46 protein-coding genes, 3 tRNA genes and 1 pseudogene are annotated in these 47,451 nt (G+C 30.6%); 23 read left to right on the forward strand and 27 right to left on the reverse strand.

The window, feature by feature from the left end:
* A pseudogene (locus RSC72_RS11650) lies at positions 1–341 on the forward strand (succinate--CoA ligase subunit alpha); the annotation flags it as partial.
* Between the two features lie 50 nt (positions 342–391).
* On the opposite strand, the gene RSC72_RS11655 reads toward RSC72_RS11650, so the two are convergent.
* The 7 genes from RSC72_RS11655 to RSC72_RS11685 form a co-directional block, all read right to left on the reverse strand.
* Positions 392–1,393: a hypothetical protein gene (locus RSC72_RS11655; RefSeq protein WP_332544279.1), complete on the reverse strand. Its 1,002-nt coding sequence runs from the start codon at positions 1,391–1,393 to the stop codon at positions 392–394.
* A gap of 5 nt (positions 1,394–1,398) precedes the next feature.
* On the reverse strand, positions 1,399–2,058 hold the full coding sequence (locus RSC72_RS11660; RefSeq protein WP_332544280.1) for a DUF4240 domain-containing protein: 660 nt from the start codon (positions 2,056–2,058) through the stop codon (positions 1,399–1,401).
* A gap of 256 nt (positions 2,059–2,314) precedes the next feature.
* A complete protein-coding gene (locus RSC72_RS11665; protein WP_332544281.1) occupies positions 2,315–2,812 on the reverse strand; it encodes a hypothetical protein in 498 nt (165 codons plus the stop codon).
* Between the two features lie 11 nt (positions 2,813–2,823).
* Complete coding sequence (locus tag RSC72_RS11670) at positions 2,824–3,960, reverse strand: glutathionylspermidine synthase family protein (protein ID WP_332578517.1); 1,137 nt, start codon at positions 3,958–3,960, stop codon at positions 2,824–2,826.
* Positions 3,961–3,969: 9 nt separating this feature from the next.
* A complete protein-coding gene (locus RSC72_RS11675; RefSeq protein ID WP_332566298.1) occupies positions 3,970–4,359 on the reverse strand; it encodes a hypothetical protein in 390 nt (129 codons plus the stop codon).
* A gap of 7 nt (positions 4,360–4,366) precedes the next feature.
* Complete coding sequence (locus tag RSC72_RS11680; RefSeq protein WP_332544284.1) at positions 4,367–4,645, reverse strand: hypothetical protein; 279 nt, start codon at positions 4,643–4,645, stop codon at positions 4,367–4,369.
* A 97-nt stretch (positions 4,646–4,742) separates the two neighbouring features.
* Positions 4,743–6,254 carry a succinate CoA transferase gene (locus tag RSC72_RS11685; RefSeq protein WP_332544285.1) on the reverse strand — a complete coding sequence of 504 codons (1,512 nt, stop codon included), beginning with the start codon at positions 6,252–6,254 and terminating at the stop codon, positions 4,743–4,745.
* 192 nt (positions 6,255–6,446) lie between these two features.
* Here RSC72_RS11685 and RSC72_RS11690 point away from each other — a divergent pair, with 192 nt between their 5' ends.
* Complete coding sequence (locus RSC72_RS11690; protein ID WP_332544286.1) at positions 6,447–7,268, forward strand: AraC family transcriptional regulator; 822 nt, start codon at positions 6,447–6,449, stop codon at positions 7,266–7,268.
* A gap of 3 nt (positions 7,269–7,271) precedes the next feature.
* Positions 7,272–7,934: an alpha/beta fold hydrolase gene (locus tag RSC72_RS11695; RefSeq protein ID WP_332544287.1), complete on the forward strand. Its 663-nt coding sequence runs from the start codon at positions 7,272–7,274 to the stop codon at positions 7,932–7,934.
* A gap of 55 nt (positions 7,935–7,989) precedes the next feature.
* On the opposite strand, the gene RSC72_RS11700 is transcribed toward RSC72_RS11695, so the two are convergent.
* The 10 genes from RSC72_RS11700 to RSC72_RS11745 form a co-directional block, all read right to left on the reverse strand.
* Positions 7,990–8,418: an OsmC family protein gene (locus RSC72_RS11700; protein ID WP_332544288.1), complete on the reverse strand. Its 429-nt coding sequence runs from the start codon at positions 8,416–8,418 to the stop codon at positions 7,990–7,992.
* A gap of 11 nt (positions 8,419–8,429) precedes the next feature.
* A complete protein-coding gene (locus RSC72_RS11705; protein WP_332544289.1) occupies positions 8,430–8,741 on the reverse strand; it encodes a GNAT family N-acetyltransferase in 312 nt (103 codons plus the stop codon).
* Between the two features lie 18 nt (positions 8,742–8,759).
* A complete protein-coding gene (locus RSC72_RS11710) occupies positions 8,760–9,632 on the reverse strand; it encodes a pirin family protein (protein WP_332544290.1) in 873 nt (290 codons plus the stop codon).
* Between the two features lie 68 nt (positions 9,633–9,700).
* The gene (locus RSC72_RS11715) at positions 9,701–10,339 is read right to left on the reverse strand and encodes a hydrolase (protein WP_332544291.1); all 639 of its coding nucleotides are present in this window, start codon (positions 10,337–10,339) and stop codon (positions 9,701–9,703) included.
* Between the two features lie 18 nt (positions 10,340–10,357).
* Positions 10,358–11,434: an alkene reductase gene (locus RSC72_RS11720; RefSeq protein WP_332544292.1), complete on the reverse strand. Its 1,077-nt coding sequence runs from the start codon at positions 11,432–11,434 to the stop codon at positions 10,358–10,360.
* A gap of 169 nt (positions 11,435–11,603) precedes the next feature.
* A complete protein-coding gene (ycaC, locus tag RSC72_RS11725) occupies positions 11,604–12,230 on the reverse strand; it encodes an isochorismate family cysteine hydrolase YcaC (protein WP_332544293.1) in 627 nt (208 codons plus the stop codon).
* A gap of 189 nt (positions 12,231–12,419) precedes the next feature.
* Complete coding sequence (gene truB / locus RSC72_RS11730; RefSeq protein WP_332544294.1) at positions 12,420–13,118, reverse strand: tRNA pseudouridine(55) synthase TruB; 699 nt, start codon at positions 13,116–13,118, stop codon at positions 12,420–12,422.
* 1 nt (position 13,119) lies between these two features.
* Positions 13,120–14,001 carry an undecaprenyl-diphosphate phosphatase gene (locus RSC72_RS11735; RefSeq protein ID WP_332544295.1) on the reverse strand — a complete coding sequence of 294 codons (882 nt, stop codon included), beginning with the start codon at positions 13,999–14,001 and terminating at the stop codon, positions 13,120–13,122.
* Positions 14,001–14,303 carry a DUF3098 domain-containing protein gene (locus RSC72_RS11740; protein WP_332544296.1) on the reverse strand — a complete coding sequence of 101 codons (303 nt, stop codon included), beginning with the start codon at positions 14,301–14,303 and terminating at the stop codon, positions 14,001–14,003. Before RSC72_RS11740 ends, RSC72_RS11735 begins: the two co-directional genes overlap by 1 nt.
* Positions 14,303–15,196: a cell division protein FtsX gene (locus RSC72_RS11745; RefSeq protein ID WP_332544297.1), complete on the reverse strand. Its 894-nt coding sequence runs from the start codon at positions 15,194–15,196 to the stop codon at positions 14,303–14,305. The genes RSC72_RS11740 and RSC72_RS11745 overlap by 1 nt, the downstream gene beginning before the upstream one ends.
* A 107-nt stretch (positions 15,197–15,303) precedes the next feature.
* On the opposite strand from RSC72_RS11745, the gene rsmA reads away from it, so the two are divergent.
* The 3 genes from rsmA to RSC72_RS11760 all read left to right on the forward strand — a co-directional run bounded on the left by rsmA (position 15,304) and on the right by RSC72_RS11760 (position 17,938).
* The gene (gene rsmA / locus RSC72_RS11750) at positions 15,304–16,071 is read left to right on the forward strand and encodes a 16S rRNA (adenine(1518)-N(6)/adenine(1519)-N(6))-dimethyltransferase RsmA (RefSeq protein ID WP_332544298.1); all 768 of its coding nucleotides are present in this window, start codon (positions 15,304–15,306) and stop codon (positions 16,069–16,071) included.
* Between the two features lie 3 nt (positions 16,072–16,074).
* Positions 16,075–17,430 (forward strand): magnesium transporter, encoded by a 1,356-nt coding sequence (gene mgtE / locus RSC72_RS11755; protein ID WP_332544299.1) that lies wholly within the window; start codon positions 16,075–16,077, stop codon positions 17,428–17,430.
* Positions 17,431–17,515: 85 nt separating this feature from the next.
* On the forward strand, positions 17,516–17,938 hold the full coding sequence (locus tag RSC72_RS11760) for a hypothetical protein (protein WP_332565901.1): 423 nt from the start codon (positions 17,516–17,518) through the stop codon (positions 17,936–17,938).
* Here RSC72_RS11760 and RSC72_RS11765 read toward each other — a convergent pair.
* A complete protein-coding gene (locus RSC72_RS11765; RefSeq protein WP_332544300.1) occupies positions 17,916–19,067 on the reverse strand; it encodes a sensor histidine kinase in 1,152 nt (383 codons plus the stop codon). The genes RSC72_RS11760 and RSC72_RS11765 overlap by 23 nt on opposite strands.
* A 158-nt stretch (positions 19,068–19,225) precedes the next feature.
* Between RSC72_RS11765 and RSC72_RS11770 the strand changes: the two genes are divergently transcribed.
* From RSC72_RS11770 to RSC72_RS11780, 3 genes are all read left to right on the forward strand, one after another.
* Positions 19,226–22,015, forward strand: a complete 2,790-nt coding sequence (locus RSC72_RS11770) for a 2-oxoglutarate dehydrogenase E1 component (RefSeq protein ID WP_332544301.1) — start codon at positions 19,226–19,228, stop codon at positions 22,013–22,015.
* Positions 22,016–22,043: 28 nt separating this feature from the next.
* Entirely contained in the window at positions 22,044–23,249 is a 1,206-nt protein-coding gene (gene odhB, locus RSC72_RS11775) for a 2-oxoglutarate dehydrogenase complex dihydrolipoyllysine-residue succinyltransferase (RefSeq protein ID WP_332544302.1), read from the forward strand.
* Between the two features lie 274 nt (positions 23,250–23,523).
* Positions 23,524–24,792 (forward strand): T9SS type A sorting domain-containing protein, encoded by a 1,269-nt coding sequence (locus RSC72_RS11780; RefSeq protein ID WP_332544303.1) that lies wholly within the window; start codon positions 23,524–23,526, stop codon positions 24,790–24,792.
* Positions 24,793–24,833: 41 nt separating this feature from the next.
* Here RSC72_RS11780 and RSC72_RS11785 read toward each other — a convergent pair whose 3' ends face one another.
* The 4 genes from RSC72_RS11785 to mtaB all read right to left on the reverse strand — a co-directional run bounded on the left by RSC72_RS11785 (position 24,834) and on the right by mtaB (position 28,706).
* Positions 24,834–25,964 (reverse strand): carboxypeptidase-like regulatory domain-containing protein, encoded by a 1,131-nt coding sequence (locus tag RSC72_RS11785; RefSeq protein ID WP_332544304.1) that lies wholly within the window; start codon positions 25,962–25,964, stop codon positions 24,834–24,836.
* A gap of 55 nt (positions 25,965–26,019) precedes the next feature.
* A complete protein-coding gene (locus tag RSC72_RS11790) occupies positions 26,020–26,622 on the reverse strand; it encodes a porin family protein (RefSeq protein WP_332565900.1) in 603 nt (200 codons plus the stop codon).
* A gap of 106 nt (positions 26,623–26,728) precedes the next feature.
* On the reverse strand, positions 26,729–27,259 hold the full coding sequence (locus tag RSC72_RS11795; protein ID WP_332545191.1) for a DUF4136 domain-containing protein: 531 nt from the start codon (positions 27,257–27,259) through the stop codon (positions 26,729–26,731).
* 109 nt (positions 27,260–27,368) lie between these two features.
* Positions 27,369–28,706 carry a tRNA (N(6)-L-threonylcarbamoyladenosine(37)-C(2))-methylthiotransferase MtaB gene (gene mtaB / locus RSC72_RS11800; RefSeq protein WP_332545193.1) on the reverse strand — a complete coding sequence of 446 codons (1,338 nt, stop codon included), beginning with the start codon at positions 28,704–28,706 and terminating at the stop codon, positions 27,369–27,371.
* 59 nt (positions 28,707–28,765) lie between these two features.
* On the opposite strand from mtaB, the gene RSC72_RS11805 reads away from it, so the two are divergent.
* Both RSC72_RS11805 and RSC72_RS11810 read left to right on the forward strand, forming a co-directional pair.
* Positions 28,766–30,349: an ABC transporter substrate-binding protein gene (locus RSC72_RS11805; protein WP_332545195.1), complete on the forward strand. Its 1,584-nt coding sequence runs from the start codon at positions 28,766–28,768 to the stop codon at positions 30,347–30,349.
* Between the two features lie 233 nt (positions 30,350–30,582).
* A complete protein-coding gene (locus RSC72_RS11810; protein WP_332565898.1) occupies positions 30,583–32,163 on the forward strand; it encodes an FMN-binding glutamate synthase family protein in 1,581 nt (526 codons plus the stop codon).
* 55 nt (positions 32,164–32,218) lie between these two features.
* On the opposite strand, the gene RSC72_RS11815 is transcribed toward RSC72_RS11810, so the two are convergent.
* Complete coding sequence (locus tag RSC72_RS11815; protein ID WP_332578518.1) at positions 32,219–33,688, reverse strand: helix-turn-helix domain-containing protein; 1,470 nt, start codon at positions 33,686–33,688, stop codon at positions 32,219–32,221.
* Between the two features lie 230 nt (positions 33,689–33,918).
* Between RSC72_RS11815 and RSC72_RS11820 the strand changes: the two genes are divergently transcribed.
* A complete protein-coding gene (locus RSC72_RS11820) occupies positions 33,919–36,231 on the forward strand; it encodes an outer membrane beta-barrel family protein (protein WP_332565897.1) in 2,313 nt (770 codons plus the stop codon).
* A gap of 62 nt (positions 36,232–36,293) precedes the next feature.
* Entirely contained in the window at positions 36,294–36,965 is a 672-nt protein-coding gene (mtgA, locus tag RSC72_RS11825; protein WP_332545202.1) for a monofunctional biosynthetic peptidoglycan transglycosylase, read from the forward strand.
* A gap of 119 nt (positions 36,966–37,084) precedes the next feature.
* Here the strand turns inward: mtgA and RSC72_RS11830 are convergent, their stop codons facing one another.
* Positions 37,085–37,843, reverse strand: coding sequence for a glycerophosphodiester phosphodiesterase family protein (locus RSC72_RS11830; RefSeq protein WP_332545204.1), 759 nt, complete (start codon positions 37,841–37,843; stop codon positions 37,085–37,087).
* 178 nt (positions 37,844–38,021) lie between these two features.
* Between RSC72_RS11830 and guaA the strand changes: the two genes are divergently transcribed.
* The 9 genes from guaA to RSC72_RS11875 all read left to right on the forward strand — a co-directional run bounded on the left by guaA (position 38,022) and on the right by RSC72_RS11875 (position 44,984).
* Positions 38,022–39,554: a glutamine-hydrolyzing GMP synthase gene (guaA, locus tag RSC72_RS11835; RefSeq protein WP_332545206.1), complete on the forward strand. Its 1,533-nt coding sequence runs from the start codon at positions 38,022–38,024 to the stop codon at positions 39,552–39,554.
* A 72-nt stretch (positions 39,555–39,626) separates the two neighbouring features.
* Positions 39,627–40,196 (forward strand): xanthine phosphoribosyltransferase, encoded by a 570-nt coding sequence (xpt, locus tag RSC72_RS11840; RefSeq protein WP_332545208.1) that lies wholly within the window; start codon positions 39,627–39,629, stop codon positions 40,194–40,196.
* Positions 40,197–40,264: 68 nt separating this feature from the next.
* Positions 40,265–41,437: a hypothetical protein gene (locus RSC72_RS11845; protein ID WP_332545210.1), complete on the forward strand. Its 1,173-nt coding sequence runs from the start codon at positions 40,265–40,267 to the stop codon at positions 41,435–41,437.
* Between the two features lie 144 nt (positions 41,438–41,581).
* A tRNA-Gln gene (locus RSC72_RS11850) sits at positions 41,582–41,652 on the forward strand.
* 83 nt (positions 41,653–41,735) lie between these two features.
* Positions 41,736–41,806: transfer RNA gene (locus tag RSC72_RS11855), tRNA-Gln, on the forward strand.
* Between the two features lie 36 nt (positions 41,807–41,842).
* Positions 41,843–41,913 (forward strand) — tRNA-Gln (locus tag RSC72_RS11860).
* 81 nt (positions 41,914–41,994) lie between these two features.
* Positions 41,995–42,537 carry an RNA polymerase sigma factor gene (locus RSC72_RS11865; protein WP_332545211.1) on the forward strand — a complete coding sequence of 181 codons (543 nt, stop codon included), beginning with the start codon at positions 41,995–41,997 and terminating at the stop codon, positions 42,535–42,537.
* A gap of 48 nt (positions 42,538–42,585) precedes the next feature.
* Positions 42,586–43,152, forward strand: coding sequence for a C40 family peptidase (locus RSC72_RS11870; RefSeq protein WP_332545213.1), 567 nt, complete (start codon positions 42,586–42,588; stop codon positions 43,150–43,152).
* An 8-nt stretch (positions 43,153–43,160) separates the two neighbouring features.
* Positions 43,161–44,984, forward strand: a complete 1,824-nt coding sequence (locus RSC72_RS11875; RefSeq protein WP_332545215.1) for a hypothetical protein — start codon at positions 43,161–43,163, stop codon at positions 44,982–44,984.
* A gap of 59 nt (positions 44,985–45,043) precedes the next feature.
* Here the strand turns inward: RSC72_RS11875 and RSC72_RS11880 are convergent, their stop codons facing one another.
* Entirely contained in the window at positions 45,044–46,228 is a 1,185-nt protein-coding gene (locus RSC72_RS11880; protein WP_332545217.1) for an ABC transporter permease, read from the reverse strand.
* The gene (gene rbfA / locus RSC72_RS11885) at positions 46,228–46,587 is read right to left on the reverse strand and encodes a 30S ribosome-binding factor RbfA (RefSeq protein ID WP_332545219.1); all 360 of its coding nucleotides are present in this window, start codon (positions 46,585–46,587) and stop codon (positions 46,228–46,230) included. The genes RSC72_RS11880 and rbfA overlap by 1 nt, the downstream gene beginning before the upstream one ends.
* A 95-nt stretch (positions 46,588–46,682) precedes the next feature.
* Between rbfA and RSC72_RS11890 the strand changes: the two genes are divergently transcribed.
* On the forward strand, positions 46,683–47,081 hold the full coding sequence (locus RSC72_RS11890) for a group III truncated hemoglobin (RefSeq protein WP_332565896.1): 399 nt from the start codon (positions 46,683–46,685) through the stop codon (positions 47,079–47,081).
* Between the two features lie 66 nt (positions 47,082–47,147).
* Here RSC72_RS11890 and RSC72_RS11895 read toward each other — a convergent pair.
* On the reverse strand, positions 47,148–47,451 hold a 304-nt coding region (locus RSC72_RS11895), incomplete at its 5' end, for an aldehyde dehydrogenase family protein (RefSeq protein WP_332578519.1).

The raw sequence follows: 47,451 nt of genomic DNA on the forward strand, positions 1-47,451 counted from the left end.
GTATTGGTGGAGATCCAATTATTGGAACTACAACTAAAGAAGCTGTTGAATTATTTATGAACGATCCAGAAACTGAATGTATCGTAATGATCGGTGAAATCGGTGGACAATTAGAAGCTGAAGCTGCTCGTTGGATTAAAGAAAACGGAACTAAACCAGTTGTTGGTTTTATTGCAGGTCAAACTGCACCAAAAGGTAGAACAATGGGACACGCTGGAGCTATCGTAGGTGGAGCTGATGATACAGCACAAGCTAAAATGGCAATTATGGAAGAATGTGGAATCCACGTTGTTGCATCGCCAGCTGATATTGGAGCTACAGTTGCAAAAGTTTTAGGATAAGATAAACTCTAATCAAAATAGTAAAGGAACTCAAATTTGAGTTCCTTTTTTTATTTTAAAATTTTTGATAAGTAATATAAAGAATGTATTATAATTATAGCAGTTGCTATAATAAAGAAATAAGAAAGATTAAGATAGCTTTCATTATTGTTTTCTTGAGGATTTATATTAATCAAATTTTGATTGTCATATTTTAAACCTCGTATAGATATTATTTTTTTATTATTGAAGTGAGATGAGAAATATGGTTGCGCCAATTTCTTGATACTGTAATCATTATCTTCTTTAAAAATTTCGAATTCAATCACATTATTTTGATGATTAGTTTTTACAAATTCATATCCATTAATTTTAATAAATTTTTCATATTGTAAGTTGAATTTTATCTGAGGATATTCCTTTAATTTAAAAATTAAATATTCTTTTCTATTCTTCTTTTTCCCACTAAAGTCTATTTCTGGCTGATAAGCTAAATGACCTTTAATCGTATCATAGTTTTGAATTTTATTAGAATGATAATTTTCTATATATAGCGATATAGTAAATACGAGTAAAAAAAAAGAAATCAGCAACATTATAACATTTACAGATTTTTCTAAATAACTTATTTTAAAGTCTTCATTCTTTTTTATTTCAGGATAATTTGTTTCTAGATAAGATAAAATTTCATCAAATACATATTTATTATGTACATCTTTTATAGAGCAAACAATCTTGTCCTGGTTGTATAATTCGATTAATTGTCCGTTAGATTTTCTTTTATATGAATCTTTATATTCACCATTTTTTAGACTAAAACTTGTGAAATCTATCGTTTTTTTATAAAATAAAAAAGTATAGATAAGCTGATTATTTCTAAATTCATACGATTCTTGACTTCTTGTAATTAAAAAATAAAGTTGAATAATAACAAGTCCAGAAATTAAAAAATAATTAATAGGACTATAACCTAATAATAAAGTAAATAAATAGAGAACAATAGAAATTAATGTTGCAATTTTCCGTGTATTACTATCTTCTTCTGAGGGAATAAATTGGGTGTTAAATTTCATTATTTCTAAAACTCATCATCGTCATCAAAATCATCATCATCAAAATCATCGTCTTCGGGAGAATAATCTTCGACAAAAATCTGAAATAGATTAGGACAAATAGCTTGTAGACTTGCTAAATTTTCGTCATCCCAATCAAATTCGGGTTTTGGAAAATTTTGTGTTAGATACTGAAAAAAGTTTTTGTCAATAAAATCGATAATTCGATGTTCAAATTTTTCATAAAAAACATTATCTGCAATCATGTTAAAATTTTCGAACTCATATAAATCATCATCATTAAAACCTTCATCAAAATATTCGGCTAAATTATCTGGATGTAAAATCGTCTTTTCAAATAATTCTTGCCCTTGTGAAATAACCCAACTTTTGAAGTAGAAGAAATGATGAACATCCGTATCATCATTCATAATACAAGCCGCAGCCCAAACTTCGGGCGAATGTAAAGCGAACAAATAATACTCTAATCGCAGTTGAAAACCAATAATATCTTCTGCAACTAAATTTTCTAATTCTTTAGAAAGATATTTTTCTTGATCATTTAAATTATCTGCATCAAACAAAGAATTTTCAACAATTTGCCAAAATAAATCCTCGTCCAACATTTTTGAGATTCGTTCTGTTGGAAGTGTTGAGGAATTTAATAAATCATCTAAAAAGTCCATATTTCTACTTTTTTGGTTTATTTTGAGTTGGTTTTGATTATCGTTTTAACAATTATTTCTTTTTAATGAATTATAAATTAATTATTTAAATAAAAATAACGGTTTAACTAAATCTTTCTATAATTTATGGAAAAAATCATCGAAAACAAATCTTTTTTTGAATAATGTGTAATTTATTGGTTAATTATTTGATTTTGTTTCAACTAAAAAAGTCTAATTCGAAGTGGAATTAGACTTTTTGGTTTTTTGAATGAAATTATTTTTCTGAAAAAGTTAATTCATAAAATTGAATTATTTTTTTTTCTAAATGATTAATCATAAATCCTTCAGTCAATTCAATCATAATAAAATTGCCATTTTTAGGATTATAAATAATTATTTCATCTCCATCAAAATTTAATAAATTTTCCCAGTTATTTATAATATTGTCACTTGATAGTTTTATTAAACCAAAATTGTAATTATAGCTGTAAATAAATGCAAAGTTTTGTTCAATTTTTTCTGTAAAATTTTTGATTGAATTTTGTACTTCGAACTTATGTTCTAAATTTATTTGTTTAAATAAATCTCGTTCATATTTATTTTCTGGATATTGTTCAGAATTTTCAATAAAACTATCTGAAAAATTAAAATCAAGAATTTCAAAATCCGATTTATCCATTATTTTTAATAAGTATTCAGTAAAAATAATAGATTTCTGCTTTCGGTCAATTTCTCGAAGTTTTTTCGCTAATTTTTCAGAATTATTATTCATAATTTTAATTTTTACTCAATAATATGCGGAACAAAACGGCTTTTGTCGGTTGTAATAAATTGGTCACTTTCGCGGAAAGTAATTCCACAAGCTTCTTGTCCAATAATCCAACTTCCGATAATAGAATAACCCGATTTTTCGTGATGTAAATCTGCTAAAGCTTGATAAACAAAACCTTCTTCGCCATATTCGCCCGAAGTTTTTTCGCTAATTTCTCCGTTTTTTACAACTTCAACATTTGCGCCTTCACGTGATAATAATGGTTTTTTTACATAATTTTTCATCTCTTTTGGAGAATCTAAATAAGTTTCCAATAATAAAGGATGATTTGGGTACAATTCCCACAAAATAGCTAAAATTGCTTTGTTAGCTAAAATCATTTTCCAAGCTGGTTCTATCCAATTTGCATTTATTTCATCATTTTTGATGTTGTAAGCAAACAATTCGTTCATCATCCATTCCCACGGATAAAGCTTGAAAATATCTGTAATTGGTTCTTCTTCTAAATCCACAAAATTGACATTGTTCCAACCAATTTCGTCGACATAAATTAATTTGGTGTTAATTCCGGCTTGTATCGCACAATCTCTTATATATTCGATATTCGTCAAATCTTCCAAAGATTCTCTCACACAAGAAAAATGTAAGGTTTGGCCTTTAAGATAAGGTTTTAACATTTTCCATGTTTCAATTAATTTATCATGAACAGAATTGAATTGATCTTTTGTTTCGCCAAAATAATTTTCCATCCAAAGCCATTGTACAACGCCACATTCAAATAAAGAAGTTGGTGTATCAGCATTAAACTCTAATAATTTTATTTGTCCGTTTCCGAAAGAAAAATCAAATCGACCATAAATACTTGGCGCATCATTTTCCCACGTATCAATAAGATATGGTTGAATAAATTTTGGAATTTTAAATTCGTCCAAACGATTATTCTGAATAACATGTTCTACCGCTTTTAGGCACATTTCCCATAATTCATTCGTCGCTTCAAAAACTTGGTCGGCTTCTTTTTCTGTAATCGAATAATAATAATCTTCTACCCAATAGGTTTGTTTATTTTCGTCGGTATGATATCCGAAACCAATATTTTCTAACCTTTCTTGCCAATTAGTATCTTTTTGTAATTGTTTTAATTGCATAATTTAGAATTAAGAAGATGCTGATTGTGATTCGTTTGATTTACCAAAACCTCCACGAATTGTTTGACTTTTGTATGCATTTGCTTTTGCCGTATTTGTACCAATATTAGATTGTTGGTGCAAACCTTGACTTGCATAGCCCATTCCGCCACCAGTTAAGCTACGAAAAGCCATAAACCAAAGCAATGAACTTCCCATTCCACCATGATGTGAACCACCTGTTTGTGAAGAATAATTGGAGGTTACGTCTGTGTATGGCGCAGTAGAATCTGCACGCATATAGACTTTTTGTGCGTTATTGGTAACTGGTGCTTCTTCACGATTTGTACATGAACTCAAAACCGATGAAATCAGTACCAAGGTTACAACTTTACTTGCTCTTTTTTGTCTTTTGTTCATCATGAATTTATTGAATAGTTACGTAAATAGGCATTTTTATAGAGTCGTTTGGTGTATATTGTTTGTGCGTAATTAGTGTATCCACTTTTTCTGCAATCATCAAATCATTTGCCCAAATTTTTTGTTTGGTAATGTGTAGTACAGAATCGCCAACTGTTTTGGTTGTTAAAACTACTTCGCGCGCAGCTTTTTTATCAATTTGTTCTAAATTTTGATTTTCTTCTTTGTTGCTTTGACATGCAAAGAAAGTTGTAGATATAAGTGTTAAGAATAGTATTTTTTTCATGTTTTATAGACTTATAGCAAAGTTACGCTATTTCACAACAAAAGCATAATCCGAAAAATCGAATTATGCTTTTTAAAAAAAATATAGTTTTATTATTCTAATGATTCAAAACTAATAAATCTTCTTTTTTCATAGAACCTGTTTGTTTTAATCTTGTGTGCCAAGAAAACGCTTCTTCTAAGATATGTGGTGTTTGACCACCTCTTTCTGCGCAAGCTCTTTCGAAATAAGATAATAATTCGGCTTTATAATCTGGATGAACACAGTTGTTGATGATTTCGATAGCTCTTTCGCGTGGTGCTAAACCTCTCAAATCTGCTAAACCTTCGTCAGTCACAATAATATCAACATCATGTTCTGTATGATCTGTATGAGAAACCATAGGAACGATAGAAGAAATATTTCCACCTTTTGCAGTAGATGCTGTAACAAAAATTGAGATATAGGCGTTACGTGCAAAATCTCCAGAACCTCCGATACCATTCATCATATGTGTACCGGAAACGTGTGTAGAGTTTACATTACCATAAATATCACACTCTAAAGATGTATTGATTCCGATAATTCCTAAACGACGAATAACTTCTGCTGAGTTTGAAATAGATTGTGGACGTAAAACAATTTTATCTTTATAGTTATCAATATTTCCAATTACACGATCATAACATTCTTGAGAAACTGTCATAGATGAAGCAGATGCAAATTTCATTTTACCAGAATCAATCAAATCAAATGTAGAATCTTGTAAAACTTCAGAATACATGACTAGATCTTCGAAATCAGAATGCTCTAATCCTCCTAAAACTGCATTTGCAACTTTACCAATACCACATTGTAATGGCATTAATGATTTGGTAAGACGACCTTCTTCAACTTCTTTTTCGAAAAAAATAACAATGTTTTTTGCAATTGCTGCAGTTGCATCATCTGCTGGTTGTATATCTCCTGGAGCATCTTGAATATCATGGAAAACAATCGCAACAATTTTTGATGGATCAACTTTTAATGTTTCAGTACCAACTTTTGTATCACAAGTTGTGATGTTGATTGGTGTACGTTTACCATATTCTTCGACACTATAAATATCGTGAATACCTTTGATGTTAGTTGGGATAGATGTATTAATCTCGATAATTAATTTATCTGCATTTGCAGCTATTTCTGCATTATTCCCGATAGAAGTTGTAGGAACTAAAGAACCGTCTTCTAATATTTCCGTAACTTCTAAAACACCTAAATTTATTTTGAATTGTCCATCTAATATATGTTCAGCAGTTTCGCCTAAGTGTTGATCTATAAATAATACATTACCTGCATTAATACTTTTACGCATTACTGTGTCAACTTGGAATGGTAAACGTTTTTTCAACGCTCCGCTTTCTACCAATGCAGCATCTGTACCGTGACCTAATGATGCACCTGTAACTAAAGTGATTTTTAAATTCTCAGATTTGGCACGCTCCGCAACAGCTTTTAATACAACTTTTGTATCACCTCCTCTTGTAAAACCACTTGACCCGACAGTCATTCCATCTTCAAAAAATTTGGCTGACTCATCTGCTGTCATTACTTTTGATTGTAAGGCAGTTAATTTTATTCTTTCCAACATAATGCAACTTATTTTCTAATACTTTTCAATAATTATTCCTTCTTAACAGAAGGAAATACAAATTTTGCAAAAAATTATAAATTGTTAATATTAAAAAAAGCCAAATATTTATTTAATATAGACAGATTTATTTGTGTACATTATACATTATATCAAATTAATTATTATATTAGTTCGCAGATTAAAGAAACTATGAATATACACTTGGATAATAAATTCGATACACGATATTATTTGACAGAGATTGACAAAATACCAACATCTATCTTTTGTTATCACAAAGAAATCTCGGAAGCATACGTGGTTGAGCATAAGCACAACAAAGCACAGTTTTTGTATTGCGAAGGAGGAATTGTCTATGTAAAAATAGGAAAAGACACATATTATTTACCTGCCAGACATTATATGTGGATACCTCCACATACAGAACATAGTATACATCCAAATACACCAGAGGTAATTATGCGGAATTTGTATTTTCCTATTAATGAAGGAGATCACGCTTTTTACAAAAAGGTAGGTATTTATCCGACAGATGGACTACTGTTAGAGTTATTATTATTCTCTAACCAGTGGAAAGGAGATATTTCTCCAGAAAATAGAAGTGAATACATTATTGCACAAGCTTTTAAAGAAATTTTACCTAAAGTTAGCAAAACAAGTCTACGATTAGCTTTACCTTTGCCTCACGACGAACGCCTGAAAAAAATTGTCCAATTCTTAGACGATAACATGGATAGTTCGATTACGATGAAGAAAATTACAGCCGAATTTGGTTTTTCTGAACGATCTTTATCACGATTATTTCAAAAAGATTTGGCAATGACATTCGTACAATATTTTACAATTTTGAGAATGTTACGCGCTTTACAATTATTGATTGACGGAAGTTATTCTATAAGCGAAATATCAAATATGGTAGGATACAATAGTTTACCGACGTTTAGTAATACTTTTCAGAAAGTAATTGGTGTTCGACCAACAGATTATTCGAAAAAGAAAGATATTTTATAAACTATGAAAATTTATCAAGTTAGTGGATTAGGCGCAAATGCGAATGCTTTCAGAAATCTACGCTTGGCAGATGGTTTTGAGCAAGTATATATTCCTTGGTTACAACCAGAAAAAAACGAAACACTTGCGCATTACACAGAACGTATGCTCGAAAATATTAATCCCACAGAAGATTTTCTTCTGATGGGATTATCTTTTGGTGGAATAATTGTGCAGGAAATGAATCGTTTTATCAATCCGAAGCATACAATTTTAATTTCTACAGTAAAAAATCGTGAAGAAATTCCGAAACTTTTTCGATTCTCATCTCAAATAAATGCGCATAAAATGATTCCGATGAGTTTTTTAACCTCAGATAGAACGTTTTCGTATATGATGATGCGAAAATTGTATTACACAGATCGTGAGAAAGATAGTATTGATGATATTTTTGATTTTAAAGATGCTGAATACTTACGTTGGTCTATTCATAAAATTATGAATTGGGATCATTCTTTACAATATAAAGAAGATAATTTGACGCATATTCACGGAACAAAAGATATTGTTTTTCCAATTACGAATATTAAAAACGCCATACAAATAGAAGGAGGAACACATATTATGGTGATGCAAAAACCAAAACAAGTAAGTGAAAAAATCAATGAAATTTTGATTAATTTATAAAAAAACGACTTCTTATTAATTTAAAGAAGTCGTTTTTTTTATGAGTTATATACGATTACAAATCAATATTCGTATTCACAATAATTTGATTCGTAAGAAGTCTATTTACGGGACAAGACTCTGCTATTACTTGTAATCTTTTGATATCTTTTTCATCTAAATCTTTATTTCCAAATGAGATATGTTTTGTAAAAGTCGCCACTTTATCTATCGTATTATTAGATAAATTAACAGATACATTTATTTCACCTAAGTCAATTTCTTTTCTTTCGGCATAAACGCGTAATGTTGCAGCAGTACACATAGATAGGGCAGAACCAAGAAATTCGTAAGGATTAAATCCAGTATTTTTACCTCCTAAATGTTCTGGTTCGTCACCAATTATTTGTTTTCCATTAGAAGTTATTGTCGTAATATATTTTTCTGATCCTAATGATGCATTAACGTCTACTTCATTTTTAGATTCTTTAACTTTAAAAGCCATAATTATATAATTTAGAATTTATCTTTGAAATCTTCTCTTACAATTCTTTTCCATTCTGGATGACGCTTTATATATGCATAAACTAACGGACAAAGTGGTGCTAAAATGTAATTGTGTTGCTCCAAATAAATAAGTGTTTTTTCTATAAGAGCTGTTGCAACTCCACGACCACCAATTTCTTCAGGGCTTTCTGTGTGTATCAAACTAATGTCTTTATCTCTTTCTTGGAAGAGAATAAATGCTGTGTATCCATCTACAGTTATTTGAAATCTACTTTGTGCATCATTCTTTATTAACGGAATATTTTCAAATTCAGGTTTCATGAGTAAGTTTATTTTTGGTTATTTTAATGTTCCAAATTTTCCCCTGTTAAAATCATCAAAAGCTTCCATTAATTCTTCTTTTGTGTTCATAACAAATGGACCATAATGTGCAATAGGTTCACCAATAGGCTCTCCACCAACGATAAAAACAACTGCATCTTCTGTAACTTCTACTGTAAAAGATTCTCCATTATTTTCAAATAATGCAAAATGATCTGTATTTACAATTTCTTCATCATTAATCTTTACTTGACCTTCTAAAACCAATAAGAAAGAATTGTAATTTGCGGGAAAACTATAGTCTGTTTTAGAACCTTTTTTAGCTTTCAGATTATACATATTAATTGGTGTAAATGTAGAAGCTGCACCTTTTATACCATTGTATTCACCAGCAATAATTTCTATTTCGCCTAAACCATCTTCTAATTGAAAACGATTAATAGATTCATTTGTAATGGCTTGATATTTTGCTGGTAATTTTTTGTCTTTCGCAGGTAAATTTACCCATAATTGTATCATTTGGAATTCTCCACCAGTTTTACTCCATTCAGTTTCATGAAATTCTTTGTGTAAAACTCCAGATGCAGCAGACATCCATTGTACGTCGCCTTCTCCAATAATTCCACCGCCACCGCTGCTGTCACCATGCTCTACGCGTCCTTTATAGGCAATTGTTACAGTTTCAAAACCTTTATGCGGATGAACGCCAACACCTTTTGGTATTTTAGATGGAGGAAATACATATTTAGAATTATAATCTAACATAATAAAAGGATCCATTCTGTCCATAGATAAACCTTGTCCAGGAATAAAATTATGAACCCTAAAACCATCTCCAACAAAATGTGGAGGAGCTGGTGAAACTATTTTTTCTACTTTTTTTGTTGCCATATTATAAAGATAAAGTATAGAAATCACGAAAATTTCTATACTTTTTTATTAGTTTTTTTGAATAATGATTAGTCTCTATCGTATCCAAATTGGATACCAGCAGTACCACCTGTTTGAATAAATAAATCCATAAACTGAGGAACTGTTTCTCCTCTTGCCCAATCTCTTTGTAATTCACAAAACCACTGAACTGTACTGATAGAATGTGCACCAGCTTGTTCCATACGACGAATTGCTGCATCGTGTGCTTCTTTAGAAGTTCCACCAACTGCATCTGCAACGATGTAAACTTCAAAACCTTCTTTTATTGCATCTAAAACAGGAAAAGTAAGACAAGCTTCTGTCCATAATGCAGTGAAAACAAGTTTTTTTCGACCTGTAGCTTTTACAGCTTCTACAAATTCTTTATCCTCCCAAGCATTGATAGACGTTCTGTCATAAGAAGCAACTCCTTCTAAATACTTTCTTAATTGAGGAACAGTTTCTTTGTTATTACCTGTTTTTACGTTTACCGTTGATAAAACAATAGGCACATTAAAAACTTGTGCGGCTCTAGTAGTTCCAGAAATGTTGTTTACTAACAATTGTCTATCCATTGAAGCAATAGAATTTACTTGCACTGGTTGATAATCAATAATGATTAATGTTGAGTTTTCTGGTGTTAAAAGATGATCATTTTTTTGATCTCTAATTGGGTAGCTTGACATAATATAATAAGATTAAGATTATTCGTAAGTAATATATCCTTCCGCACCGCCAGTATAGAAATAATCTGGGTTAGGTTGTGTTAAAGGAATGTCTTTTTCTAGTTTTTCTACAAATGTAGGGTTTGCTATAAATGGTACACCAAATGCAAAAATATCAGCATAACCTTTGTCTAGAATTTCACTAGCAACTTCTTTAGTTAAACCAGTGTTGATTATAATTGTTCCGTTATAATCTTCTCTCATGCATTTAGCAATATTTATTACTTTTTCATGAGGTGTTTTTATGCTCGGGTCTACAATACCATTATAATGTAAATACGCTACATTATATTGTTTATTAATTTTTTGAGTAATGTAACGGTACAAATCATCTGTTTCGTCATCATATTTTACTCCAAAACCATCTACAATAGGAGAGAAGCGTACACCTACTTTTTCGATTGGAATATGTTTTTGAATTTCGTCTAAAATATCAAATAAAAATCGAGATCTATTTTCTATATTTCCTCCGTATTCGTCAATTCTTGTATTGGTATTTTTTTGGAAAAATTGATTAACCAAATAACCATTTGCAGCATGTATTTCTACACCATCCATACCAGCATCTATTGCATTTTTTGCACCAATACCAAAATCTTTTATCGTGCTGTATATTTCCTCTAAAGACATTTCTTTAGGAGCTACAGTATCTACAAAACCACCATCTGCATACACTTTGATATTTGGATTAACTCCTGATGGTGATAATGGTAATTTTCCTCCTAAAATAGAAGGGTGAGATGAGGCACCAACATGCCATATTTGCATAAAAATTTTACCGTCCTTCGTATGAACTTCATTAGCTACTGGCTTCCAAGAGTCTGTTTGCTCTTGTGTTTGTATTCTGGGTACATTAATGTAACCTACAGCCATTTCGTTAATAAAAACTCCTTCTGTAATAAGTAAACCAGCGCTTGCTCTTTGCCCGTAGTAAGTAGCCATAATATCTTCAGCTTTACCTTCTGGGTTTACAGCTCTACTTCTTGTCATGGGAGCCATGGCAATTCTGTTTGCTAGTTCTATATTTTTTAAATTGTATTTGTCAAATATTTTCATTTCTAATATTTTCTAGATTTAGTGTAAGTCGTGATTATAAAATTAGTTATAAATAAATTTAATTTTTTAGAAAATAATGTTAAAATTATTTACAAACTAAATTGTCTGAATTGTTTGTAATAAAAAAAAAACTCAGACAATTTTTATAATTATCTGAGTTAAAAGTTTATTAGTTTTTACCTTTTAATGTAAAATAACTATTCATTAAGTTGTTGTAATCTGGTATATATTTAGAAAATAAGCCTCCTAAACCTTCTACATCATTTCTCCAATCACGTTGTAACTCACACGCTGTGTTAAACCAGCTCATCATGTTAGCACCAGCTTGTGACATTCTATTCCAAGCTGCTTCTCTTGTAATTTGATTGAAAGTACCAGAAGCGTCAGAAACTACAAAAACTTCGAAACCTTCTTCTAAAGCTGATAACGTAGGAAACTCTACACAAACTTCAGTTACAATACCTGCAATAATAATTTGTTTTTTACCAGTTGCTTTTACCGCGTTTACAAAATCTTCATTATCCCAAGCATTAACTTGACCAGGACGTGCAATATAAGGAGCATCTGGATGCATATCTTTAATTTCTGTCCAAAGTGGTCCGTTAGGTCCATCTTCGAAAGATGTTGTTAAGATTGTAGGTAAATTAAAATATTTAGCTAAAGCTGCTAAAGCTAAAGTGTTGTTTTTGAATTTGTCAGGATCGATATCTCTTACTAAAGAAGATAATCCTGCTTGGTGATCTACTAATAAAACAACTGCGTTGTCTTTGTCTAATCTTTGGTACTTGTAACCCATAATTTTTATTTATAATAGTTTTTAATAATTAAAAATAAAGAATCTATAAAGTTATAATAGGAAGAAGGTATGCTAGATAAGTAAGGTTTCTAAGGTAGTATAACGATATAAAAAATTAATTTTAACAAAAATATAAAATAGATTTTGTTTATTTCTTAAAATAAAGTTAATTCGATTTAATCACTTTATTTAAGAAATTATTTCTTCAAAATAACTTTTTTCTAAAGCTAAATTTTCTGAATTGATTACATCAAAATCGCCAATTTTTGTTCTTCTCAAAGCTGTTAAATATCCGCCAGAATTTACCGCTTTTCCAAAATCGTATGCCAAAGAACGAATGTAAGTTCCTTTGCTACAATTTACTTCAAAGTCGATAAAAGGTAAATCTATTTTAGTTATTTTAAAATCGTGAATGGTAATTTTACGCGCTTTTCTTTCTATTTCTTTTCCATCTCGAGCCAATTCGTATAGACGTTTTCCATCAACTTTTATAGCAGAATGCATCGGTGGAAATTGTTCTATTTCTCCGATAAATTGTTTTATTGCTTCTTGGATAATTTCTTCCGTCAAATGTTCTGTTGGAAAAGTTTCATTTTCTTCCGATTCCAAATCATAAGTTGGTGTTGTAACACCCAATTTTATTGTTCCTGTATAGGTTTTTTCTTGCGCCTGAAATTCATCAATTCGCTTTGTTAATTTTCCTGTACAAACCAATAAAAGTCCAGTCGCTTTTGGATCTAAAGTTCCTGCGTGACCAACTTTTATTTTTTTCAAATCATACGATTTTCTGATATTCCAACGTATTTTATTGACAACATCAAAAGATGTCCAATCCAACGGTTTATCAATCAAAAAAATGTGTCCTTCTTGTATTTTTTCTACGTTCATTTTATTTGTGCTGAATCATTGTAGTTTCTATAGAAGCTGCGTTGTCTTTTTCTACTTGAGTAGGATTGTTCCAGAAATAGAACAATAATATAATTCCGATAATAATTCTGTACCAACCCCAAAACTTGAATCCGTATTTTGTTAACACAGAAATAAATGTTTTTACAGCAATCAAAGCCACTATAAATGCAACAACATTACCAATTACGAATAACATAATATGTTCTTGATCTTGTAAAATCATTTCATAACCTTTCATTGGTGCTGAGGTATTTTCGCCCCAAGTTTTCACAAAAACAGAATAAACTGTAACGGCTAACATTGTAGGAACCGCCAAAAAGAACGAAAATTCTGCGGCAGCTTTACGAGATAAACCTTGTGTCATACCACCAATAATAGACGCAGCAGAGCGCGAAGTTCCTGGCATCATTGCCAAACATTGCCAAAAACCAATGATGATAGCTTGTTTTAGTGTGATTTGTTTTTCGTCGTCAATTTTTGGATTTTTGAACCATTTATCTACAAATAATAAAATAATTCCTCCGAAAACTAACATTCCAGAAATTGCAACTTGATTTCCCAAAACAGCTTCTATTTTATCGTCAAATAATTTTCCTAAAACCAAAGCAGGAATTACGGCACAAATTAATTTGATATAAAATTTGAAATCGAAATTCTGGAAGTTGAAGAATTTTTTCCAATATAAAACCACGATTGATAAAATTGCTCCAAATTGTATTGATACTTGAAACATTTTTAAAAATTCACTTTCCGGCATTCCCATCAAAGCTGCAGTAAATCCCATGTGTGCTGTAGAAGAAATTGGCAAATATTCTGTCAATCCTTCTACTATTGCAATAATAATTGCTTGTAAAGTATTCATTATTTTTCTTTATTCGGATTGATTAAAATGGCATAAATCTCTACGATAAATCCTAAAACGACTAAAAATGGAGCTAAACGAATTCTTCGGAACGAATAAATTTCGTCATTCCAATAATTTGCATCCCAAGTTCCGTCCGGTCGTGTGTTTGCATCATGTCCTGTCATCAATAAAAATCCAAGACCAATTAGTGCAACACCGATTGCCATAAAGATGTAATTTCTTTTTCCGAATAAAAAAGTAAAACCAGCGTCTTTAGTAGACGCTGATTTTTTTGTTGTATCGATAGAATTTGTTTTCATTAATAAAGTTGATCAGTTTTTAATCTTAAATAACGCCAAGCAGCAAACAATGTACTGAATACGGCAATAATAACACCAATTCCTATTAAAACAAGAATTAATATTGTGTAGCTCGGATTCCATAATACTAAGCCAACTTTTGTTGCCAATAAATACCATAAAATCCCTAATCCTATAATAGCCGTTAAAGCTGCAAAGAATCCTAAAATAGCACTTTCTATTAAGAATGGTTTTACAATAAAACGTCTTCTTGCACCAACTAATTGCATTGTTTTTATGCTAAAACGTTTTGCATAAATTTTAAGTCTAATCGAGTTATTGATTAATACAACAACTATTACCAAGAAAATAATAGCGAAAATCATAATCCAAAAAGTAATTTTATTGATGCTGTGATAAATTGTAACCATTGCTTCTTTGTCACTTTTTACTTCATCAACAATCGGATTTTTTGCCAAAACCTTGTTTATAGAATCAATTTGTTCTACAGATTGAATCAAATTAGGATTCAACGTTATTTGTACAGAAGCAGGAAAAATACTTTCTTCAAAGAAATCGCTACCATCTGTTCCCAAATCTTTTTTCGCAATTTTAGCTGCATCCTCTTTGCTAACGTATTGTGTAGCTTCTACAAAAGGGTATTTTACTTTTAACGAATCGATATAAGATTTTTGCAAATCAAGCTCTTTATCTTTTAATTTTGGATCTTCAACATCTTTAAAATAAGCTTCAATTTTTAATTCTCTTTTTAGATGTTCTGCGTAACTTTGTGCATTAATGACAATTAAGCCGAAAATACCTAATAGAAATAAAACAAGCGAAATACTTATAACAACAGTAATGTTAGAAGAGCGCAGTCTTTTTTTCTCAAATTTATCGTTCGTTTTTGACATTTGGGTTAATTTTGGGGCTAAGATAAAAAAAACTTATTTCGTAAGACATATATTAAGGTATATATTCTGCGAATAGTTGGTTAAAGAAAACTTAAAATTTATAAGATTTGAAAGTAAAAGCTAAAAAACATTTAGGTCAGCATTTTTTGAATGATGAAAATATTGCACGCGACATTGCCGAAGGATTAACTTGGCAAGGGTATGATCGTGTATTGGAGATTGGACCAGGAATGGGTGTGTTGACAAAATATATTTTACAAGCGAAGAAAAATATTGAAGTTGTAGAGATTGATACAGAGTCGGTAGAATATTTGAAAGAGAATTATCAACCATTTTATCCTGGATTTAAAATACACTCAGAAGATTTCTTAAAAATGGATTTTAAATCAAAATTTGATGAACAAGTTGCTATTTTAGGAAATTTCCCGTATAATATATCATCGCAAATAGTATTCAAAGCATTAGAAGATCGTGAAATGGTACCAGAATTATGTGGTATGTTTCAGAAAGAAGTTGCTGAACGTATTGCGTCTAAAAAAGGAACAAAAGATTACGGAATTCTTTCTGTATTAACACAAGCATATTATCATTGCGATTATTTATTTACAGTTCCAGAACATGTATTTACACCGCCACCACGTGTAAAATCTGGTGTAATTTTGATGCGTCGTTACAGAACAGAGATAGAAGGTGTTAACAAATCAAAATTTTTTCAGGTTGTAAAAGCTGGTTTTGGGCAAAGAAGAAAAACGCTTCGTAATTCTTTAAAAGCAATGGGAATACCAGAAGATTTACAAGACCACGAATTTATGAGTTTGCGCGCAGAACAATTATCTGTCGAAGATTTTATTGAATTAACAAAAAGAATGCAATAGACTATGGAGGTGAAAATTACAAAAGATTTTATTGAGTTATTAAATGAAAGAATTAATAAACAAAATGCAAAAGAGGTTAAGGAAATGTTGCATGATTTGCATCCTGCCGATATTGCCGAATTGTTTGATGAACTCTCGACCAAAGAACAATCTTTTGTAATTGATTTACTCGATAATGAAATTTCTGCCGATATTCTTCTTGAATTAGAAGAAGATGACCGCCGTAAATTCTTAAAAACGCTTACAGCAAAAGAGATTGCCGATGATGTAATTAATGAAATGGATACCGATGATGCGGTAGACGTAATTAATGAACTTTCGGACGAAAGAAAAGATGCCGTAATTGCAGAGTTAGAAGATCAAGAACATGCCAAAGAAATTGTAGATCTTTTACGCTACGATAAAAATACTGCTGGTGGATTGATGGGAAAAGAGCTTATCAAAGTCAACAAAGATTGGTCGGTAATTACAGCGGTTAAACAAATGCGTAAACAGGCAGAAGATTTAGAAGAAGTTTTCTCTATTTATGTTGTTGATGAGGCTGATAAATTGATAGGAACATTAAGTTTGAAACGATTATTGACGACTTCTGCTAATACAAAAGTTGTAGATGTTTACAATGATAGAATTCAATATGTAAAAACCTATGCAAGTGATTTGGAAGTTGCAAAAGTGATAGAGAAATATGACTTGTACGAAGTTCCTGTTGTAGATGAATTAATGCGTTTGGTTGGAGTAATTACGGTAGATGATGTGATTGATGTAATACGTGAAGATGCAGAAGAAGATTACCAATTAGCAGCCGGTATTACGCAAAATGTAGATTCTGACGATAGTATTTGGAAATTAACAAAAGCCCGTTTACCATGGCTTTTATTGGCGTTGGTGGGTAGTTTTGTGGCAGTTAATATTTCGCAAAGTTTTAGTAATGCGATGAATTTATATCCTCAATTATTCTTTTTTACGCCACTTGTAGCCGCTATGGCAGGAAATGTTGGTGTACAATCTTCCGCGATTATAGTACAAGGATTGGCAAATAATAATATTACGGGTTCTATTTGGAAAAGATTAGGTAAAGAAATGTTATTAGCCTTATCTAACAGTACACTTTTAGCAGGAATACTGTTAATTGCCACACATTTTTTGATGAGTACAAGTTACGAAATATCATCTACCATTGTTTTGGCATTGGTTATTGTAATGATATTAGCAAGTTTAATTGGGACATTTATTCCAATTATGTTGAATAAATACGGTGTAGATCCTGCGATTGCAACTGGTCCATTTATTACGACAAGCAATGATATTTTTGGTTTATTAATTTATTTTTCGATTGCAAAAATGATTTTAGGATTTTAAGAAAAGTATACCTTATATAGTATTCAACCTCAAACTTTATTGTTTGAGGTTTTTTTTATAATTTAGAATAAGAAATTTAAAAAGTATGTTCAAAAAAGAATTTTATATATTAAAAGTGTGGTTTTCAACGATTTTATTTACTCCACTTTTTCTTTTTTTATTATGGGTTATAATATTAAGAAAAGATAAAAAAGAAATTTTTGATGCATTTGATATTTATTGGCTTTTTGTAGTTTTAGGATTATTTTTTTCAATTCCAACAATAGTTATTTTTGGATATTTATATCGCTATTTGAGTAAAAGAAATTTAAAAATGTTAGAGATAAAGATATATCTATGTATATTTTCTATTTTTGGAGTTTTTACAACTTTTTATTTATTGGAAAAATCTTTTGTATCTAGTAATATTAATCAACTTTTATTCCCGATAAGTTATTCTGTTATAATGTCTTTTTCAATATTTTTAATTAGTAAAGGGAAAATTTCTACTTCTTCAACAAAATCTTAAACTGAGTTCCCGTTTCTTTGGATGATTTTGCAACAAATATTTTTCCTTTGTGATATTCTTCTATAATACGCTTTGCAAGTGATAATCCCAATCCCCAACCTCGTTTTTTTGTTGTAAAACCAGGTTCAAAAATTTTGCGTTGTAATTTTGTTGGAATTCCAGAGCCAGTATCTGAAATTAGAATTTCGACAAACTTTCCTTTTGTATAAATCGAAATATCCAAAACACCTTTATTCTGCATAGCATCTGCGGCATTTTTCATCAGATTTTCTATCACCCAACTGTATAATGATTCATTAAGATTAATCAAATATTCATCAACATCTGTGGTAAAATTAACTTCAGTTTTCTTCGAAATTCGTTGCGAAATATAGTTGACGGTTTGTTTGGTTGTCGCAATCAAATCATTTTTTTTCAATTCCGAAGTAGAACCTATCTTAGAAAAACGATCAGCAATATGTTTCAAACGATCAACATCTTTTTCAATTTCTATGACAGACATTTGGTCAATATCCTCTAATTTCAATAATTCAACCCAACCCATTAAAGACGAGAGTGGTGTGCCAATTTGATGCGCTGTTTCTTTTGCCATACCAGCCCATAAATAACTTTTTTCGGTGTCACGAATAGTTTTAAAATACCAATATGCAAATCCAAAAAATAACAGAATTAACAAGATAATAATTAAAGGATAATATTGTAGTTGATTTAGTAATTTTGAATTTTTAAAATAAACATAATTTTTACCTTCAGGTAAATCAACCTCAATAGTTTGGTCGTCTCGCTTCATCGCTAAAACATATTTTTTTAGCTGCGCTTCATTATTTGTTATCGTTTCATCAATATTTTTGGTATCCGAAATATTGCCTTTATCATCAATCAAAGCAACAGGAATTGTTTTGTTGTCTTCAATTAATTTAAAAAGAAAATCTTGTGTTCTTGAGTCTAAAAATTCTGAAGAACTGATTAATTCTAAAGATTTTGCGTAATTTTCTACTCGTTTATGTTCTTCACGTTTTAATTCTTGTACAATCTTATTACTCGACCATACAGTTACGACAAAAATGGTAAAAATAATAGTGAAACCAATCCAGCGTTTATTTATTTTTTTTGTTAGAAAATTTATCATCTAAATGTAAATTTTTTCTTAGATTTATATCAAATGTAATAATTATTTGATTATAATATTTTTTTATGGCTCGATATGATAAATATGATAAAAGTAATTTTTTTTAAAGGGCTAAATAGTTTAATTTTGTAGCTAAAATCTCGTAAAGAGTAAAATTTATGGATCGTTTTTCGTTTTTAAATGCCGCTCATTTAGAGTTCATAGGCGACTTATATGATCAATATGTCCAATATCCGGACAGTATTGAACCAAGTTGGAAAGCTTTTTTCCAAGGATATGACTTTGCAAATGCAACATATGATGGAGAACCATTATTTGCACCAGCGCAACAAGCAGTTCCAAACAGAGCTAGTCAAACAGTACAAGCAGTAGTTAACCCAACTGTAGTATCTCAAATTCCCGAAAATGTACAGAAAGAATTTAAAGTAATCAATTTGATTGATGCTTACCGTACACGTGGACATTTGTTTACAAAGACTAACCCAGTTAGAGCTCGTAGAACTTTTGAACCAACATTAGACATCAAGAACTTCGGTTTGACAGATGCTGATTTGAGTTTGACTTTCAACGCTGGAGAAATTTTAGGTATTGGAGGTCCAATCACATTGCGTGAAATCATTGGCCACTTAGAGAATATGTACTGCGAATCTATCGGAATCGAGTATATGTATGTAAGAGAGCCTCAGAGAATTAATTGGATTCAGAATTGGTTAAACCAAAATTTGAATCAACCAAAATTATCGAAAGAGGAGAAAGAAAGAGTTTTAGAAAAGTTAAACGAAGCAACAGCTTTCGAAAACTTTATGCACACAAAGTATGTAGGACAAAAACGTTTTTCTGTTGAAGGAAACGAATCTTTAATTCCTGCATTAGACACGTTAATCAACAAGTCTGCTGAGCATGGAGTAGAAGAAGTTATCGTAGGAATGGCACACCGTGGTCGTCTTAATGTGTTAGCTAACATTTTTGGAAAATCATACTCTCAAATTTTTTCTGAGTTTGAAGGAAAAGCTTTTGACGACGATTTGATGGCTGGTGATGTGAAATACCACATGGGATCATCAAACCAAATCAAAGCAACAAACGGAAAAGATATCTTAATCAATTTAGCACCAAATCCATCTCACTTAGAAACTGTAGATGCAGTAGTAGGAGGTATTGCACGTGCGAAGGCTGAAGAAGATTATAAGGAAGATTATTCTAAAATTATTCCGATTTTAATTCATGGTGATGCTGCTGTAGCTGGACAAGGTATTGTATACGAAGTTGTGCAAATGGCAGGATTAGATGGATATACAATTGGTGGTACTGTACACGTTGTTGTAAATAACCAAATTGGTTTTACAACAAATTATTTAGACGCACGTACATCTACTTATTGTACAGATGTTGCTAAAGTAACTTTATCTCCTGTAATGCACGTTAATTCTGACGATGTAGAAGCAGTAGTACACGCTTTCCGTTTTGCCGCAGATTACCGCGCACAATTCGGTTCAGATGTTTTTATTGATTTATTAGGATACCGTAAATATGGTCATAACGAAGGTGATGAACCAAAATTTACACAACCAAAATTATATAATTTAATTGCTAAGCACCCAAATCCTCGTGAAATTTACAAGGAAAAATTATTAAAAGAAGGTGTTATTGGAGAAGAAATTGTAAAACAAAAAGAGGCTGAGTTTAAAGCTTTATTAGAAGTTAATTTTGAAGCTTCTAAAGAAATTGAACGCAACCATATTTTTCCTTTTATGCCAGAAGAGTGGGAAGGATTTACAATTGCAACAGAAGAAACTGTTAATGCAACAGCAAATACAGCTTATCCAGCAGAAAAATTAAAAGAAATTGCAAAAGCAGTATCTACTGTACCAGAAGGTAAAAAATTAATCAAGAAAGTTTCACGTTTGATTGAAGGACGTGGAAAAATGATTGAAGATGATAAAATCGACTGGGGATTAGGAGAAGCTTTAGCATACGGATCTATTTTAACAGATGGACGTAACGTGCGTTTATCTGGAGAAGATGTAGAACGTGGTACTTTTTCTCACCGTCATGCAGTTGTTAAAACTGAAGATACAGAAGAAGAAATTATTTTATTAAACCATATTGATGATAACCAAGGTAAATTAAGAATTTACAATTCATTATTATCTGAATATGCAGTTTTAGGTTTTGATTACGGGTATGCAATGGCAAATCCAAAAGCATTAACAATTTGGGAAGCTCAATTTGGAGATTTCGTAAATGGTGCTCAAATTGTAATCGACCAATATATTTCTGCAGCAGAAGATAAATGGAAATTACAAAACGGTTTAGTAATGTTATTGCCTCACGGATACGAAGGGCAAGGAGCAGAACACTCATCAGCTAGATTAGAGCGTTTCTTACAAATGTGTGCTGGTAACAATATGTTTGTTGCTAACATTACAACTCCTGCAAACTTTTTCCACGCATTAAGAAGACAAGTTGTAACAGATTATCGTAAGCCATTAATTGTAATGTCTCCAAAATCTTTATTACGTCATCCAGCAGCAGTTTCAAAATTAGAAGATTTCTCTAACGGATCATTCCAAGAGATTATTGACGATGTAACTGTAGATGCGAAAAAAGTGAAAAAAGTAGTATTCTGTTCAGGAAAAATTTATTACGAATTAGACAAAAAACGTCAAGAATTAGGTGATAAAGAAACTGCTATTGTTCGTTTAGAACAATTGTATCCTTTAAACGAAGAAAAAGTTGATACAATTATCTCTCAATATGGAAATGCAGAATTAGTTTGGGCACAAGAAGAGCCAGAAAATATGGGAGCTTGGACATATATCTTACGTAAATTAAGAAAATATCCATTCGACGTAGTTTCTCCAGCAGAAAGTGCTGCAACAGCACCAGGTTCTAGTAAACGTTGGGCTGCTATTTTTGAAGAGGTGATTAATAAAGTATTTAAATAAAAAAATAAAGCTAATAGATATGTTAGAAATGAAAGTCCCATCACCAGGGGAATCAATCACAGAAGTAGAGATTGCTACGTGGTTAGTTAAAGATGGTGATTACGTAGAAAAAGATCAAGCTATTGCTGAAGTTGACTCAGATAAAGCTACATTAGAATTACCAGCTGAAGAAAGTGGTATTATTACTTTAAAAGCTGAAGAAGGTGATGTTGTTGAAGTAGGACAAGTTGTTTGTCTTATTGATACATCAGCTGCAAAACCAGAAGGTGGAGCTGCTGCTGAGGCACCAAAAGCTGAAGTAAAAGAAGAGCCTAAAAAAGAAGAAGCACCAAAAGCTGCACCAGCCGCTACTTATGCTACAGGTACTCCATCTCCTGCTGCTAAAAAAGTTTTAGATGAAAAAGGTATTGATGCTTCTCAAGTAAATGGATCAGGACGTGACGGACGTATTACGCAAGAAGATGCAGTACGTTTTACACCATCTATGGGAACAGTTCCTGTTACAGGAAACCGTGCTCAATCAGAGAAAAAATTATCATCATTACGTCGTAAAATTGCACAACGTTTAGTTTCTGTTAAAAATGAAACTGCAATGTTAACAACATTCAACGAAGTTGATATGTCAGGAATTTTTGCTTTACGTAATCAATACAAAGACGAATTTAAAGCTAAACATGGTGTTGGTCTAGGATTTATGTCTTTCTTTACAAAAGCAGTTACACGTGCATTAGAATTATATCCAGATGTAAACTCTATGATTGATGGAGATTACCAAGTGAAATATGATTTTGCTGATGTTTCTGTAGCTGTATCAGGACCAAAAGGTTTGATGGTACCAGTTGTACGTAATGCAGAAAATTTAACTTTCCGTGGTGTTGAGCAATCTATCAAAGATTTAGCAATTAAAGTACGCGATGGTAAAATTTCTGTTGACGAAATGACAGGAGGTACATTTACAATCACTAACGGTGGTGTATTTGGATCTATGATGTCTACACCAATTCTTAATCCACCACAATCAGGTATCTTAGGAATGCACAATATCGTTGAGCGTCCAGTTGTTAAAAACGGACAAATTGTAATTGCTCCAATGATGTACATCGCATTATCTTATGACCACCGTGTTATTGACGGACGTGAGTCTGTTGGTTTCTTAGTAGCGGTTAAAGAAGCAGTTGAAGATCCATTAAATGTATTAATGGGAGGAGATGCTAAAAAAGCTTTAGAGTTATAATAAAATTCTAGCAAACCATAAATTGAAAGCCACTCGTTTAGAGTGGCTTTTTTATTTTTATAAAATTACTATTTACATATATTGATTTATTGTTTTTGTTAATTGATTCAAAGAAATTCAGCTTATTAGTTATATAATTTATTTAGGTTATCATTCACTTTGTCAATTAGTTATACTTTTGTATTTAAGGAAGTTCAAGCAGTTGTTTATTACTCATTAATATTTATTGAAAAAAAATCTAATTTTAAAGTATTGAATTAACACTTTACAAATTATGAAAAAAAATTACTTTATTGCGTTGTTACTGGTAATGGCTTCACAGTCAAATGCTCAGGTTTATGATGTTGGTACTTGGGCACAAGTTACAGACCTATCGAATAATGGTGTAGCTGTAGGAAATGCAGGAGGTGTAGTACACTTTAAATGGACAATAGAAGATGGACCTTCTGTAATAGGTGAGATTGGAGGTGAAGATGATTATATTGCAGGAAATACAACAGTTTCTTCTGATGGAAAATTAATATCTGGAACAATGACTAATCCAGATACAGGAAATGATGAGCTAGCTGTTTATGATAATTCAACTAGTGAATGGAAATTTTTAGGAGGAAAAGATACGTCCTCTTGGGGAATGTCTAGTAATGGAGAAACAATAGTTGGAATGAAATTTTTGAGCGCGGCGCAAGCAGTTCCAATTGCATGGAGTAAAACAGGCGAAATAAAAGAATATGCCTCATCTGTTTCTGGAAGAAGTGCTAGAGCTAATTCTGTAAATTTGGATGGATCTGTTATTGTTGGTTGGCAGGAAGCATTGAATGGTTTTCGTAAAGGAGTGTATTGGAAAAATGGAGTTCAAGAGTATATAAAAAATAGTTCTGGAGATTTAGTAGGGGAAGCTTTTGCAGTTACTGCAGATGGAAATACAATTGTAGGTTTTAATGAGCCAGAAGCCTATATTTATAATGTAATAACTAAAGCGTATATAGAGGTTGCTCATGAAGATCCGGACTATAATGCATCTATTGTAGGGATTTCTGATGATGGAAATGTAGCAGTTGGATATTGGAAACCTTGGTTTGCAACAAATACAGATGGAGAAGGTTTTATTTGGTTTAAGGATAGAGGTGTTGTTAAAATTGACGATTATGTAAAGGAAGTTGGATACGATGCAAAAGGTTTTACATTTGTTTTACCAACGGGAATTTCACCGAATGGAGAATATATAGGCGGAATAGGAATTAATTGGGATGAAATGGAGCTTAAAGGATTTGTAATCAAAATGCCTAAATTAAGCACAACTGAAAATGATAAAATCAAAGAGGTTATAACTATTTCTCCAAATCCTGTAGATGATGAAATGACAATTCATGTAAAAGGAAAAATAAACTCTGTTGAGGTTTATAATTTAGCTGGTCAAAAAGTATGGAAATCAGATAAATTAATGAATAACAAAATTGATTTTAATTTCTTAAATAAAGGAATTTATATAATTAAAGTTAGTACAGATTCATCAAACGAATCGATTAAATTTATTAAAAAATAATTCTAAGTAATAATAAAAAAGTCGTTCATTGAGCGACTTTTTTATTCTATTTTATAATCTATCGGAACCATATTTGCTATTTTTTCCCAACTCCAGTAACCTTCTACAACCAAATCTCCAGGATGATAATACGAACCATTTTCTTCAATCTTTAACAAATCACTTTTTAGAGCAAAAATAGATAATTGATTTGAAGTATAGTTAGAGCCATTTTGTTTTGAATAAAGAATATCCTCTTTTTCTTTTTTATATTCAACAGAAAATAAACCTTTAAAATGAAGAAATTGATTTTTTCCATCTATTATTTTTAGACTATCATAAGGTACTTTTTGGTTAATAAGATAAGTGATTATTTTAGGAGGAACATTTCCAGAAATTTTTCCGCCGATTAACATTTCATCTTTAAACTTTTGATAAGCAGGATTCTCTTTTCTTATTAATCGCTTTACATCATATCCGTTTTCTTCTAGTTTTTCATCATAAATAGATTTCATAAAATGAGTAACACTTCCTAAATAAGATGTTTTTCTGTTTTCTTCCCATTTTTTGGTTTTACTAGAATTAGCATTAAGTTTTGTAAATAAAGCAGTACCCAATGTTAAAACATAATTTGTTTGATAATTAAGATTAAAATCAACCAAATCATACTCTATTTTATAACCTAAATAATTATTGGTAATGATTAACGGATTACGAGAAGTTGCTTTTAATTCTCTGGTTTGTTTATTGTAATTGAATCGTAAATCTTTTGGATTTTCTATCTTAGTTTTTTTTGCTGCCTCATTAGATCCTAAAAATAAACCGACAAAAGTTTGATAATAATATTCCCAATCATCTTTGGACATTTCTTGTACAGTTGCTTCTTGTAAAGCAATTATTTCTGGATCTAAAACTATTTTGTAGTGTTGTTTTTGATTTGTATTAATGCTCAAAATATAATTCTCGTACATTTCAGCTCTTGCGATGATATTATATTGTCCGTTAGGAAGATTCAATTCAAATTCACCATTTTCATTTGTTTTCGTTTGTATTGTAGAACCATCTACGTAAATTGAGGTATTCGCTATCGGTTTAGAATTTTCGTTGACAACATTTCCTTTTATAATATTTTGAGAAAATAGGTTTACGGAAAAAAGAAAAGTAACAAAAAATAATAGTTGTTTAAAATTCATACTCAAAAATTTTAAACAAGATAATAAAAAAAACCGCTTTTCAGCGGTTTTAAATTTATTTGAAATAATAAGTAACTCCTAGTGTAAGGAACGATGAACGGTTGTTTCCGTTGTCCCAACGATTGAAATCATACGTATCAATTAAACCATATTGATAGCGTAAATTAAATTCAATTTTACGATCGATAGAATAACCACCACCAATATTTAATGCTAAATCGAATGATTTTGGAATATTATTTTCACTCTCTGGTTCTCCTTCGTCAAATTTTTCTGAAACTTTAAAACCAAGTTGTGGACCTCCTTCTAAGAAAAAGTCTTTTCCTTGATCATCAAAATAATATTTGTACATAATCGGAATATTAACATAATCTAAAAAGGCTTTATATTTTTCTCCTCCTTCTTTATATAAAGAATATTCTCCTTGAGTAGAGTATAAAACTTCTACTTGTAAATAATGATTTTCGTTTTTTGTTGTCAATTGATATTTGGCTACTGCACCTGCAAGGAAACCAAAACGTTCTTTAGAAACCCCATGAACAACAGTTGTATTACTAAGACCGACACCTCCTTTTACACCAAATTCTATTTGTGCAAAAGATAAAGTAGACATACTTAATAAGAATAAGCTAAGTAGATTGGTTTTTAAATTTTTCATAAGTTGTTGTATTTTCTTTAACAAAATTAAAGATTTTTTTAATACAAATTTCATTCCGTAAAAAAGCTCTTCAATTAGAAGAGCTCTTATATGTTTATTATGTTATTTATTTTTTCGGTTGTGGTGGAAATTTAGCTAAAATTTCTTCCACAGCTTTTGGTATTCTTTCTGCTTTTGCACTAATATTACTCAAATTCAGATCAGCACCAACACCTTGCCAAACCAAAACATTCTTTTTATCGTCAATTATATCAATTACAATTGTTCCGGCTTGATATTGAGAAACATTTGTTCCACCATAAAAACCACCGTAATAACCATAAGGACCATAGCCCCAATTATTATTAGATACAGAAATTTTTTCTTTCGTGCTTGTTAATACATTAACAACTAAATCTGCATCCGAAGATACCTTTGTAAAACCTTTTGCTGCCATTTGTGTGTCAATTGCAGTTAAAAGTCGTCTTTTATCCAAATCATTCACTTTTAATTTATCCAAACCCTTTTCGTGATATGAATATGTCTTATAAGTTGAAAAATTAGCTGATCTATCATAATCTGTGCTTACTTGTACTGTACTACAGCTTGTTACAAATAAGGACAGTAAAACTATAAAAGTAAAATGTACGATTTTCATGACTATTATTTTTTTTAATTAAATCTACAAATATTATTCCTAAATGTAAAGTTAGTTCAAAAAAAAGAAACCCAATATAATTGGGCTTTTTTTAAGTATTATTTATATATTATTTTGCTAATTCTAATTGATGAATTTTAACCTCTACAATTCCGTTATGATTAATTCTAAACAAATCGACTAATTGTGTTTCATTCACTAAATCTGGATTATATTCTGTTTGTACTTTTACATAATTCTGTGTAAAACCGAACATTTTTCCATCTTTATTATCATGTTCCCACAATACTTTTTGCGTTGTTCCTAATTGAGATTGATAAAATGCTTGACGTTTTTTCTCTGATAAAATTCGCAACATTTTATTACGACGCTTACGCTCTCCTTGATCTACAATTCCGTCAAAATCTACAGCTTCTGTATTATCTCTTTCCGAATATGTAAATACATGTAAATAGCTAATTGGTAATTCGTTGATGAAATTATACGTTTCCATAAACAATTCTTCTGTTTCTCCAGGAAAACCAACAATCACATCTACTCCAATACAGGCATTTGGCATTACTTCGCGAATTTTTGTAACACGATCTAAATAAAGATTAGACAAATAACGACGTTTCATTTTCTTTAAAATTTCATCGTTACCAGATTGCAATGGAATGTGGAAGTGAGGAACGAAACGTTTACTTTTTGATACGAAATCAATTGTTTCATTCTTCAATAAATTAGGTTCAATAGAAGAAATTCTAATTCTTTCTATAGATTCTACTTGATCCAATTCTTTTACTAATTCAAGAAAAGTATGTTCGTGTTTTTTATTTCCGAATTCACCTTTTCCGTAATCACCAATATTTACACCAGTTAATACAATTTCTTTGATTCCTTTTTGAGTAATTTCATTCGCATTTTTGATTACATTTTCTACTGTATCAGAACGAGAAATTCCGCGTGCCAAAGGAATTGTACAATATGTACATTTGTAATCGCAACCATCTTGCACTTTCAAAAAAGCACGTGTACGATCACCAATAGAGTAAGAACCAACATAAAAATCGGCCTCTTCTATCTCGCAAGAATGTACGATTGTTTCTTCTTTTTTATTGATATCGTATAAATATTCTGCAATATTAAATTTTTCTGCTGCACCTAAAACTAAATCTACACCTTCCATTTCCGCAATTTCTTGCGGTTTCAATTGCGCATAACAACCAACTACGACAACAAAACCTTCTGGATTTGCTTTCATCGCATTTTTTACAATTGTTTTGCACTCTTTGTCTGCATTTGCGGTTACCGAACACGTATTTATAACATACACATTCGCAGGATCTGTAAACTCAACCTTCTTATATCCATTATCTTTCAAGTTTCTTGCGATCGTCGAAGTTTCAGAAAAATTAAGTTTACATCCCAAAGTATGAAATGCAACTGTTTTAGTTTGATTATTCATAGCTGCAAATTTAATAAATTATCCATAGTTTTGAACTATAAATAAATCAGCTTTTAAAAATGACTAAATACTTTATATACATACTCTTAATCGTTTCTGCTTTTTCGTGTTCTAAGAAAATAGAAGTTGATGAAAACAAAGTATTTAAACTAAATCGTTACGATAACATTTCTTCGTTAGATCCTATTAATGCACGTATACAAGCAAATATTTGGGCGTGTAATTTGATGTACAATAGTTTAGTTAAGATTGATAATGAGTTAGAAATTCAGCCCGATATTGCAAAATCATGGACAATTTCTCCTGATGGAAAAACGTATTTATTTACGTTAAGAAAAGATGTTTATTTTCATAAACACGAAGCTTTTGGCAAAGATTCTACTCGAATTGTAAACGCGGCAGATTTTGAATTTAGTTTTAATCGTCTTAAAGATCCAAATGCTGGTGGTTCTGGTGGTTGGATTTTGAATAATATTAATTCGTACAAAGCTATAAATGATACTATTTTTGAGATTAAATTGAAAGAAGCTTATCCTGCATTTTTAGGTTTAATTTCGATGAAATATGCTTCTGTAGTTCCAAAAGAATTATTCAAAAATGGAAATGAAGAATTTCTGAAAAATCCAATCGGAACTGGACCTTTTCAATTCAAGATTTGGGAAGATAATGTAAAAATAGTTTTCAGAAAGAATCCAAAATATTTTGAATTTGACGAAAAAAATCAACGTTTACCTTATTTGGAAGCGGTTAATATCACTTTTTTACCAGAAAAAAATTCAGAGTTTTTAGAATTAATCAAAGGAAATCTTGATATGATGGCCGATTTAGACCCTTCATACAAAGATGAAATCCTGAATCCGATTGGCGATTTGAATCCTAAATATTCTGATATTCTAAAAATCGAAAAAGTTCCTTATCTAAGTACCGTTTATTTATGTTTCTACCTTGATGCGCCAAATGCCATTGATATTCGTTTGCGCCAAGCGTTAAATTACGGAATCAACAAAGATAAAATCATAAAATATATGATGAAAGGACAAGCTTTTTCTGCTGATGGAGGTTTTATTCCGAAAGGCTTACCAGGTTATTCGGCAGAAAGTGGTTATAAATTTAATTCTGATAAAGCACGCGAATTAATCAATAGCTATAAAAAATCGAACGGAAAAATTACACCAATTGAAGTAACAACTGTGCAAGAATATGTAGATGTTTGCGAATATATTGCTGCTGAAATGGCTAAATTAGGTTTACCAATAATTGTAAATGTAGTTCCTGGACCAACAATGCGTGATGGAAAATCAACAGGTAAGTTTACACTGTTTCGTGCCAATTGGGGAGCAGATTATCCAGATGCAGAAAACTTTTTATCCTTATATTATAGTAAAAACTTTGCGCCAGAAGGTCCGAACTACTCACATTACAAAAATGCGGAGTTTGATAAAATGTATGAACAATCATTTTTAATCAATAATCCAGACGAACGTGCCAAAATGTATCAAAAAATGGATGCTTTGATGATGCAAAACGCTCCAATTATTCCATTATTCTACGATCAAACAACGTTATTTTTGAATAAAAAAGTAAAGAATTTTACGATGGGACCAATTAAAATATTGGATTTGACACGAGTTTATAAAGAATAATCAATTAGATTAAATGTTAAAATGTTGAACATCTTTTAAAGAAATCCGAAGAATTTTTCATTTTATTTCACGACATTAGACAAAAGTTAGTTAATCTAAAATTAGAGAATAACTCTAACGTTTGAATTCTGTATTTTTAGCGAAATTATTTCGGAATAAAAGGCTGTAACCAAGTTTTTTTTAGATATATTTGAAACCAAATTTTTTAATCAAAATCATTTAAATTTTTACTTATGAAAGTAAGACAACTTTTCGTAGTAGGATCTATTATTACCCTTGTTGCAATAGGTGTAATTGCTTATTATTGGCCAGGTATTTTATGGTCATTAATTATAGTTCTTCCTATAATTGGATTAGGTATTGCGGATATGACGCAAACAAAACATGCAATTAGAAGAAATTTCCCTGTTGTAGGACATGGTCGTTATTTGTTAGAAAGTATTCGTCCAGAAATTATGCAATATTTTGTAGAAACGGATACAGAAGGTAAACCAATTGACCGTTTGATGCGTAGCATGGTTTATCGTCGTGCAAAAAATGTAATAGATACAGTACCTTTTGGAACACAGTTAGACGTTTACCAACCTGGTTACGAATGGTTGAATCACTCGATGTACGCAGGAAAAATCAAACATGCTGATGATCCTCGTGTAAAAGTTGGTGGTAGCGAATGTAAACAACCTTATTTAGCAAGTTTATTGAATATTTCTGCAATGTCTTTCGGGTCATTAAGTGAAAATGCTGTTTTGGCAATGAATAGAGGTGCTAAAATGGGAAATTTTGCACACAATACAGGTGAAGGAGGAATTTCTCCTTATCACTTAGAGCCAGGTGGAGATTTAATTTGGCAAATTGGAACAGGATATTTTGGATGTCGCGCTGCTGATGGTGGTTTTGATCCAGATAAATATGTAGAACGTGCAAGTTTACCAAATGTAAAAATGATTGAGTTAAAAATTTCTCAAGGGGCAAAACCAGGTCACGGAGGAATTTTACCAGCAAATAAAAATACGCCCGAAATTGCAAAAATTCGTGCAGTAGAACCATATACAACTGTAGATTCACCTCCTTCTCACTCTGCTTTTTCTGATGCAGAAGGAATGTTACATTTCATCAAACAATTGAGAGAATTATCTGGTGGAAAACCGATTGGTTTCAAATTATGTATCGGTATCAAACGTGAGTTTATAGAAATTTGTGAAGCAATGATAAAAACTGGTATCAAACCAGATTATATTGCAATCGACGGTGGTGAAGGTGGAACTGGAGCTGCGCCTGTAGAATTTTCAAATTCATTGGGAATGCCATTATTAGATGGTTTAGCTTTTGCAGTAGATACATTACGTGGTTATGATTTGAAAAAAGATATCCGTGTAGTTGCATCTGGTAAAATTATTTCATCTTTCCATATTGCACGTGTTATGGCGATTGGAGCAGATTTGGTATATTCAGCTCGTGCTATGATGATGGCTGTAGGTTGTATACAAGCTTTACAATGTAACACAAATACTTGTCCGGTTGGTGTTGCAACTCAGGATCGTGACTTGATGAAAGGTCTTGATGTTGATGATAAATCTGTACGTATGTACAATTTTCATAAAAAGACAATGCATATTTTATCTGAATTAATTTCGGCAACAGGAGTAAAATCTCACCGTGATTTTAACAGAGCGCACGTTAATCTTCGTATAGACAATACAAAAGTTATGGCTTACGACCAATTATACCCAGTTGTAGAAGTTGGTAGCTATGTTAATAGAGCTGCTGATGATGTATTGGTAGAAATAAGACAAAGAGCATTATTGAAAAACTAATCTTTTTCGATAAAATAAATAATAGAAAAGCATTTCAGATTTGAAATGCTTTTTTTTATTCAGGCATATTTCGTAAATATTGAGATGGTCGAAAACCTGAATGTTCTAAAAATGCATCAGAGAAAGTCTTTCTCGAATTGAAACCTGTTTCTTCTGCCAAGGCATCAATTGTGTATTTTTTGAGATTAGGTTCATCTACAAACCGATTTAATATGTGATTTATTCTTAATTCATTAATGTATTGATTGAAGTTTTTTGATCTCGAACGATTAATATAATTTGAAACAATTGTTCGATTAGCATTCAATTCGATAACCAAATCATTCAATGAAAATTTCGGATTTAGAAATAATTTTTGTTGTTCAAATAACTGTAAACTTTGTTCGAAATCTTCATCAAATATGACATCAACTTTCGAGTTAGTCAATTTATTTTTTTGCTTAACATCTAATTCTTTTAATGAAATATCATCAAGACGTTTTTGTAAATAATTTTTCTTTTTTTGATGTTTTTGATTCAATTTATAAAAAACAATTCCACCAAAAATTAGAATGACTACCAAACTTAAAAATGAAGTTCTTTTAAAGTTTTGATTTTTTTCGTTGAGTAAATTTCGTTCAGTTTTCAGAAATGTATTTTCGTATTTTTCTACATTAGGTTTCAAAACTGTTTTATCTGCCACATAAAATAAACTATCAAAAGACAATAAGTTATTTACAGATAATAATTTATCTCGATTATTCCCATATTTCTCATTATATTCTACAACTCTTTCGAAGGAAAGTCGCAATTCTTCATCCAGAATTTTATATTGTTTAGAGAATTCCACAACATTCTCAAAATATGCAATAGCTTCTTTATTTCTTTTTTGTTGATATAAAATCTCGCCCAAAAATTGTTCAGAAATCACATACCATTTGATATCATTTTGTTTCCAAAAGGTTTTCTGTGCTTTTTTCAATGTATTAAATGCCGAATTATAATCTTTTTTGTAAAAATCTATAATTCCTTTATTCTTTAAAGCATATTGATAATTTGCCGTGTCAACAGTTTCTGACAACTCAATTTTGTTATAAAAATCACTCTTTTTTAGATGATTCGTTTTACTATACAAATAAGACAATTTTCCAAGAATAGAAAGGTAAATACTGAATGATTTTGGCTGATGTTTATGTTTTTCAAAATAAAGTAAAGATTCTTCGTACAACTTTATAGATTCCTTTGTTTCATGCAGATTTCCCTTCGTTTTTGCAATTCCCACTAAAGACAAATAATAGGTGAAATCATCTTTTATTTCAGTAGAAAGTTGTTTAGAAATAGTAAAATTTTTCACAGCATTATTGTAATTACGTTGGTCCAAAAAATAATTTCCTTTTTCGATATAAGCTTCACTCAAAACGGCTTTGTCATTCAATTGGTAAGCTGTTGCAATGGTAGAATCAATAATTCTAAGATTTTCTTCAACCAAATCATTATTCTTTTGACGCAAAAATTCAGCTTTATCATTTTGCGTTTTCCCAAACATATTTACTGAACTGAATATGAATAGAATAATAAGACTAAAATTGAAAAACTTATTTTCTGAAATCATAAAACGTAATACGTTGTATTTCTTTAATTTATAAAACATTGTAAACAATTATCATTTGACACCAAGTGTATAAAAATCATTAAAAAAAATAAAGTAAAATTGTTAAAACAAAAATCTTTACTTCTATTAAATATAAGTAAAACAATAATCAACACAATTTTATTATGAAATTTTTACAATTAATTCTAATTTTCATTTGCTCTTGCACATTTGCGCAAGAAAAGTATTCGATATCAGGAAATATTTCATCCAAAAATGAGACAAAAACAATTCAAGCTAAAGTTATTTTGTATGATGAATTTCAGAATGAAATCAAAACAATTGAAATTAAAAACTCAAATTTTAGCTTTGAGAATTTAGATTCAAAAATCTATTCAATTTCAATTTTTTATGAGAATAACATTCAAGAAGAAGAACCTTTTTATTTGAACGAAAACAAGATATTCTACCTAAATATTGATAAAACTGTACAGATTGATGAAGTTGTAATAAATGGTAAAAAAGAAACTTTCAAAACAAAAAATGGTAATTATAATATTGATGTAGCCAATTCAAATTTTAATAAAATTGCAACTACCAACGAATTATTATCAAAGTTACCAAACGTAATGTTGGGCGCAGATCAAGAAACATTGACGATTATAGGTAAAGGAAATCCTTTGTTGTATTTGGACGATCAGCAAGTCGATTTTTCTACCATTTCGAGTTTAGCAGTTGAGGACATAAAATCGATTGAGATTATCAAAAATCCTTCTGCTAAATATGAAGCAAATGGAAAATCTGTCATAAAAATTAACCTTAAAAAAAGTAAAAAAGAAGGTTTAAAATTCACTTTACAAGAGACATTATCCTTCAAAAGAAAATTTAATAATTACTTCAATTCTACTTTTCAAATTCGAAAAAATAAAAGCGAATTCAAAATAAATGCATCTTATAATCAGCTAAATCCGTGGGAAGGAAATGGTTTTGATTATCATGTAAAAGATAAAAATATTCAATCCAATTATTTTATCAAATCACAAACAAAACGTCCACATTTTATTGTAAATACAAGTTTTTTTCAAGAATTAAATGAAACGGGAGATTATTTTTCGTTCGCTATTAATTCGAATTTTAGAAAAGATAAAGGTTTGATTGATACTAAAACAGAATACACCGAAAATAATAAAAATCAATCTATTTTAACGTTAAATGATAATGAAAATCATCGAAATTTTGTCAATACTTTGATGAATTATAACAAAAATATTAAGTCACTTAACGCAACTATTTTAACAGGTTTTCAATACACAATTTACAATACAGGAAGAACCTATGATTTTTACAATAATATTAATGACAATGGTTTAGAATACAATCAGTCGCGTGATCAAAAGTATCGTCTTAAAGTTTTTGCAGGAAAATTTGATGTAGAGAAAAAGTTTGAATCTGATCAAAAAATTGAATTTGGAGGACGTTTTACGCAGGCAAAATCAGAAACAAATAATCAAACATTTTTTCTAAATAATTCATCAGAAGAATTTTTTTACAAGTTCAAAGAATTGAATCTCGCAGCATATTTACAGTATACAAAAAATTATGAAAAATTGAATTACAAAGCGGGATTGAGAACAGAAACGACGAATTCTAAAGGATTTGATGAAATAAAACAATTTTCGGACATCGATAAAAAATACATTGATTGGTTTCCGAACGCAGAAATTAATTACACTTTTGATAATAAAAATGCGCTAACAATTTACTATAAACGCACAATTGATAGACCGAATTATAGTAATCTTTCTTCTGGAAATTTGTACGGAAGTCCATATATAGAATATAGCGGGAATTTTGATATTTTACCTACTTACACTAACACGTTTTCGGCAAATTATTCATTGAAAAAATGGAATATGAGTGTAACATATTATCAAAGCAAAAATCCAATGAATTACACACTAATTTATGATGATGTTAGAAATATTTCAACGTTTACAACCGTGAATTTTGAGAAAGAAAAAAATATTTCTGTTGGGTTAGATGTTCCGTTCGAGTATAAATTTTGGTCAACACAAATTAGTTTCGCCATGATTTATAGTAAAATAATTGATCAAAAAGCTGAATTCAATAAATCTGCTCCGTACATCTATTTATACTCAAATCATAATTTTAAATTAGGAAAAGATTTCAATTTTATGGTTGACGGTTATTGGTTAAGCAAACGTACAGAGGGAATTTATGAACGAAATTCTCAAATAATGGTTAATCTTGGTTTGACAAAATCATATAAAAACGTTGATTTTTCTATCCGTTTCAATGATTTATTCAAACAAATGAAGTTTAGTGAAACATTGAATTATGATAAAATTAGCTCTAAAAATCTATTTTTAGTAGATTATCAAGAATTATCATTAAGCATTAAATATAATTTTGGTCGACTAAATAAATCAATCTCGAAAGAGAATAAAGTAAATGAAGAGGAAGGAAGAATTAGATAATAGTTTTATTTTCAAAATTCAATAAATCGTATACCTTTGCTTTCATCATTTAAAGAAATAAAATGTTTAAGTTTATTCGTAAAGTAATTCTTTATCTTTTTGTAGCGCATCTATTATATATAGTTGTTTTAAAATGGATTAATCCACCTTTTACAATTACACAAGTTCAACAAATGGTAGAACAAGGGAAGTTCAACCGAGATTATATTTCGTATAATGAAATGGGACGAAATATAAAATTAGCTGTAATTGGTTCGGAAGATCAAAAATTTCCTGTGCATAATGGTTTTGATATGGAGGGAATACAAGAGGCCATCGAAAAAAATAAAGAAGGAAAAAAATTAAGAGGAGGTTCTACAATTTCGCAACAAGTAGCCAAAAATGTCTTTTTATGGCAAGGTCGTTCTTGGTTAAGAAAAGGATTAGAAGTTTATTTTACATTTATGATCGAAAAAATTTGGAGTAAAGAACGTATTTTAGAAATGTATCTTAATACTTCAGAAATGGGTATTGGTGTTTTTGGAGTAGAAGCTGCTTCCGAATATTATTTCCATAAACCAGCAAAAGATTTATCTAAGAACGAAGCGGCTCGTATTGCTGCTGCTTTACCACTTCCACGAAAATATAATGTGAATCCACCTTCACCGTTTATTAGCCGACGTGCCAATCATATAGAAAGGCAAATGCGAAATATACAAGGAAGTCAGGATTTGGAGAAGATTTTAGGAGAATAAAACAAAAAAGAGAAGCTTATAAGCTTCTCTTTTTTTATACTTTCCACTTAATTTTAACAGCAGAAATTTTATCTAATTCTAAACAAGTGTCCGTGATTTCGAAAGAATTTGTCATTAAATTATTTTTTCGAAAGAATTTCTTTCAAAACCAAAGGTTTATCAGTCGTAATATAATCAACATCAAAATCAATCATTTCTTGCATAATTTTTTTGTCATTTACAGTCCAAACATTCACTAATAAGCCTAATTCTTTTGCTTCTTTTACCCAAGTCGGATTTTTCTGAAAAACACTATAATGATAATCAATCCCATTCCAACCTCTTGCTTTCACTTCTTTTGGCGATAAATCTCCTGCTAAATATGAAACATGGTATTTTGGAGCTAATTTTTTGAATTCATCACAAATATTTTGACTAAAAGAGATGATTTCTATTTGCTTTTCAACTTTATTTTTTTTGATGATTTCGATTGATTTTTTTACTGCACGATCTTCATTTTTTTTGGAAGAATGCGGTTTCAATTCAAAAATTAATTTTACATTCTTATTCTTTTTTCCTTGCGCAAAATAATCTTCCAAAGTAGGCATGTTTTCACCATTTGGAAGCTTCAAAGTTTTGAGAATTGATGAATTTGTAGTTTCTATATGATAACCCAAATAGTTGTCATCATGGTTTACCACTAATACATCATCAGCGCTTATCAAAACATCAAATTCAGAACCATAAGCATTAATTTCTTGTGCAGATTTTAAAGATTTTATAGAGTTTTGAGCATTATTTTCTGTGTCCCAATAACCGCGGTGAGCAATAATTTTTTGAGCATTTGCCATATTAGTAAGCATAAAGGTTGTTATGGCAGTAAATATAATTTTTTTCATCATACAATTTTTAAAAGAGGAAAATTAATCAATAAATTAAAAGATAAAGTTAGCAGAAAGTTAATAATAATCCAAAGTTTAGAAAAAATGAAATCTATAATAAAACATGATGAATTTTGGTTAGAATAAAATTGTGATTCAGCCGAATTTCACTTAATTTTGCACAAAGACAAACACAATGACGCAAGGAATTATTATTTTAGATTTTGGCTCGCAATATAACCAGTTAATTGCACGCCGAATTCGAGAATTTGGAGTTTACACAGAAATTATTCCCTACAATACTTCTATAGAGGAAATCAAAAAACACAATCCAAAAGGAATTATTTTATCAGGAGGGCCATCTTCAGTTTTCGGAGATGAAGCAGCTTTGGTTGAAAAAGAATTGTTCGAAATGGGCGTTCCTGTTTTAGGAATTTGCTACGGAATGCAGTTGATTTCTCATCTATTAGGAGGAGAAGTGAAAAAAGGAGAGAAAGGTGAATATGGAAAATCAGAATTAACTGTTTTAGCACAAAATAGTTTATTTACAAGTGTTCCAGAAACATCAACAGTTTGGATGAGTCACTTTGATGAAGTAATGACAGCGCCAACTGGATTTACTGTTTCAGGAAAATCAAATATAGATATTGCGGCAATTGCAAACGAAGACAAAAAGATTTTTGCTGTACAATTTCACCCAGAAGTTACGCATACAGAATTTGGTTCGACAATGTTAGAAAACTTTGTTTTCGGTATTTGTGAAGCTGAAAAGAATTGGGTTTTAAAAGATTTTATCGAAACTGAAATTGCTCGTATAAAAAGAGTTGTTGGAGATAAAAAAGTAATTTTAGGACTTTCTGGAGGTGTAGATTCTTCTGTGGCTGCGGTTTTGATACATCGTGCTATTGGCGATCAATTAACATGTATTTTTGTTGATACAGGTTTATTGCGCAAAGATGAAGGAAAAAAAGTAATGGAAAATTACGGAAAACACTTCAACATGAACATCAAAATGGTGGAAGCTGGTGAGCGTTTCTTAACAAGTTTGAAAGGAATTGACGAACCAGAAGCAAAACGTAAAGCGATTGGGAAAGATTTTGTTGCTGTTTTTGATGAAGAATCGAAGAAATTTGATGACGCAGCATTTTTAGCACAAGGAACTATTTATCCTGATGTTATAGAATCTCAATCTGTAAAAGGACCTTCTGCAACTATCAAATCTCATCATAACGTTGGTGGTTTACCAGATGATATGAAATTACAGTTGTTAGAGCCTTTGCGTGAATTATTCAAAGACGAAGTTCGTAAAGTTGGAGTAGAATTAGGTATTCCACGCGAATTAGTTTATCGTCATCCATTTCCAGGACCAGGATTAGGAATCCGTGTTTTAGGAGAAGTAGACGAAGAAAAAGTACGCATTTTACAAGAAGCAGATCAGATTTTTATTGATGAGCTTTATGCACATAATTTATACGACGAAGTTTCTCAAGCTTTTGTAGTATTATTACCAGTAAAATCTGTAGGAGTAATGGGCGATGAGCGTACATACGAATATACTGCGGTTGTACGATCTGCAAATACAATAGATTTTATGACGGCAACTTGGTCTAAATTACCTTATGAATTCTTAGAAATCGTTTCGAACAGAATTATCAACGAAGTAAAAGGAATTAACCGTGTGGCTTACGACATTTCGTCAAAACCACCTGCAACTATCGAGTGGGAATAAAAACTAAAAATATATAAAGTCAGCCTAAGTGCTGGCTTTTTTCTTTGTAAACTTTAAAAACTAAATAGATAAATGGAACTTTTAAAAGAAAGAATTCTGAAAGACGGAAAAAGTTTTGATGGAGGAATTTTGAAGGTAGATAGTTTTATCAATCATCAAATGGATCCGATATTGATGAAAGCAATTGCATCAGAATTTGTAAAACGATTTTCGGATCTTAATATCAACAAAATTGTAACAATAGAAGCCAGCGGAATTGCACCTGCAATTATGGTTGGTTTGGAGCTGGAATTACCTGTTGTTTTTGTAAAGAAAGCCAAACCAAAAACAATGTCAGATTTTTATACATCTCAGGTATATTCTTTCACGAAAGATAGAACTTATGATGTTTGTGTAAGCAGTCAATTCTTGAATGAAAATGATAATGTTATTTTTATAGATGATTTTTTAGCCAATGGAAATGCAGCTTTAGGCGTAAAAGATTTGATAAATCAAGCCGGAGCGAATCTTTTGGGAATGGGATTTATTATCGAAAAATCTTTTCAGGAAGGTCGCGATCGTTTATTGAATGAAAATATCAGAGTTGAATCTTTGGTTCGATTAAAATCATTAGGAAATGATTCAATAATTTTTGAAGAATAAAACAATTAAGCCAAATTTATTTGGCTTTCTTTTTGTTTATTTGTTTTCAGAATATAAATTCAATTTGAATGAAACTAAAACTACTTACTTTATCATTTATATTATTACTATCAGTAGGTTGCAATACATATAAAGAAGCAAATACAGCGTTGATTTCTGGTAATTTTTCTCAAGCTTTTGAGCAATCTTATCAAGCTTATATCAAAAATCCTTCAGAGAAAAATGGAATAAAATATGTACCATTAATTTATGAAGCATATCATAAAGGACAACAATCTGATGAAGCAAGATTAAAAGAAATCGAAAATTTGAGTAATTCTTCCAAGTATGAAGAAGCTTACCGTATAATTGTGGGTTTACAAAATCGCCAAAAATCTATTCAAGGATTAGAAGGAAGAGTTGTAAATGGTACAAAATATTCGTTCAAAACAAAAGATTATTCCCAAGCTTTCAATTCAATTCAAACAAAATATGCAACCTTTTTGTATGATGAAGCAAATGCATTTTTAAATCGTGGAGGAAAATTGAATGCGCAAACGGCTTATCAACGTTTTCAGACTTTAGAAAATATTTTTCCAAATTTTAAAAACACCAAAACCTTGATGGATACAGCTCGTGCTAATGGGATGTATCAAGTTTTAGTTCAATTACAAAATAATACCGAAATTATTATTCCAAAATTATTAGAGAAAGATTTGCTTGATTTTAATTCGTACGGATTAGATTCTCAATGGACAGAATTTTATACAGGAAAACTAAATAATTCGTACGATTATGTGATTCAATTAAGTTTCGAAACAATCAATATTTCGCCAGAAAGAGAAAAGATTGAAGTTCATAATTTTGAAAAACAAATAGTAGACGGAAAAGAAGAATTGGTGCAAAATGGAGTAGTTGTAAAAGATAAAGATGGAAAAGTTGTAATGGTAGATCGTAATATTATTGTGAAAAGCCGATTTGAAGAAGTGCAACGCATAAAAGAAGCTGCAATTACGGCAAGATATTTCTTAATAGATAATCAAAAACAACAAACAATAGAAACAAAGAATTTAGTTAGTCAGTTTATTTTTTCGGATTCTTATGGAACTTATAAAGGAGACCGCCGTTCTTTGGATAGAGATTATTTGAATATGGTGGGTAGAAGACCAGCTGCATTTCCATCAAATGAACAAATGGTTTATGATTGTGGACAAGATTTGAAACGTAAATTTAAGAATGAAATCACTCGAATGAGGATTTAATTGTTTTTTTTGAAAAAATTAATCTTTTTTTAAAATTCATTTTCAATAGATTATCTCAACAATCGTCTGTTTTAGCTAAAAACTTCTAAAAATAGTTTTGGAGAATAAAAAAACCTTTCTATATTTGCACAGCAATTAAGGCAAAGACTCATGGTGTAACGGTAGCACATCGGTTTTTGGTGCCGTCAGTCGGGGTTCGAATCCCTGTGGGTCTACAAAAAGTCTTAATTTTTAATAAGTAATTATTAAATCTATTTATCTGAAATGATATTATTGCAATTGAAATAAAAATTTAGTCAGACTCATGGTGTAACGGTAGCACATCGGTTTTTGGTGCCGTCAGTCGGGGTTCGAATCCCTGTGGGTCTACAATTTTTTTCTTTCAATTTATAACAAATCATGGACAGACTCATGGTGTAACGGTAGCACATCGGTTTTTGGTGCCGTCAGTCGGGGTTCGAATCCCTGTGGGTCTACAGATTTTAAGCTTCAATAGTTATATTGAAGCTTTTTTTATATACTTTAATTTGCTATATTTATAGTAAGTGATTTATAAAATGACATTAGAAAACATAATATTAGAAGCTAAAAAAGGAAAACGAAATGCTCAGAACGCAGTGATAGAGCTTTTGTGGAATAAAGTGTATAATTATGTTTATGGAAAAATAAGAAACGAAGAAGAAGCAGAAGATGTAGCCATAGAAACGTTTACAAAGGTTTTTACAAAACTAAAACTGTATAACGAGGATTTTGATTTTACAACTTGGGTTATTTCTATCGCTCATAATACCATGATAGATCACATCAGAAAATCTCCTAAATTGAATATTTCGTTAGATGATGAAAACAATTTATTAGAGATTTTAGAAGATCAACCTTCGCCAGAAGAATACTTGATTCTAAAACAAGATAATGATAAGCTAAACAAAGCAATTGCGAAGTTGAAGGATCCTTATCAAAAAATTATAGAATTGCGTTACATCGAAGATAAAACGTATAAAGAAATTGTAGAAGAACTGAATTTAACTCTTCCAAATGTTAAAGTTCGTTTGTTGCGTGCTAAACAATTGTTAATAGAGATTATGCAAAATAATATTTAGTAATTTTAAGCGTTTAAAAAGTGTAGAGCTATTCAAATCGAGTAACAAATGAAGACAAATTTTTATACAGCAGCAGTTTTGATAGGAGGTTTATTGTTCACTTCTTGTGGCAGTAACAAAGTATCATCTTATAAAAAAGTTGGCTCGAAAAAGGTTTATACTTCATCTCACAATACAAAATCTAATGATACTTCGGATGTTTATCATTCAAAGAATACAGATATGACGGCCTCTCGTGATATCAATAAAATTGTAAAAACAGCAAAATCATATTTAGGAACGCCATATAAGTATGGAGGAACAACCAACACAGGTTTTGATTGTTCTGGATTGGTATACGTAAGTTTTAAAGAACTTAATTTAGAATTACCACGTAAATCAAGTGATCAAGCTGGTTATGGATCAGAAATTAAAGTCGAAAATGTAAAGATTGGAGATTTAATTTTTTTTAATACTTCAGGCAATTCAATTTCACACGTAGGAATTGTAGAGAGTATAAACAACAATGGTTCAATCAATTTTATCCATTCTTCAACCTCAAAAGGAGTGATGATTTCGTCCCTTGATGAAAATTATTGGAAAACTAGATTTGTAAAAGCCGTTAGACTTTTATAAATTGAAGCGTGCAAGCAACTAAAATTTTCATATTATATTTTTTCGGTGTCTTTTTTTTAAGTACATCAATATCCTTAAATGCTCAAATTGATAGTGTTAAAATTGATACAATCAAAATTAAGTCGAAAGAGCATTCTGATTTCAGAAAATTTTATGAACGAATTCTCTTCAAGAAAAAGAAAAATAGCTTTCCTATTCAGCCAAATTATAGAAAAGAAGATCTTTTTGAAGGAAAAATTATTAGAAATATTCATTATAAAACACAAGACCCTTTTGGTTATTCATTAAATGATACAACACAAAAACCACAAAAGTGGATAGAGCGTGCTGGTAATACATTACATGGAAAATCTAAACCGTTTGTACTTCGTCAAAATGTACTTTTCAAATCAGGTGATCGATATGATTCTGTTAAAGTTTCTGAGTCAGAACGTTTAATTCGTACAAATAGATCTATTCGTCGAGTAGAAATTGTGGGAAAACCAGTTGGCAATGACTCTATTGATTTATATGTTAATTCTATTGATTCTTGGAGTATGTATGTTACAGGCTCTGCATCTAGTTCTAAGATCGGTTTGCGTGTCAGAGAGCGAAATTTTCTTGGTACAGGACATATAATAGATAACCGTTATCGTCATAATTATCAAACAGGAAAATCGTTGTATCAATTTAATTATACAGTTCCTAATATTCTGAAATCTAGAATTCAAGGAAATGTACGTTATTTTAAAAACGAAGACGATCATTATACAAAGTCCATTAGTTTTGTGCGTCCTTTTTATTCTCCTTTGGCACATTATGCAGGAGGAGTATCGGTTGGTCAAGTTTTTTTTAGAGATTCGTTAGATTTTCAAAAACCAATTTTAGTGAATAATAATTTTAAATATAATTATCAGGATTATTGGTTAGCCCGAGCATTTAGAATTGATGCTCGTCGATCAGAGAATATAACAAACTTTATAGTTTCTGCACGTTTTTATGATCGTACTTATAAAGAAACACCAACAGAAGAAAATGATCCGATTCATTTTTTCTCAGATCAAACAAATTATATGGTCGGAATAGGTATTTCGTCACGACGCTACGTAAAAACAAAGTATATTTTTAATTATGATATAGATGAAGATATTGCAATAGGAAAATCATTTGGATTAACCTTTGGTCAACAACATATCAGACAAAGTAATCGCTATTATGTAGGAGGAAAGGCATCTATAGGAGGTTTTATAAATACTGGTTTTTGGGGAATTAGTACAGAGTTTGGTGGATTTTTAAATAAAGATAAATTCGAACAAAAAACACTTTCTGTAGAAGTACAATATATGTCAAAATTGATAACATGGGGAAGTTGGCATTTTAGAAATTTCGCAAAAATGAATTATTTATTAGGTCATGATCGTTTAGATTCTCCTGCAGATCAATTGTCGCTTCATGAACATGATTATTTAGGAATGGCAGGATTTCGTTCGGATAGAAGTCTAATAGGAGAGCAGAAATTAATGTTTGAATATCAATTACAATCTTACACACCTTACAAATTTTTAGGATTTCGTATTTCTCCATTTCTTAATACAATGGTTGGAATTATTGGAGATAACAAGAAATTTATCTTTAATAATAACCCAGTTTACACACGTTTTAGTTTGGGTGTAATGTTAACGAATGATTATTTTGTGTTTAACAACATTCGTTTTTCATTATCGTATTATCCAACAATTCCAGGTAATGGAGATAATATGATAAAAACGAATTTAATTGATAACCGAGATTATCAAATGATGGATTTTGATTTTTCTAAACCAACTTATATTCGTTGGAATCGTTGGGATTAGGAATATAAAAAAAACTCGAAGAAATTTCTTCGAGATTTTTTTATATATTTTATTGAGAATTACTTTACTTGTCTCGACATTAGCCAAGAAACAAAAGCACCAAGTCCTAATACTGTTAAAATAACAGTTATAAAATTTTCTATAGAGAATAAAAAAGGAAATGGAATAGTTTCCGAAGCCATTACCAAACCAAAATTTATTTGTAATAAGCCAATTACAGAAGCTATTAATAAGCCTGTAAACATAGCAATACTCGTAATAATTAGACCTGTAAAAAAGAATATATTTCGGATGTTTTGACGTGTTAATCCAAAACTTTTCATCGTTTGTATTTCTTTTGTTTTATCTAAAATAATAACAATTATAGTTCCTGCCAGATTGAAACAAGCAATGATAATAACCAATGTAAAAATAAGATAACTTATCAAATTTTCCATGTTCATTACCTTCAGAAAAGCAGAATCTAAGTCTTGACGAGTCTCTATTTTATACTGACTACCAAGTGCCTTTTTCAGTTCATTTTTAACCTCATTTAACGATTTTTTTCCAGTTGTTTTTACTTCAACCGAATAAGATTGATTATCCTTTAATTGAAGTAATTCTTGCGCTAAATTTAAAGTGGTAAAAATATATTTATCATACTGATCATTCAACATAAAAACACCAACACTATACGCATCTTTTTGCGTAAAAGCATCACTTTCTTGCATTATAAGACCAGTTCCAGATTTTGGCATCATCAAATCTGCAGGTGTAATAGGGTCAATATATAATTGTAAACGTTCGGCTATTCCGTTAGAAACGATAAAATTATCATCACGATTAAAATCTAAATATTGTCCACCATAAATCACCGTGTCCAAACGTGTAACTTTTGTAAAGTTCTCGTCAACACCTTTTAAATAGGCAATATCTTGCTTTCCGCGATAATCAATATATACTTTTTCTTCGATAACTTTAGAAAAAGCTTTTACGTCTTTTTGTTGCTTTAAAACATCTAGGATAAACGTCGTATTGTCCAAAACTTTACCTTTTGCAGGTGATATTTTGATCTCAGGATTTACATTGCTATAATATTTCAGATTCATTTTTTCTAAACCCGAAAACACCGACAAAATAATAAATAAAGCCGATGTCGCTACCAAAATCGCTCCAACCGCAATAAAAGTAATGATGTTTACTGCATTTGTATTGGTTTTAGAGAAAATGTAGCGTTTCGCAACGTAAAGAGAAATGTTTTTCATTACAAGATTGGATTATTTCCTTCTCCTTTCAAAGCTTTGTCAATTTTATCAATTTCGTCCAAAGAATTATCCAAAATAAAAATTAATTCTGGCGTAATACGCATTTGTTTCGAAGCACTTTTTGATAATATTCCTCTGAAAAATGGAGTATTAACTCTAATTTCTTTAAAAATTTCATCTTTTCTTGTATTTGGAAAAATACTAACATAGATTTTTGATACTCCCAAATCTGGCGTTACTTTAACCTCTGTTACACTAATCAAATTACCAGGAAACTCTTTAACTCCCCATTTTCTGAAAGCTTCGGCTAATTCTTCTTGAAATAATTTACTTACTTTTTGTTGTCTATTACTATCCAAAATTCTATTAATTTATTAAGTCTGTAAAATTACTGCATTTTTTCGTGATTAAAAACATTGATTTTTTGAATTAAGTTCTTTGTAAATTTGTTTTAATGAAAAAAGATATCGAAACTTCAGAAGATGTAGCTTTATTGGTGAATTCGTTTTACGATAAAGTACAAAAAGACGATGTAATTGGATTTTTCTTTTCGGATGTTGCAAAGGTAAATTGGACCGAACATTTACCACATATGATTCAGTTTTGGGAAACGGTATTATTAGGTAAAGCAACTTTTGAGGGTTGGCCAATGAGAACACATCTTAATTTGAGCAAAAAAGAGCGATTGATGCCACATCATTTTGATCGTTGGATTGAGTTATGGAATGGTATTATTGATGAAAGTTTTGAAGGAGAAATAGCAACAGAAGCTAAAAATAGAGCAAAAATTATGCGCGATTTGATTCTTTTCAAAATTGATCAAATGGATCAAAATAGACAAATTATTCAATAAAAAAGTGCAACTAGATTAGTTGCACTTTTCTATTGAAATTATTTTTTAGTTTTAATTGAACTAAAATTATTTAGCAATCATAACCAATTTTTTATTTAAAAATTCTAAAATACCAGCTTTAGAAAGTTCTCTTCCGTAACCAGAATGTTTTGTTCCTCCGAAAGGAAGTTCAGGGCTAGAAGATACTTGTTTGTTAACGTAAACCATTCCCGAATCTATTCTACGCGCCAATTTTTGCGCTAACTCTACGTTTTTAGTATAAATAGATGCACCTAAACCAAAAGGCGTGTCATTTGCAATTTTTAATGCTTCTTCGGCATCTTTAACTTTCCAAATACAAACAACTGGACCAAAAATTTCTTCGTCATAG

The sequence above is a fragment of the Algoriella sp. genome, assembly GCF_036647415.1.
Classification (GTDB): domain Bacteria; phylum Bacteroidota; class Bacteroidia; order Flavobacteriales; family Weeksellaceae; genus Empedobacter.

Bases quoted from the DNA above. Each gene is read 5' to 3' on its own strand.
- RSC72_RS11655 (WP_332544279.1), bottom strand. From the start codon at position 1,393: ATGAAATTTAACACCCAATTTATTCCCTCAGAAGAAGATAGTAATACA.
- RSC72_RS11660 (WP_332544280.1), bottom strand. From the start codon at position 2,058: ATGGACTTTTTAGATGATTTATTAAATTCCTCAACACTTCCAACAGAA.
- RSC72_RS11665 (WP_332544281.1), bottom strand. From the start codon at position 2,812: ATGAATAATAATTCTGAAAAATTAGCGAAAAAACTTCGAGAAATTGAC.
- RSC72_RS11670 (WP_332578517.1), bottom strand. From the start codon at position 3,960: ATGCAATTAAAACAATTACAAAAAGATACTAATTGGCAAGAAAGGTTA.
- RSC72_RS11675 (WP_332566298.1), bottom strand. From the start codon at position 4,359: ATGAACAAAAGACAAAAAAGAGCAAGTAAAGTTGTAACCTTGGTACTG.
- RSC72_RS11680 (WP_332544284.1), bottom strand. From the start codon at position 4,645: ATGAAAAAAATACTATTCTTAACACTTATATCTACAACTTTCTTTGCA.
- RSC72_RS11685 (WP_332544285.1), bottom strand. From the start codon at position 6,254: ATGTTGGAAAGAATAAAATTAACTGCCTTACAATCAAAAGTAATGACA.
- RSC72_RS11690 (WP_332544286.1), top strand. From the start codon at position 6,447: ATGAATATACACTTGGATAATAAATTCGATACACGATATTATTTGACA.
- RSC72_RS11695 (WP_332544287.1), top strand. From the start codon at position 7,272: ATGAAAATTTATCAAGTTAGTGGATTAGGCGCAAATGCGAATGCTTTC.
- RSC72_RS11700 (WP_332544288.1), bottom strand. From the start codon at position 8,418: ATGGCTTTTAAAGTTAAAGAATCTAAAAATGAAGTAGACGTTAATGCA.
- RSC72_RS11705 (WP_332544289.1), bottom strand. From the start codon at position 8,741: ATGAAACCTGAATTTGAAAATATTCCGTTAATAAAGAATGATGCACAA.
- RSC72_RS11710 (WP_332544290.1), bottom strand. From the start codon at position 9,632: ATGGCAACAAAAAAAGTAGAAAAAATAGTTTCACCAGCTCCTCCACAT.
- RSC72_RS11715 (WP_332544291.1), bottom strand. From the start codon at position 10,339: ATGTCAAGCTACCCAATTAGAGATCAAAAAAATGATCATCTTTTAACA.
- RSC72_RS11720 (WP_332544292.1), bottom strand. From the start codon at position 11,434: ATGAAAATATTTGACAAATACAATTTAAAAAATATAGAACTAGCAAAC.
- ycaC (WP_332544293.1), bottom strand. From the start codon at position 12,230: ATGGGTTACAAGTACCAAAGATTAGACAAAGACAACGCAGTTGTTTTA.
- truB (WP_332544294.1), bottom strand. From the start codon at position 13,118: ATGAACGTAGAAAAAATACAAGAAGGACACATTTTTTTGATTGATAAA.
- RSC72_RS11735 (WP_332544295.1), bottom strand. From the start codon at position 14,001: ATGAATACTTTACAAGCAATTATTATTGCAATAGTAGAAGGATTGACA.
- RSC72_RS11740 (WP_332544296.1), bottom strand. From the start codon at position 14,303: ATGAAAACAAATTCTATCGATACAACAAAAAAATCAGCGTCTACTAAA.
- RSC72_RS11745 (WP_332544297.1), bottom strand. From the start codon at position 15,196: ATGTCAAAAACGAACGATAAATTTGAGAAAAAAAGACTGCGCTCTTCT.
- mgtE (WP_332544299.1), top strand. From the start codon at position 16,075: ATGGAGGTGAAAATTACAAAAGATTTTATTGAGTTATTAAATGAAAGA.
- RSC72_RS11760 (WP_332565901.1), top strand. From the start codon at position 17,516: ATGTTCAAAAAAGAATTTTATATATTAAAAGTGTGGTTTTCAACGATT.
- RSC72_RS11765 (WP_332544300.1), bottom strand. From the start codon at position 19,067: ATGATAAATTTTCTAACAAAAAAAATAAATAAACGCTGGATTGGTTTC.
- RSC72_RS11770 (WP_332544301.1), top strand. From the start codon at position 19,226: ATGGATCGTTTTTCGTTTTTAAATGCCGCTCATTTAGAGTTCATAGGC.
- odhB (WP_332544302.1), top strand. From the start codon at position 22,044: ATGAAAGTCCCATCACCAGGGGAATCAATCACAGAAGTAGAGATTGCT.
- RSC72_RS11780 (WP_332544303.1), top strand. From the start codon at position 23,524: ATGAAAAAAAATTACTTTATTGCGTTGTTACTGGTAATGGCTTCACAG.
- RSC72_RS11785 (WP_332544304.1), bottom strand. From the start codon at position 25,964: ATGAATTTTAAACAACTATTATTTTTTGTTACTTTTCTTTTTTCCGTA.
- RSC72_RS11790 (WP_332565900.1), bottom strand. From the start codon at position 26,622: ATGAAAAATTTAAAAACCAATCTACTTAGCTTATTCTTATTAAGTATG.
- RSC72_RS11795 (WP_332545191.1), bottom strand. From the start codon at position 27,259: ATGAAAATCGTACATTTTACTTTTATAGTTTTACTGTCCTTATTTGTA.
- mtaB (WP_332545193.1), bottom strand. From the start codon at position 28,706: ATGAATAATCAAACTAAAACAGTTGCATTTCATACTTTGGGATGTAAA.
- RSC72_RS11805 (WP_332545195.1), top strand. From the start codon at position 28,766: ATGACTAAATACTTTATATACATACTCTTAATCGTTTCTGCTTTTTCG.
- RSC72_RS11810 (WP_332565898.1), top strand. From the start codon at position 30,583: ATGAAAGTAAGACAACTTTTCGTAGTAGGATCTATTATTACCCTTGTT.
- RSC72_RS11815 (WP_332578518.1), bottom strand. From the start codon at position 33,688: ATGTTTGGGAAAACGCAAAATGATAAAGCTGAATTTTTGCGTCAAAAG.
- RSC72_RS11820 (WP_332565897.1), top strand. From the start codon at position 33,919: ATGAAATTTTTACAATTAATTCTAATTTTCATTTGCTCTTGCACATTT.
- mtgA (WP_332545202.1), top strand. From the start codon at position 36,294: ATGTTTAAGTTTATTCGTAAAGTAATTCTTTATCTTTTTGTAGCGCAT.
- RSC72_RS11830 (WP_332545204.1), bottom strand. From the start codon at position 37,843: ATGAAAAAAATTATATTTACTGCCATAACAACCTTTATGCTTACTAAT.
- guaA (WP_332545206.1), top strand. From the start codon at position 38,022: ATGACGCAAGGAATTATTATTTTAGATTTTGGCTCGCAATATAACCAG.
- xpt (WP_332545208.1), top strand. From the start codon at position 39,627: ATGGAACTTTTAAAAGAAAGAATTCTGAAAGACGGAAAAAGTTTTGAT.
- RSC72_RS11845 (WP_332545210.1), top strand. From the start codon at position 40,265: ATGAAACTAAAACTACTTACTTTATCATTTATATTATTACTATCAGTA.
- RSC72_RS11865 (WP_332545211.1), top strand. From the start codon at position 41,995: ATGACATTAGAAAACATAATATTAGAAGCTAAAAAAGGAAAACGAAAT.
- RSC72_RS11870 (WP_332545213.1), top strand. From the start codon at position 42,586: ATGAAGACAAATTTTTATACAGCAGCAGTTTTGATAGGAGGTTTATTG.
- RSC72_RS11880 (WP_332545217.1), bottom strand. From the start codon at position 46,228: ATGAAAAACATTTCTCTTTACGTTGCGAAACGCTACATTTTCTCTAAA.
- RSC72_RS11890 (WP_332565896.1), top strand. From the start codon at position 46,683: ATGAAAAAAGATATCGAAACTTCAGAAGATGTAGCTTTATTGGTGAAT.